General features: G+C 70.2%; 50 protein-coding genes and 3 pseudogenes (1 of these 53 running past the window's edge). 16 read left to right on the top strand and 37 right to left on the bottom strand.

Annotated elements, in window-relative coordinates; translation table 11 throughout:
- Positions 1–2,138: the 5' portion of an alpha-L-arabinofuranosidase C-terminal domain-containing protein gene (locus ACI2L1_RS19880; protein WP_404740637.1), read on the bottom strand. The gene continues 340 nt to the left of window position 1, outside the view; the window shows 2,138 of its 2,478 coding nt (coding positions 1–2,138); it begins with the start codon at positions 2,136–2,138; the stop codon falls past the left edge of the window.
- Between the two features lie 161 nt (positions 2,139–2,299).
- Here ACI2L1_RS19880 and ACI2L1_RS19875 point away from each other — a divergent pair, with 161 nt between their 5' ends.
- Entirely contained in the window at positions 2,300–2,764 is a 465-nt protein-coding gene (locus ACI2L1_RS19875) for a DUF6314 family protein (protein WP_404740636.1), read from the top strand.
- Here the strand turns inward: ACI2L1_RS19875 and ACI2L1_RS19870 are convergent.
- From ACI2L1_RS19870 to ACI2L1_RS19860, 3 genes are all read right to left on the bottom strand, one after another.
- A complete protein-coding gene (locus ACI2L1_RS19870) occupies positions 2,746–3,339 on the bottom strand; it encodes a histidine phosphatase family protein (protein WP_404740635.1) in 594 nt (197 codons plus the stop codon). The genes ACI2L1_RS19875 and ACI2L1_RS19870 overlap by 19 nt on opposite strands.
- A gap of 73 nt (positions 3,340–3,412) precedes the next feature.
- Entirely contained in the window at positions 3,413–3,853 is a 441-nt protein-coding gene (locus tag ACI2L1_RS19865) for a GNAT family N-acetyltransferase (protein WP_404740634.1), read from the bottom strand.
- Positions 3,854–4,255: 402 nt separating this feature from the next.
- Positions 4,256–5,689: a PLP-dependent aminotransferase family protein gene (locus ACI2L1_RS19860; protein WP_404740633.1), complete on the bottom strand. Its 1,434-nt coding sequence runs from the start codon at positions 5,687–5,689 to the stop codon at positions 4,256–4,258.
- On the opposite strand from ACI2L1_RS19860, the gene ACI2L1_RS19855 reads away from it, so the two are divergent.
- Together ACI2L1_RS19855 and ACI2L1_RS19850 are read left to right on the top strand one after the other, a co-directional pair.
- Positions 5,688–6,599 carry a DMT family transporter gene (locus tag ACI2L1_RS19855; protein WP_404740632.1) on the top strand — a complete coding sequence of 304 codons (912 nt, stop codon included), beginning with the start codon at positions 5,688–5,690 and terminating at the stop codon, positions 6,597–6,599. The two genes, ACI2L1_RS19860 and ACI2L1_RS19855, sit on opposite strands and share 2 nt — an antisense overlap.
- A gap of 86 nt (positions 6,600–6,685) precedes the next feature.
- Complete coding sequence (locus ACI2L1_RS19850; protein ID WP_404740631.1) at positions 6,686–6,886, top strand: DUF1918 domain-containing protein; 201 nt, start codon at positions 6,686–6,688, stop codon at positions 6,884–6,886.
- A gap of 1 nt (position 6,887) precedes the next feature.
- Here ACI2L1_RS19850 and ACI2L1_RS19845 read toward each other — a convergent pair whose 3' ends face one another.
- On the bottom strand, positions 6,888–8,114 hold the full coding sequence (locus tag ACI2L1_RS19845) for a glycoside hydrolase family 10 protein (RefSeq protein WP_404740630.1): 1,227 nt from the start codon (positions 8,112–8,114) through the stop codon (positions 6,888–6,890).
- A gap of 158 nt (positions 8,115–8,272) precedes the next feature.
- On the opposite strand from ACI2L1_RS19845, the gene ACI2L1_RS19840 reads away from it, so the two are divergent.
- Together ACI2L1_RS19840 and ACI2L1_RS19835 are read left to right on the top strand one after the other, a co-directional pair.
- Positions 8,273–9,172, top strand: coding sequence for a 3-hydroxybutyryl-CoA dehydrogenase (locus ACI2L1_RS19840; protein ID WP_324607569.1), 900 nt, complete (start codon positions 8,273–8,275; stop codon positions 9,170–9,172).
- Positions 9,173–9,381: 209 nt separating this feature from the next.
- Positions 9,382–9,639: a hypothetical protein gene (locus tag ACI2L1_RS19835; protein ID WP_164428395.1), complete on the top strand. Its 258-nt coding sequence runs from the start codon at positions 9,382–9,384 to the stop codon at positions 9,637–9,639.
- A 25-nt stretch (positions 9,640–9,664) separates the two neighbouring features.
- Here the strand turns inward: ACI2L1_RS19835 and ACI2L1_RS19830 are convergent, their stop codons facing one another.
- From ACI2L1_RS19830 to infC, 10 genes and pseudogenes are all read right to left on the bottom strand, one after another.
- Positions 9,665–10,210: an NUDIX hydrolase gene (locus ACI2L1_RS19830; protein WP_404740629.1), complete on the bottom strand. Its 546-nt coding sequence runs from the start codon at positions 10,208–10,210 to the stop codon at positions 9,665–9,667.
- Between the two features lie 75 nt (positions 10,211–10,285).
- Entirely contained in the window at positions 10,286–11,626 is a 1,341-nt protein-coding gene (locus ACI2L1_RS19825) for a transcriptional regulator (protein ID WP_404740628.1), read from the bottom strand.
- Positions 11,627–11,993: 367 nt separating this feature from the next.
- A pseudogene (locus ACI2L1_RS19820) lies at positions 11,994–12,410 on the bottom strand (serine/threonine-protein phosphatase); the annotation flags it as partial.
- Positions 12,411–12,479: 69 nt separating this feature from the next.
- A complete protein-coding gene (pheT, locus tag ACI2L1_RS19815; RefSeq protein WP_404740627.1) occupies positions 12,480–14,978 on the bottom strand; it encodes a phenylalanine--tRNA ligase subunit beta in 2,499 nt (832 codons plus the stop codon).
- On the bottom strand, positions 14,978–16,099 hold the full coding sequence (gene pheS, locus ACI2L1_RS19810; protein ID WP_404740626.1) for a phenylalanine--tRNA ligase subunit alpha: 1,122 nt from the start codon (positions 16,097–16,099) through the stop codon (positions 14,978–14,980). The genes pheT and pheS overlap by 1 nt, the downstream gene beginning before the upstream one ends.
- A gap of 193 nt (positions 16,100–16,292) precedes the next feature.
- Positions 16,293–17,411, bottom strand: coding sequence for an ATP-binding protein (locus ACI2L1_RS19805; protein ID WP_404740625.1), 1,119 nt, complete (start codon positions 17,409–17,411; stop codon positions 16,293–16,295).
- A gap of 48 nt (positions 17,412–17,459) precedes the next feature.
- The gene (locus tag ACI2L1_RS19800) at positions 17,460–18,305 is read right to left on the bottom strand and encodes a TrmH family RNA methyltransferase (RefSeq protein ID WP_404740624.1); all 846 of its coding nucleotides are present in this window, start codon (positions 18,303–18,305) and stop codon (positions 17,460–17,462) included.
- Positions 18,306–18,401: 96 nt separating this feature from the next.
- Positions 18,402–18,785: a 50S ribosomal protein L20 gene (gene rplT, locus ACI2L1_RS19795; RefSeq protein WP_404740623.1), complete on the bottom strand. Its 384-nt coding sequence runs from the start codon at positions 18,783–18,785 to the stop codon at positions 18,402–18,404.
- 96 nt (positions 18,786–18,881) lie between these two features.
- On the bottom strand, positions 18,882–19,076 hold the full coding sequence (rpmI, locus tag ACI2L1_RS19790; protein WP_003977225.1) for a 50S ribosomal protein L35: 195 nt from the start codon (positions 19,074–19,076) through the stop codon (positions 18,882–18,884).
- 110 nt (positions 19,077–19,186) lie between these two features.
- Positions 19,187–19,886 (bottom strand): annotated as a pseudogene (infC, locus tag ACI2L1_RS19785) (translation initiation factor IF-3).
- A 343-nt stretch (positions 19,887–20,229) separates the two neighbouring features.
- Here infC and ACI2L1_RS19780 point away from each other — a divergent pair.
- Positions 20,230–20,595, top strand: coding sequence for a DUF1844 domain-containing protein (locus tag ACI2L1_RS19780; protein ID WP_359035386.1), 366 nt, complete (start codon positions 20,230–20,232; stop codon positions 20,593–20,595).
- Here ACI2L1_RS19780 and ACI2L1_RS19775 read toward each other — a convergent pair.
- The gene (locus ACI2L1_RS19775; RefSeq protein WP_404740622.1) at positions 20,592–21,329 is read right to left on the bottom strand and encodes an SseB family protein; all 738 of its coding nucleotides are present in this window, start codon (positions 21,327–21,329) and stop codon (positions 20,592–20,594) included. The two genes, ACI2L1_RS19780 and ACI2L1_RS19775, sit on opposite strands and share 4 nt — an antisense overlap.
- A gap of 149 nt (positions 21,330–21,478) precedes the next feature.
- Between ACI2L1_RS19775 and ACI2L1_RS19770 the strand changes: the two genes are divergently transcribed.
- Positions 21,479–22,483, top strand: coding sequence for a serine hydrolase (locus ACI2L1_RS19770; protein ID WP_404740621.1), 1,005 nt, complete (start codon positions 21,479–21,481; stop codon positions 22,481–22,483).
- A 16-nt stretch (positions 22,484–22,499) separates the two neighbouring features.
- On the opposite strand, the gene mycP is transcribed toward ACI2L1_RS19770, so the two are convergent.
- Both mycP and ACI2L1_RS19760 read right to left on the bottom strand, forming a co-directional pair.
- Positions 22,500–23,684: a type VII secretion-associated serine protease mycosin gene (mycP, locus tag ACI2L1_RS19765; RefSeq protein WP_404740620.1), complete on the bottom strand. Its 1,185-nt coding sequence runs from the start codon at positions 23,682–23,684 to the stop codon at positions 22,500–22,502.
- Positions 23,681–24,409, bottom strand: coding sequence for a hypothetical protein (locus ACI2L1_RS19760; RefSeq protein WP_404740619.1), 729 nt, complete (start codon positions 24,407–24,409; stop codon positions 23,681–23,683). Before ACI2L1_RS19760 ends, mycP begins: the two co-directional genes overlap by 4 nt.
- A gap of 454 nt (positions 24,410–24,863) precedes the next feature.
- On the opposite strand from ACI2L1_RS19760, the gene ACI2L1_RS19755 reads away from it, so the two are divergent.
- On the top strand, positions 24,864–25,202 hold the full coding sequence (locus ACI2L1_RS19755; RefSeq protein WP_404740618.1) for a hypothetical protein: 339 nt from the start codon (positions 24,864–24,866) through the stop codon (positions 25,200–25,202).
- A 1,085-nt stretch (positions 25,203–26,287) separates the two neighbouring features.
- Positions 26,288–27,490 carry an amino acid deaminase/aldolase gene (locus tag ACI2L1_RS19750; protein ID WP_404740617.1) on the top strand — a complete coding sequence of 401 codons (1,203 nt, stop codon included), beginning with the start codon at positions 26,288–26,290 and terminating at the stop codon, positions 27,488–27,490.
- Position 27,491: 1 nt separating this feature from the next.
- Here the strand turns inward: ACI2L1_RS19750 and ACI2L1_RS19745 are convergent, their stop codons facing one another.
- Genes ACI2L1_RS19745 through ACI2L1_RS19730 form a run of 4 tightly spaced genes read right to left on the bottom strand, consistent with a single transcriptional unit; the run spans position 27,492 to position 31,812 of the window.
- Positions 27,492–28,259 carry a DUF2510 domain-containing protein gene (locus tag ACI2L1_RS19745; RefSeq protein ID WP_404740616.1) on the bottom strand — a complete coding sequence of 256 codons (768 nt, stop codon included), beginning with the start codon at positions 28,257–28,259 and terminating at the stop codon, positions 27,492–27,494.
- Between the two features lie 21 nt (positions 28,260–28,280).
- Positions 28,281–29,063, bottom strand: a complete 783-nt coding sequence (locus ACI2L1_RS19740; RefSeq protein ID WP_404740615.1) for a 3-oxoacyl-ACP reductase — start codon at positions 29,061–29,063, stop codon at positions 28,281–28,283.
- On the bottom strand, positions 29,060–30,433 hold the full coding sequence (locus tag ACI2L1_RS19735) for an aldehyde dehydrogenase family protein (RefSeq protein WP_404740614.1): 1,374 nt from the start codon (positions 30,431–30,433) through the stop codon (positions 29,060–29,062). Before ACI2L1_RS19735 ends, ACI2L1_RS19740 begins: the two co-directional genes overlap by 4 nt.
- A 20-nt stretch (positions 30,434–30,453) precedes the next feature.
- Positions 30,454–31,812: a glutamine synthetase family protein gene (locus ACI2L1_RS19730; RefSeq protein WP_404740613.1), complete on the bottom strand. Its 1,359-nt coding sequence runs from the start codon at positions 31,810–31,812 to the stop codon at positions 30,454–30,456.
- 94 nt (positions 31,813–31,906) lie between these two features.
- Between ACI2L1_RS19730 and ACI2L1_RS19725 the strand changes: the two genes are divergently transcribed.
- The gene (locus tag ACI2L1_RS19725) at positions 31,907–32,644 is read left to right on the top strand and encodes a FadR/GntR family transcriptional regulator (RefSeq protein WP_404740612.1); all 738 of its coding nucleotides are present in this window, start codon (positions 31,907–31,909) and stop codon (positions 32,642–32,644) included.
- Between the two features lie 67 nt (positions 32,645–32,711).
- Complete coding sequence (locus ACI2L1_RS19720; RefSeq protein WP_404740611.1) at positions 32,712–33,401, top strand: gamma-glutamyl-gamma-aminobutyrate hydrolase family protein; 690 nt, start codon at positions 32,712–32,714, stop codon at positions 33,399–33,401.
- 147 nt (positions 33,402–33,548) lie between these two features.
- Here ACI2L1_RS19720 and ACI2L1_RS19715 read toward each other — a convergent pair whose 3' ends face one another.
- Positions 33,549–34,475 (bottom strand): LysR family transcriptional regulator, encoded by a 927-nt coding sequence (locus ACI2L1_RS19715; protein ID WP_404740610.1) that lies wholly within the window; start codon positions 34,473–34,475, stop codon positions 33,549–33,551.
- A 70-nt stretch (positions 34,476–34,545) separates the two neighbouring features.
- Here ACI2L1_RS19715 and ACI2L1_RS19710 point away from each other — a divergent pair, with 70 nt between their 5' ends.
- Positions 34,546–35,670 carry a TDT family transporter gene (locus ACI2L1_RS19710; RefSeq protein WP_404740609.1) on the top strand — a complete coding sequence of 375 codons (1,125 nt, stop codon included), beginning with the start codon at positions 34,546–34,548 and terminating at the stop codon, positions 35,668–35,670.
- Here the strand turns inward: ACI2L1_RS19710 and ACI2L1_RS19705 are convergent.
- From ACI2L1_RS19705 to ACI2L1_RS19690, 4 genes are all read right to left on the bottom strand, one after another.
- A complete protein-coding gene (locus ACI2L1_RS19705; RefSeq protein WP_404740608.1) occupies positions 35,582–36,301 on the bottom strand; it encodes a helical backbone metal receptor in 720 nt (239 codons plus the stop codon). The two genes, ACI2L1_RS19710 and ACI2L1_RS19705, sit on opposite strands and share 89 nt — an antisense overlap.
- Positions 36,298–36,867 carry a helix-turn-helix domain-containing protein gene (locus tag ACI2L1_RS19700; RefSeq protein WP_404740607.1) on the bottom strand — a complete coding sequence of 190 codons (570 nt, stop codon included), beginning with the start codon at positions 36,865–36,867 and terminating at the stop codon, positions 36,298–36,300. Before ACI2L1_RS19700 ends, ACI2L1_RS19705 begins: the two co-directional genes overlap by 4 nt.
- Before the next feature lie 293 nt (positions 36,868–37,160).
- The gene (locus tag ACI2L1_RS19695) at positions 37,161–39,770 is read right to left on the bottom strand and encodes an ABC transporter permease/substrate binding protein (protein WP_404740606.1); all 2,610 of its coding nucleotides are present in this window, start codon (positions 39,768–39,770) and stop codon (positions 37,161–37,163) included.
- The gene (locus tag ACI2L1_RS19690) at positions 39,763–40,812 is read right to left on the bottom strand and encodes a glycine betaine/L-proline ABC transporter ATP-binding protein (protein WP_404740605.1); all 1,050 of its coding nucleotides are present in this window, start codon (positions 40,810–40,812) and stop codon (positions 39,763–39,765) included. The genes ACI2L1_RS19695 and ACI2L1_RS19690 overlap by 8 nt, the downstream gene beginning before the upstream one ends.
- 221 nt (positions 40,813–41,033) lie before the next feature.
- Between ACI2L1_RS19690 and ACI2L1_RS19685 the strand changes: the two genes are divergently transcribed.
- Both ACI2L1_RS19685 and ACI2L1_RS19680 read left to right on the top strand, forming a co-directional pair.
- The gene (locus ACI2L1_RS19685) at positions 41,034–41,963 is read left to right on the top strand and encodes a 5'-3' exonuclease H3TH domain-containing protein (RefSeq protein WP_404740674.1); all 930 of its coding nucleotides are present in this window, start codon (positions 41,034–41,036) and stop codon (positions 41,961–41,963) included.
- A 151-nt stretch (positions 41,964–42,114) separates the two neighbouring features.
- Positions 42,115–42,960, top strand: coding sequence for a siderophore-interacting protein (locus ACI2L1_RS19680; protein ID WP_404740604.1), 846 nt, complete (start codon positions 42,115–42,117; stop codon positions 42,958–42,960).
- Positions 42,961–43,029: 69 nt separating this feature from the next.
- Here ACI2L1_RS19680 and ACI2L1_RS19675 read toward each other — a convergent pair whose 3' ends face one another.
- Both ACI2L1_RS19675 and ACI2L1_RS19670 read right to left on the bottom strand, forming a co-directional pair.
- On the bottom strand, positions 43,030–43,800 hold the full coding sequence (locus tag ACI2L1_RS19675) for an ABC transporter permease (protein ID WP_404740603.1): 771 nt from the start codon (positions 43,798–43,800) through the stop codon (positions 43,030–43,032).
- A pseudogene (locus ACI2L1_RS19670) lies at positions 43,797–43,967 on the bottom strand (ABC transporter); the annotation flags it as partial. The pseudogene ACI2L1_RS19670 and the gene ACI2L1_RS19675, both read right to left, overlap by 4 nt.
- A gap of 180 nt (positions 43,968–44,147) precedes the next feature.
- On the opposite strand from ACI2L1_RS19670, the gene ACI2L1_RS19665 reads away from it, so the two are divergent.
- Positions 44,148–45,716, top strand: a complete 1,569-nt coding sequence (locus tag ACI2L1_RS19665) for an amino acid permease (RefSeq protein ID WP_404740602.1) — start codon at positions 44,148–44,150, stop codon at positions 45,714–45,716.
- A 238-nt stretch (positions 45,717–45,954) separates the two neighbouring features.
- Here ACI2L1_RS19665 and ACI2L1_RS19660 read toward each other — a convergent pair whose 3' ends face one another.
- A complete protein-coding gene (locus tag ACI2L1_RS19660; protein WP_404740601.1) occupies positions 45,955–47,283 on the bottom strand; it encodes a cytochrome P450 in 1,329 nt (442 codons plus the stop codon).
- A gap of 26 nt (positions 47,284–47,309) precedes the next feature.
- Entirely contained in the window at positions 47,310–48,353 is a 1,044-nt protein-coding gene (locus ACI2L1_RS19655; protein ID WP_404740600.1) for a terpene synthase family protein, read from the bottom strand.
- Positions 48,354–49,545: 1,192 nt separating this feature from the next.
- Here ACI2L1_RS19655 and ACI2L1_RS19650 point away from each other — a divergent pair.
- Entirely contained in the window at positions 49,546–50,490 is a 945-nt protein-coding gene (locus tag ACI2L1_RS19650) for an RluA family pseudouridine synthase (RefSeq protein ID WP_404740599.1), read from the top strand.
- 19 nt (positions 50,491–50,509) lie between these two features.
- On the opposite strand, the gene ACI2L1_RS19645 is transcribed toward ACI2L1_RS19650, so the two are convergent.
- From ACI2L1_RS19645 to ACI2L1_RS19620, 6 genes are all read right to left on the bottom strand, one after another.
- Positions 50,510–51,976, bottom strand: coding sequence for a cytochrome P450 (locus ACI2L1_RS19645; protein ID WP_404740673.1), 1,467 nt, complete (start codon positions 51,974–51,976; stop codon positions 50,510–50,512).
- Positions 51,977–52,035: 59 nt separating this feature from the next.
- A complete protein-coding gene (locus tag ACI2L1_RS19640) occupies positions 52,036–52,656 on the bottom strand; it encodes a GTP-binding protein (RefSeq protein ID WP_404740598.1) in 621 nt (206 codons plus the stop codon).
- Positions 52,637–53,059, bottom strand: coding sequence for a DUF742 domain-containing protein (locus ACI2L1_RS19635; RefSeq protein ID WP_404740597.1), 423 nt, complete (start codon positions 53,057–53,059; stop codon positions 52,637–52,639). The genes ACI2L1_RS19640 and ACI2L1_RS19635 overlap by 20 nt, the downstream gene beginning before the upstream one ends.
- A complete protein-coding gene (locus tag ACI2L1_RS19630; RefSeq protein ID WP_007380839.1) occupies positions 53,056–53,463 on the bottom strand; it encodes a roadblock/LC7 domain-containing protein in 408 nt (135 codons plus the stop codon). Before ACI2L1_RS19630 ends, ACI2L1_RS19635 begins: the two co-directional genes overlap by 4 nt.
- Positions 53,460–55,055 carry a sensor histidine kinase gene (locus tag ACI2L1_RS19625; protein ID WP_404740596.1) on the bottom strand — a complete coding sequence of 532 codons (1,596 nt, stop codon included), beginning with the start codon at positions 55,053–55,055 and terminating at the stop codon, positions 53,460–53,462. Before ACI2L1_RS19625 ends, ACI2L1_RS19630 begins: the two co-directional genes overlap by 4 nt.
- Before the next feature lie 284 nt (positions 55,056–55,339).
- Positions 55,340–55,978 carry a TetR/AcrR family transcriptional regulator gene (locus tag ACI2L1_RS19620; RefSeq protein WP_404740595.1) on the bottom strand — a complete coding sequence of 213 codons (639 nt, stop codon included), beginning with the start codon at positions 55,976–55,978 and terminating at the stop codon, positions 55,340–55,342.
- Positions 55,979–56,283: the final 305 nt, after the last annotated feature.

The following is a 56,283-nucleotide window of genomic DNA, read 5'->3' as shown; positions in this document are numbered from 1 at the left end:
ACCTGGCGACCGCGCACCTTGACGTCGACGTCGTAGGTACGACCGGTCTCCACCGACCCGGCCTTGGAGATCAGCGTCGACTTGCCGCCCTCCACGGCCTGTTCGACGGCGGACTGGGTGTTGTTCCAGCCGCCGATGTTCCACCAGTAGTAGTTGCCGGTGTCCTTGACGCCGAAGGCGACCAGGAAGCCCTCCTTGCCGGACTTCTTGGTGGCCTTCACCCGCAGGTCGTAGTCGTGCCAGCTCGGGTCGCCGGCCGAGACCATGGTGTTCTCGGCGGCCACGTCCGTCTGCACGTACTGCCCGTCCTGGAGGCTCCAGCTGCCGCCGCCGGTGTGGGTCCACTGCGAGGCGTCACCGCTGAAGTCGTCGGTGAGCAGCGCGTTCCCGTCGGCGTCGGTGACCCGCACATCGTCGTACGCCGCCGTCGTCGCCCAGGTCGACAGGCCGACGGCGCCGGTGATCGGGGCGCTCAGTGACGGGGTCCCGGTGGCCGTCGAAGGCACCACCCGGTCGCCGACGTTGTTCATGAACAGCTTCTGGACCTCGTAGTTGGCGGAGTTCCAGGAGGCGTGGTTGTTGAACCAGATCAGGTCCGGGCGCCACTGGACGTAGTCCTCGTTGGCGAACAGCGGGGCGTAGGAGGCGAGTTTGACGACGTCGGCGTTGCGCTCCAGACCGGTCATGTACGCGGCCTCGGAGAGACCGTTCTTGAAGGTGTTGCCGCCGGAGGCGTACTCGCCGAGGAAGACCTTCGGACCGTTCCTGTCGTAGGAGTCGTAGCGGTCGTTGTTCTGCAGGAACCACTGCGGGCTGTTGTAGTAGTGCTCGTCGACCATGTCGACCTTGGCGTCCTTGTTGAGCTGCCAGGCCGTGTCGAAGGTCGTACCGGAGTCGTCCGGGCCGGAGTTGGAGATCACCTGGACGCCCGGGTACTTCGCCTGGATGGCGGCCCGGAACTCCTTGAACCGGGCGAAGAACTCGTTCGGCAGGTTCTCCTCGTTGCCGACCTCGATGTGGGTGAGGTGGAACGGCTTCGGGTGGCCCATCTGCGCGCGCTTCTTGCCCCAGGTCGAGGTCGCCGGACCGTTGGCGAACTCGATGAGGTCGAGGGTGTCCTGGATGTGCCGCTTGAGCAGCGCCTCGTCGGTGACGGCCTTGTTCTGGCCGCAGCCGGTCACCAGAGCGGGGACGACGGGCAGCGGCATGGCGCCGATGTCCTCGGAGAGGCGGAAGTACTCGTAGTAGCCGAGGCCGTAACTCTGGTTGTAGCCCCAGGCGTTGGCGTTGGTAGCGCGCTGCTCGACCGGGCCGATGGTGTCCTTCCACTGGTACGACCGCTTGCGCTGCCAGTCGGAGGCCGCGCTGTAGTCCTCCATCGAGTTGGTGTTGACGAGGCAGCCGCCGGGGAAGCGCACGAAGCCCGGGTGCAGGGCGGCGATCTTCTCGGCGAGGTCCTTGCGCAGGCCGTTGGACTCACCGCGGTAGGTGTCGCGCGGGAAGAGGGACACCATGTCGAGGGCGGCCGCGGCGGAGGAGGCCACGGTGAGGCGGCCGTCGCTGCTGGTGCGGGTGGCGGTGAAGCCGGCCTTGTACTGGGTCCAGCCGCTCTTGGTCACGGCCACCTCGCGGGCGGTGGCGAGCGTGCCGTCGGCGTCCTGGAGGGAGATCGTGAGGGCCGTACCGGCGTCCGCGCGGGCCCACACCGAGAAGTCGTACTTCTTGCCCTCGTCGACATGGATCCCGGTGTTGTATCCGGCGTTCGTGACGGACGAACCGGCGCCGAGGGCAAGGTAGCTGCGGTTGCGCTCGTTGAGCCGCCCGTCGTCGTTCACCACCTGGCCCGTACCGTCGACCGTCCACGAGGTCAGCGGGGTGTACGAGGCGTTGTCGGCCGTGGAGTACTCGAAGGACCGGTTCTGCACGAGCTCGGCGTACAGACCGCCGTCGGCGGCCCGGTTGATGTCCTCGAAGAAGACGCCGTACATCGTCTTGTCGATCTTCGCGCCCTGGGCGGACGGGTCGACGGTGATCGCGTAGTCGGTGACGTCCTCGGCATGGGCGGGGGCAAGAGTCGTTCCGGCCGCCACCAGCAGGGCGGTGGCGCTGAGACCGAGTCTCCAGCGGGTGCGTGACATGAGTACTCCGCGGCTCTGTCGAAGTGGGGTTTTGCTGAAGCGAGGCTCCAGGGGTTCGAAATATCGGACCCTGATCAGCACTTCGAACGGCAAGATAAGGAGGTGGATTCCGGAGCGTCAACGGGTCGCGCGGTACCGAAAGTGTCGGAAGTGAGGGACGGATGGGCGGGTTCTGGCCAGTACCGGATGTACTGACGTATCTGGCCGGAAGCTGGCGGACCGAGCGAACCGTGCGGGATCTGAAGAGCGGGGAGGAAGGGGAGTTCTCCGGCACCACCACTTTCGGCCAACTGGAGAGCGGCGGGCTGCTGTCCGAGGAGTCGGGCACCTTCATGTGGCAGGGTGTCCCGCGCCCCGCCGAACGGACCCTGCGCTTCCTGCCGGGCGGGACACCGGGCACGGCGGACGTCCGCTTCTCCGACGGCCGCCCCTTCCACGACCTGGACCTGACGTCCGGACACCACGTCGCCGACCATCCCTGCGCGTCGGACCTCTACCACGGCGAGTTCACCGCCCTGGACGCGGATCACTGGCGCACGGTATGGCAGGTCGGCGGTCCGGCGAAGGACCTCGTCCTGACGACCGACTACTGGCGCGAGAGTGCCGGTCAGACCCTCGTCGGCTGAGCGGGAGCGCCCTCGAAGCGGAGGCTCCAGCGGCCGGCACGGCCGGTGACGGTGGCCGTCGACAGGGGCCGTACGTCGATGTTCCAGTAGCTCGACGGCGGCGCCTTGAGCGCATACACCAGGGCCGCGCGGATCACGGCGGGTTCGGCCACGGCGACGATACGGCCGCTGTCGCCGACGGGCCGGGTGTCGAGCCAGTCGCCGACGCGGGTGATGAAGTCGAGCAGCGACTCACCGCCGTGCGGGGTGGCCCGCGGATCGGCGAGCCAGGCGTCCACGAAATCCGGCTCGCGGGCCATCGCCTCGCCGAGGGTCAGCCCGCGCCAGCGGCCCATGTCGCAGTCCCGCAGGGCGAGTTGGATCAGCGGGGAGTAGCCGAGGGCGTCCCCGGTGGCGCGGCTGCGGGGCGTGGGCGAGCAGTAGCGCAGCTCGGCCGCGGCGAGCGGCAGCAGGTCGCGTGCCACGCCCAGCACCTCGTCCCACCCGGCCTGGTCGAGCGGACGGTCGTCCTCGAAGCGCTCGGCGAGCAGCGAGGAGCTGCGCGCGGCGGCGACGAACGTGACCCGAAGTTGCATGCGGCGATCGTGAGCCGCGAAAGTGCGCAGGTCAAGAGGCGTTACCGGGGAGTTATCCAGGGTGGGTGCGGGCTCACTGACCGAAGAGGAGCGCCATCCACTGGTCCGGCTTGGCCAGGGGCGCGAACCCGAGCTTCTCGTAGACCCCGTGGGCGTCGTGAGTGGCGAGCAGGATGCGCTTGAGGTCGTAGGGCCGCAGGTGCTCGCGTACGGCCCCGACCAACGCGGTGCCGATCCCCTTGCCCCGCACGGACGGGTCCACGTACACATCACACAGCCAGGCGAAGCTCGCCAAGTCGGTGATCACTCGGGCATAGGCCACCTGGTCTCCCGAAACCGCCTCGTACACACCGAAGTTGATCGATCCGGCGATCGCCCGGTCCTGCTTCTCCCGGGAACGCCCGACCGCCCAGTAGGCGTCGGTGGACAGCCACCGATGCACACGCTCGGCGTCGACGCGATCCGGGTCGGTGGAGATCTCGTAGCCCTCGGCGAGGGGCGGGGTGTCGGTCATGACGGGAGATTCCCAGCCCACGGCCACCGGCGTCGAGCGGTTTTCCCCGGGGCGGATGGCGGTGTCAGTGCCGGGTGCGGGTGCGTCGTGGCTGGTCGCGCCCCTGAGTGGGTGCAGTCAAGGCACGCCCAGCCGTACCCACCTAGGGCGTGTGTCGGAAGTCCCTTCTGCCCCGCGACGCCTGGCACGCTCCCCCAGAGGGGGCACCCCCACTCGCCGCACGGGGTGAAAGCCCAAGTACGTCCAGTACGAGGACTTCCACCCCGCACGCCGAGAGCACGCACCAGACGCCGCAGAGCCCGCCCTTCGGGCGGACGAAGGGACTTCCGACACACGCCCCAGGGGCGCGGGGAACTGCGCGACCAACCCCCACCGGCCCACAGCCGACATCGCACCCCCCGTCTAGAGAACCTCCTCACAAGCCGCACGCAGTCGCCGTACGCCGTCCCGGATCTCCTGCGGCCCCGCCACCGCCGCGAAGCTCAACCGCAGGTGCCCGCCCGGGGGTTCCGCGCTGAAGTACGGGCGGCCGGGGGTGATCGCGACGCCCGCGCGGAGGGCGGCCGCCGTCAGGGGGGTCTCCGCCGTGCCGTCGGGGAGGCGGAGCCAGAGGTGGTAGCCGCCCGACGGGATGTGCGGGAGGGCCAGTTCGGGGAGGTCGAGGCGCAGGGCCGTCGTCATGGTGTCGCGGCGGACCTTCAACTCCGCCGAGATCGACCGCAGATGGCGGGGCCAGGCCGGTGCGCCGACCAGTTCCAGGGCCGCCTCCTGGAGGGGGCGGGGGACGAAGAAGGTGTCGACGATATGGATCGCGCGCAGACGTTCCAGTACCGGGCCGTGCGCGGCGAGTGCGCTCACCCGGAAGCTGGGCGAGGTCGCCTTGGTCAGCGAGCTGACATGGACGACGACTCCGTCGGGGTCGTCGGCTGCCAGCGGACGCGGCAGCGGGCCGGAGTCCTCGTGCACGAGCCGTCGTACGAAATCGTCCTCGACCACGAACGCGCCGGCCTCCCGGGCGATCCGCAGCACCTCGGCCCGGCGCTCCGGGGCCAGCACCGCGCCGGTCGGGTTCTGGAACAGCGGCTGGCAGACGAACACCCGGGCGCCGGTCGCCCGGAACGCGTCGGCGAGCAGGTCCGGCCTGACGCCGGCCGGGTCCACCGGGACGGGGACCGGCCTGAGGCCCGCCGAGCGGGCGATGGCCAGCATGCCCGGGTACGTCGGTGATTCGACGAGCACGGGGGCACCGGGCGGGGCCAGCGCGCGCAGCGCCGTGGTGAGCGCCGACTGGCCGCCCGCCGTGATCAGCACCCCCGCAGCCGTGACGGCGCCGCCGATGTTCCGCGCGAACCACTCGCGCAGTTCCGGCAGGCCCTCCGTGGGCGGCCGGCCCCAGGCACCGGGGCGGCGGCCCGCGCGGGCCAGGGCCGCGGACATCGCGCGCTCCGGTTGCAGTGAGGGGTGCAGATAGCCGCCGTTGAACTCGATCACGCCCGGCGGCGGGGCGGCCAGCGAGACCAGGACGCCGGACGCGTCCACCGAGCGCGGTACGAGGTCGGCGGCGCCGTCCGCGCTCAGCGCGACCTCCTGCCAGGAGGTGTCCCCGGTCGGAGCGACGGCGACACGTGGCGGCGCGCGGAAAGCGCCCGCGCCGGGCCGGGTGACCACCAGCCCCTCGGCGGCGAGCTGGGCGAGGGCACGGGAGACGGTCACCGGGCTGACCCGGAATCGCTCGACCAGGGCACGACTCGACGGAAGCTTTCCACCCGAAGAGTAGCGGTCGAGCTCACGCCTGAGATGTTCTGCCAGTTCACCGACACTGCTACGCTCTTGCATGAAAGTAGAGAGTAGCGCTACTGCGCCGACCCGGATAGCGGTCATCACCCCTGCCAAGTCCTTCGGCACCCTCCAGGCCGCCCTCGGCGTCGCCGCCTTCTCCCTCACCTTTCCCGCGACGGCATGGGGCCTGGAGGGCTTCGGGCCCTGGTCGCTCGTCGCCGTCCGGAGTGCCCTCGCGGCACTGATCGCGGGCGGCTGTCTGCTGGCTCTGCGCGTCCCGATGCCGAGCCGCCGCGACCGGCCGGGGCTCGTGGTAGTCGCCGCCGGGGTCGTCGTCGGCTTCCCGCTGCTGACCACGCTCGCCCTGCGGACGTCGACCACCGCGCACGCCGCCGTCGTGGTCGGTCTGCTCCCCCTGACGACCGCGCTGCTGTCCGCCCTGCGCGTCGGCACCCGCCCCTCGCGCACCTTCTGGACGGCGGCTCTCGCGGGCGCGGCCGCGGTGGTGGCCTTCACCGTGCAGCAGAGCGGTGGCGCCCTCACCACGGCCGACCTGTATCTCTTCGCCGCTCTGCTGGTGTGCGCGGCCGGTTACACGGAGGGCGGCCGGCTGGCCCGCGTCATGCCCGGCTGGCAGGTCATCGCCTGGGCGCTGGTGCTGTGCCTGCCGTTCAGCGTGCCCGCCGCGGCGCTCGCGCTGTCGTACGAGCCCGTGCACCTCACCGCACACAGCGTGGCCGGACTGCTGTGGGTGGCGGCGGGCTCGCAGTTCCTCGGCCTGGTCGTCTGGTACCGGGGCATGGCCGCGATCGGGATCCCCAAGGCCAGCCAGTTGCAGCTTGCCCAGCCCCTGCTCACACTGGTGTGGTCGGTGCTGCTCCTGGGCGAGCACCTGACGGTGGCCGCCCCGCTGACGGCCGCGGCCGTGCTGGTGTGCATCGCGGTCACCCAGCGGTCGCGGGGCTGAGCGGCGCGCGCGCCGGTTCCAACCGGGCCCTCGCGCCGTAAAATCGGGGCCACGGACCGCTGCTCCCGCACAAGGAGGCCCTACAGATGCGTGCAACCGTGGGCGACCAGCTTGTCCAGCACGGCAGGGTGGTCGGACAGCAGGACAAGATCGGCGAGATCGTCGAAGTGATGGGTCAGGAGGGCAACCCCCCGTACCGCGTCCGCTTCGAGGACGGGCACGAGGGCGTGTGCTCACCCGGCCCCGACACCGAGATCCGGCACCGGTTCCAGCAGACCGGGCGGTGACTCAGCGCGGGGGAGTCGCCGGCTCCCGGTAGTGGTCGGCGACCACCCGTGCCATCGCCCCGACGCTGTCCGCCGCGACCTCCCGCGCGGCGAAGAAGACATGCCCGCGCGCCTGCTGGTACCGGCGCGCGAGCGTGAGGTGCCGGGACAGTTCCGCGGGGTCCTGCCAGGCGGCGGGCTGCGCCGGGTCCCCGGCCTTGTAGAGGGCCTCGCCCAGGTACAGCTTCGTCCTGCTCCCCTGCGCCTGCTCCGCCCACCAGGGCACCAGCGCGGCGTAGTCGGCGGCGGCGAAGCCGATGTTCCAGTAGAGCTGCGGCACGAGGTAGTCGATCCAGCCCTCACGCACCCACTTGCGGGTGTCCGCGAAGTTGTCGTCGTACGACTGCACGCGCGCGCCCGTGTCAGAGCCGAGTGGGTCGGTGGAGGCGTTGCGCCACACCCCGAAGGGGCTGATGCCGAACTGTGTGGTCGGCCGGATCCGCTTGATGGCTGCCGCCGTCTCCAGGACCAGTTTGTCGATGTTGTACCGCCGCCAGTCGGCCCGGTTGGCGAAGTCCCCGCCGTACCGGTCGTAGGCCGCGTCGTCGTCGAAGGTCTGGCCCTCCACCGGGTACGGGTAGAAGTAGTCGTCGAAGTGGACCGCGTCCACGGGGTACTTGCGCACCGCGTCGAGGATCGCGCTCTCGACGAAGGCGCGGACTTCGGGCAGCCCGGGGTTGTAGTAGAGCTTCCCGCCGTACGGCACCACCCAGTCCGGGTGTTCGCGGGCGGGGTGGGTGGCGACCAGCTTGGTCGGGTCGTCGTGGATGGCGATGCGGTACGGGTTGAACCAGGCGTGCAGTTGCAGGCCCCGTCGGTGGGCCTCGGTCACGGCCGTGCCGAGCGGGTCCCAGCCCGGGTTCCCGCCCTGGGTTCCGGTGAGGTACTGCGACCAGGGCTCGTACGGCGAGGGCCACAGGGCGTCGGCGGTGGGCCGTACCTGGAACATCACCGCGTTCAGCCGGTCCGCCGCCGCCCGGTCGAGGTGGGCGATCAGCTCCGCGCGCTGCTGTACGGCGCTCAGCCCCGGCTTCGACGGCCAGTCCCGGTTGGACACGGTGGCGAGCCACACGCCCCGCATCTCGGTCGCCGCCCGCCTCTGATGGCGTGGCGCGGCCTCCGCTCCCGAGGCCGTCGTCAGGGTCGACAGCGCGGCCAGCGCGAAGGCCCGGCGCGACAGACGTCCCATGTGCACACTCCCCCAACTCCATGGATCCGTGCGGTCACGGATCGTCTCCCCGCCGCAGAATGCCCGACGGATGCCGGACCCCGGCGATCGATCATCGATACTTGGGAGTAACGTGCACGAACGGAGCAGGAACCGGACCACGGCAAACCTGCCATGAGGTGAAGACCAGCGAAAGGGACGAAGTGACGGACTTCCCGGCGGGAGACATCGCACGCGTCGGAGTGGTGGGCTGCGGCCAGATGGGGGCGGGCATCGCCGAGGTGTGCGCCCGCGCCGGTCTGGACGTGAAGGTCGCCGAGACCACCGGCGAAGCCCTGGAGATCGGCCGCACCCGGCTGTTCAACTCGCTGACCAAGGCCGCCGAACGCGGCAAGATCAGCGCGGACGAGCTGGCGGCGACGCAGGCGCGGCTCAGCTTCACCACCGACCTCGGCGAGTTCGCGGACCGCGACCTCGTCATCGAGGCCGTCGTCGAGAACGAGCAGGTGAAGACCGAGATCTTCCAGGTGCTCGACCAGGTGGTGACCCGCCCGGACGCGATCCTGGCCTCCAACACCTCCTCCATCCCGCTGGTGAGGCTGGCGGTCGCCACCTCGCGGCCCGACCAGGTCGTCGGCATCCACTTCTTCAACCCGGCCCCGGTGCAGAAGCTCGTCGAGCTGATCCCGGCGCTCACCACCTCCGAGGGCACGCTGGCCCGCGCCCAGCAGTTCGCCGAGAAGCTGCTCGGCAAGCACGCCATCCGCGCCCAGGACCGCTCAGGGTTCGTGGTCAACGCGCTGCTGATCCCGTATCTCCTGTCCGCGATCCGGATGTTCGAGTCGGGCATCGCGAGCCGCGAGGACATCGACAACGGTATGGAGCTCGGCTGCGCCCACCCGATGGGCCCACTGAAGCTGTCCGACCTGATCGGCCTCGACACCGTCGCCTCGGTCGCGTTTTCGATGTACGAGGAGTACAAGGAACCGCTGTACGCCGCTCCCCCGCTGCTCCAGCGCATGGTCGACGCGGGCCGGCTGGGCCGCAAGTCCGGCTCGGGCTTCTACACCTACGGCTGACCTGCACGGTGTTCATTCCAGTGTGCTGATTACACAGTGCTATGACCACGGCCCGGCACTCCTCGGAGCGCCGGGCCCGTGTCATTCACACACCGTGTGCGCGCCGGGCCCGCATATGCCCGTCGCACACTCTCCCCACGCGCCCACCAGGCGAGTTGACTCTTCATGCGCATGCAAGGGATGTGACGACTACGGAAAGGAGCGGACTCGTGACCGCCGACCCGGAGCATCCCGTGGTACATGGAGAACTCGCAGAGTTACGGCGCCGCCTCGATGTCGCGTACGCACGTGTCGAGGGAGGCCTCGCTCTGCTCAGTCATCGTACGGAGGAAACGGACAAGGAGATCGACGATCTGAGCGCACGGATCATCGCCCTGGAGCACGCCCGCTGGCCGCTTCCCGCGGTCGCGGCGATCACCGCCGTGGGCGCGCTCATCGTGGCGATCTGGCAGGCCCTCGGTCACTGAGGCTTCGGGACATGCGGGTGGGGGATCAGGGCAAGGTGTCCTGACCGAGCCTCAGATGGTGCAACAGGAGTAACGCGGCCGCCATGTTGGCGGCCGGGACCTCCCCACGGGCGACCATGTCGGGAACGAGCTTCAGGGGGACCCATTCCCTGCGGTCGGACTCGAAGTCGTCCACCGGGTGTCCGACGTACTCGCCCTCCTCGGCCCAGTAGATGTGGTGCCGGGCGTCGGTGAGCCCGTTGGAGGGCTCCACACTCATGAGGTGCTGGAGCGGCCCCGGCCGCCAGCCGGTCTCTTCCTCGAGCTCCCTGGCGGCCGCGACGGCGATGTCCTCGCCGTCCTCGACCACGCCCGCGGCGAGTTCCCAGCCCCAGCTGTCGGTGATGAAACGGTGGCGCCACAGCAGGAGAACCTCGTTGGCCTCGTTCACCACCGTGGCCACGGCGACGGGCCTCATCCGTATCAGGAAGTGGTCGAGGTGCCGCCCGTCCGGTAGTTCGACATCAGCGAGATTGACGCTGAACCAGCGGTTTTCATACACAGTTTGTTCGTTCTGTTTCGTCCACTGCACGGTTCTGCCACCTTCCGTCGAGTAAGTGGCAATATCGCAGCAGGGACTGTGGGGTGTCGGCGTCCGCGTGCCGACCTACAGAGGCACGCGCAGTGCGCCGTCGATCAGTTCGGCTGCCGCGGCCGTGCCCGCGCAGCCGCTCCGGACCAGGTGTTCGCGCACCGCTCTGAGTCTGTCACGCAGGCGCTGGGACTCCATTCCCCGCGCCTGCTCCGCCATCTGCACGGCGGTGACCACCGCCTTGTCGGCGTTGCCCTGGCGCAGTTCGATCGTGCTGAGCATGGCGAGCCGGTGCACCCGGCCGCGGTCGTGGGCCGGGTTGTCGACGGCGGCCGCGGCGTGTGCGGCGGCGGCCGCGAGTTCGCCGAGGCTGAGGAGCGCCTCCGCCACCTGGACGTTGACGAGGCCCGGCTGGACATAGCCGGTCTCGTCGGGCTCGTATCCGCGCCGGATGCGTTCGGCGGCCTGCTCGGCCCGCCGGATGCAGGACAGCGCGGTCGTGCCGTCGCCGAGGTGGGCGTACGCCTTGGCCTGCATCGCGTAGAGGTCGCAGGCGAGCGCCGGGGTGATGTGCTTGCCTGCGGCCCGCAGCGCGGCCTCGGCGAAGGCGACGGCCTGGCGGTACTCGCGCATGAACAGGGACTGGTTGACGAGGAGCGCGATGACGTACGCGCCGAGGCCCCGGTCGCCGCTGGCCTTGGCCAGCCTCAGGGCCTGGTGGAAGTAGCGCTGGGCGAGTCCGTGGGCGTCGGAGTCGTAGGCGCAGATGCCGGCGACCGCCACCAACCCTCCGGTGGCGCGGTGCAGTTGGCGGCCCGTCTCGTCGGTGTAGCTGCCGCGCAGCAGCGGGGCGGCCTCGGCGTTGAGGAAGCCGACGATCCGGGTGCGGGTCGCGATGCCGCCGGCCTTGCGGTACATCTGCTCGTAGTGGGTGCGGGCCGCGCGCAGCATCTCGATGTCGGCGTGGGTGACCCGGTGCCGTCCGCCACGGGAGACGTCGACGTCCTCGGGCGGGTTCTCCCACTCCCACACGGGCATGACCGCGGGAGTGCCGGTGACGGCGGGGGCACCGAGGATGTGGGGGCGTTGCTGTTCGTCCGACCGCCACAGTGCGGTGGCCCGCTCGACGAAACCGGACAGGGAGGTGCCGTGCGGGGCGGACGGTTCGCCGGGCACGCCGAGGCCGATGTCGTCGAGGGTGACGGGGCGTTGGAGCCGGCCCGCGAGCACCTCGCAGATCAGGTCGGGCACCTGTCCTCGCGGGCGCTGGCCCTTCAACCACCGCGCCACGGCGGTGTGTTCGTACCTGAGCGCGAGGCCGCGTGCCCTCCCGGCCTGGTTCACATGTGCGGCAAGCCCCGCGTGCGAGATCCCCGCTTCGTCGAGGATCGCGTCGAGCAGAGTGTTGGGCTGCATATATGCCCCCCGGGTGGCTCGGTGCGGACAGAGTAGTGGGTTCGTGTTCACACGGGGTGCGAACGGAGTGCTCGAATCCGCAGGGTGTGCGCACTGTCGCGGAGAGTTTCCGGCCGGTTGACTGAAATGCCTCGCAAGAGGCCGGCCGGGCCGCCGGCTCCCCCTCGTACAGTGCGGTGGCCTGGCCGTGGGCTTGACCGGGGTTCAGGTGAGGTGCGTTGTCGGCTGCGGGTGCGTCGTGGCTGGTCGCGCCCCCGAGGTGGAGAGGGTTGTGAAAACGCCACCTAATGCAACATTGGGTGCGTCTCGCCCGACTGCACGAAGTACCTCCGGCAAGGAAAAGAACCGGCCATGAGCATCCCTGGCGTCCTCGCACGGCAGCGGCCGTACCTATGGCAGCGAGACCGTGTCCGCGGGCGTCGCCCATGACGACCCGTCCACCGTGTTCGATGGCGACGGCCTCGTACAGGTCGCCGCCGATGGTGGCACCCCGGTCGGTGGACAGCTGGGCCGCGGCGACACTGAGCCCGTCGATCCGCGGGGGCGACGGCCGGAGCAGCACGCTCTGCGCGGCACCGGCGACCTGGCGGGCCTGCCGGTGCTCACGCAGCAGTGCGCGGCGGACATGGACGATCAGCCCGGTGCCGACCGCGAAGAACACGGCGCTGGTGACGACACGCGCACCCAGGCCGTTCTGTTGCGCGAGCGGGCAGATCAGCTTGTACGTGATGGCACACGCAATCGGACCGGCCTCGAAAGGCCGGTCCGATTCCGTCGACCGTATGGGCCAAAAAGGCCAGATCGCCGGGAGACCTCACCCTGTCGAGTGAGGTGACCCGAACTCCCTACCCGCTCAACCGCGCAGGACAGCCCCGGACCGCTCCCCCGCCAGGGCCACCGCCGCATCCCGAGCCGCGGAAGCCTCATCCACGGTCAGCGTCCGGTCACCGGCGCGGAAGCGCAGCGCATACGCCAGCGACTTCTTGCCGTCGCCGAGCTGCTCCTCGTTCTCGTAGACGTCGAACAGCCGGATCCCCTCAAGGAGTTCACCCGCCCCGTCACGCAGCGCGGCCTCGACCTCGGCATGCGGCACGAACTTGTCCACGACCAGCGCGACATCCTGCGTCGCGACGGGGAACGTGGAGATGCTCGGCGCCTGCGGAGTGTCGTCGCCGGCCGTCTCCAGGACGTCCAGGTCCAGCTCCATCGCGGAGGTCCGCGCGGGCAGCCCGAACGCCTTCACGACCCGCGGATGCAGCTCACCGGCATGTCCCACGACGGTGTCCCCGACCAGGAGCTCGGCGCACCGGCCCGGGTGCCAGGGGCCGTACTGCCCACCGCGGACGACCAGTTCGACCCCGGCCTCGCGAGCGACGACCCGTGCCGCCTCGACCGCGTCGGCCCACCCGGCCGGACGGCCACCGCCCCACCAGCCCGCCTGCTCCCGCGCACCGGCGAGCACCACGGCCACGCGCCGCGGCTGCTCGGGCAGCGCGGCGTCCAGCTCGGCGATCTCCTCGTCCGTGGGCCGCCGGTCCACCGGGAGCACCGAAGCGACCCGCTGCTCCGCTCGCGGCAGGAAGACCAACCCCGTCTCGAACAGCGCCAGATCGTGCGAGCCCCGACCGTCGTTGCGCCGCAGCGCGCCGAACAGGCCCGGCAGCAGTGACGTACGCAGCGCGGGCTCCTCGTCGTTCAGCGGATTGGTCAGCTTGACGACCCGGCGCTTCGGGTCGTCCGCGTCCAACAGCAGCTGGTCGAAGACCTGCTCACCGACGAAGGGGTAGTTCGGCGCCTCGACGTACCCGGCACCGGCGAGCACTCGGCCCACCCGCCGGTGCAGTCGCTGGCGCTGGGTCAGGCCGCGCCCCGCGGGCGGCTTGGGCAGCGTGGAGGGCAGGTTCTCGTAGCCCTCCAGGCGGATGACCTCCTCGGCCAGGTCGTTGATCTCCTGGAGGTCGGGACGCCAGGACGGCACGGTGACGATCAGCTCGTCCTGCCCGTACACGTCGCAGCCGACTTCCTGGAGACGCCGTACGACGCTCTCGCGGCCGTACTCGACACCGGCGACCTTGTCGGGGTGGTCGGCGGGGACGCGAATGGTGTGCGGGGCCGACGGGGCGACGACCTCGGTGACACCGGCCTCGGCGGTACCGCCCGCGAGCAGCACCAGCAGGTCGACCGTGCGCTGCGCGGCAGCGGCGGCGGCCTGCGGGTCGACACCGCGCTCGAAGCGCCGGGACGCCTCGGAGGAGAGCTTGTGGCGGCGGGCCGTACGCGCGATGGCGACCGCGTCGAAGTGGGCGGCCTCGATGACCACGTCCGTCGTGCCTTCCGAGGACTCATGGTCGGCGATCTCCGTGTTGGCGCCGCCCATCACGCCGGCGAGGCCGATCGGACCGCGCTCGTCGGTGATGACCAGGTCCTCGGCGTGCAGCTTGCGCGTGACTCCGTCGAGGGTGACGATCTGCTCGCCCTCGGCGGCCCGGCGGACCCCGATGGTGCCCTGGACCAGGGAGCGGTCGTAGGCGTGCAGCGGCTGGCCCAGCTCCATCATCACGTAGTTGGTGACGTCGACGGCGAGCGAGATCGGACGCATGCCGACCTTCTGGAGGCGGCGCTGGAGCCAGAGCGGCGAGCGGGCCTCGGGGCTGAGGCCGGTCACCGTGCGCGCGGTGAAGCGGTCGCAGCCGAGCGGCTCGGAGACCTGGACCGGGTAGCCGAAGGCGTTCGGCCCGGGCACGTCGAGCAGGGCCGGGTCGCGCAGCGGGAGGCCGTAGGCGATGGCGGCCTCGCGGGCCACGCCGCGGATGGACAGACAGTCGCCGCGGTTGGCGGTGACGGCGATGTCCAGGACCTCGTCGACCAGCTCCAGGAGCTCGATGGCGTCCTTGCCGACCTCGGTCTCCGGCGGCAGCACGACGATGCCGTGGCTGCCGTCGTCGCCCATGCCCAGCTCCTCGCCGGAGCAGATCATGCCGTGGGACGTCTTGCCGTACGTCTTGCGCGCGGAGATCGAGAAACCGCCGGGCAGCGTGGCCCCGGGCAGTACGACGACGACCTTGTCACCGACCTGGAAGTTACGCGCACCGCAGACGATCTCCTGCGGCTCCCCGGTACCGTTGGCCTGGCCGACGTCGACCGTGCAGAAGCGGATCGGCTTCTTGAAGCCCTCCAACTCCTCGATGGTCAGCACCTGGCCGACGACCAGGGGGCCCTTGAGGTCGGCTCCGAGGTGCTCGACGGACTCGACCTCAAGACCGGCCGAAATGAGCTTGGCCTGGACGTCACGGCCGGTTTCGGTCGCCGGCAGGTCGACGTACTCCCGCAGCCAAGAAAGCGGGACCCGCATCAGATCTCCATCCCGAACGGCCGGGTGAACCGGACGTCACCCTCGACCATGTCTCGCATGTCCTCGACGTTGTGGCGGAACATCAGCATCCGCTCGATGCCGAACCCGAAGGCGAAGCCGCTGTACTTCTCCGGGTCGACGCCACAGGCGGTGAGCACCTTGGGGTTGACCATCCCGCAGCCGCCGAGCTCGATCCAGCCCTCGGAGGAGCAGGTACGGCAGGGGCGGTCGGGGTTGCCGACGGACTCGCCGCGGCAGACGTAGCACACCATGTCCATCTCGGCGGACGGCTCGGTGAAGGGGAAGAAGTTCGGCCGCAGCCGGGTCTTCATGCCCTCGCCGAACAGGGCCTGGACCATGTGGTCCATGGTGCCCTTGAGGTCGGCCATGGTGAGGCCCTCGTCGACGGCCAGCAGCTCGACCTGGCGGAAGACCGGGGTGTGCGTGGCGTCCAGTTCGTCGGTGCGGTAGACGACGCCGGGGCAGATCACATAGACCGGCAGGTCACGGCTCAGCAGCGAGCGGATCTGCACGGGCGAGGTGTGGGTGCGCAGCACGACACCGGACTCGGTGCCGCCCTGCGGCCCCTCGACGAAGAAGGTGTCCTGCTCGCCGCGGGCCGGGTGGTCGGGGCCGATGTTGAGAGCGTCGAAGTTGAACCACTCGGCCTCGACCTGCGGGCCCTCGGCGACCTCGTAGCCCATGGCCACGAAGACGTCCTCGATGCGCTCGGACAGGGTGGTGAGCGGGTGGCGGGCGCCGGCCGGTACCCGGTCGTAGGGCAGCGTGACGTCCACCGCCTCCTCGACCAGCACACGTGCGTCGCGCTCGGCCTCCAGCTCGGTCTGCCGGGCGGCGAGGCCCTTGTTCACCGCGCCCCGCGCCTGACCGACGAGCTTGCCGGCGGCGGCCTTGGCGTGCGGGGGCAGGGCGCCGATCTCGCGGTTGGCGAGGGCCAGCGGGGAGGCGCCGCCGGTGTGGGCGACCTTGGCCTCCTGGAGCGCGTCGAGGGAGTCCGCGGCGGCGAAGGCGGCGAGCGCCTCGTCCCGCATGCGCTCGATCTCTTCCGGTTTCAGGGCCTCGACCTCTACTGGGTCGTACGACTTGTTCGGTGCCGACATCTCTTCCCGTGCTTCCGATTGGCTGGCTGAAGGTCCCCGTCGCCGACTCACGCGAGGTCAGAGGGCCGTCCCTGGGACACAAAGGTGCCAAAGGCCGAGTCTAACGGGGTGGAGGGCCGCTCTCGGACTGGGCGCCCGGTCCGAGAGCGGCCCTCAGGTATACGAATGCGCCCGCGGGCGGCTCGGGCGGATCTCAGGTGAGATAGGCCGGAACGCTCACGGGCAACGTAAATCGGAACTCGGCGCCGCCCTGGGAGCCGCGGCCGACCGTGATGGTGCCGCCATGGGCTTCGACGATGCCCTTGACGATGTACAGCCCAAGTCCGGTGCCGCCGCGCTTGCTGCCCCGCCAGAAGCGGGTGAAGACGCGGTTCATGGACTCCTCCGGGATGCCGGCACCCTCGTCGCTCACCGTGACCGACGTGCCGACGTCCTCCCCTTCCCGGGGGGACGCGGTGGGCGTGATGTCAATCGTGACGGTTCCCTCGCCGTGCCGCACCGCATTTTCCAGCAGGTTGCTGAGCACCTGGTCGATCTTGTCGGGATCGGCCCACAAGGCGGGCAGCGGCTGTTCGAGGCGCAGCAGGAACCGGTCGGCGGCGAGGCCCGCGGCGACGTAGGCCTGGATGTGGCGTCCGACGGCGGCGCCGATGTCGACGGGCTGGCGCCTGACCTCAAGGCGTCCGGAGTCGATGCGCGAGATGTCCAGCAGCTCGGCGATGAGCCGGGTGACCCGGTCGGCGTCCGCGTCGACGGTCTCCAGCATCAGCCGTTTCTGGTCGTCGGTGAACCTCTCCCACTTGGCGAGGAGGGTCGCGGTGAAGCCCTTGACGGAGGTGAGCGGGGACCTGAGCTCATGGGCCACGGTGGCGATCAGCTCGGCGTGGCTGCGCTCCGTACGGCGGCGGGCCTCGGTGTCCCGGAGGGCGACGACGACGCGGTGGACGGGTCCGGTGGGCTCGGTGCGCACGTACTGCGTCGAGACGAGAACCTCACGCCCACCCGGCAGCAACAGGTTCCGCTCGGGCTGCCGCCTGCGGATGGCGAGCCCTCCGTACGGATCGGTCAGCTGCCACCAGCGCCGCCCCTCCAGGTCCTCTAATGGAAGGGCTTTTTCCAGCCGCTGTCCGAGGGCGTCCTGGGCGGGGAGGGCGGTGATGCGGGCCGCGGCCGCGTTGAAACAGATCACCCTGCCCTGTTCGTCCGCGACGACGAGGCCGTCGGGCAGTTGGTCGGGGTCGATGCCGAGCTCGGCCGGACCACCGGCCCAGGCCCCGGGCACGCCCTGCGCGCTCCTCGTGCCGACACTCATCCCCGTACCCCACCTCTCAGACGGCGCAGGGCCCCCGAGCTGGTCACCTTACTGGTTCCCGGTGACGGAGCGGCACCCTCCGGAGGCGCGCTGTGCACGGGCTGACGCATAGAGACATACGGCGGCCGCGGTGGCGAGGTTCAGGCTCTCGGCCTTCCCGTGGATCGGAACGCGCACCACGGCGTCCGCGAGTGCGCGGGTCTCCTCCGGGAGCCCCCAGGCCTCGTTGCCGAACACCCAGGCGGTCGGCCCGCCCATGGTGCCCTGGTCGAGCTCGTCGTCGAGGTCGTCGGTACCGGCCCCGTCGGCAGCGAGAACGCGCACTCCGGCCCGCTTGAGCCCTTCGACGGCCTCCTCCACGGGCACCCCGACGGCCACGGGCAGGTGGAACAGGGAGCCCACGGAGGCCCGTACGGCCTTGGGGTTGTAGAGATCGACGGACGCGTCGGTCAGTACGACGGCCTCGGCACCGGCGGCGTCGGCGCACCGCAGGACGGTGCCGGCGTTCCCGGGGTCACGTACGTTGGCGAGGACGGCGACGAGCTTGGGCCGGGCGGCGAGGATCTCCTCGAAGGGTGTGTCGAGGAACCGGCAGATCCCGACGAGCCCCTGAGGCGTGACGGTCGTCGAGATGTCGGCGATGACGTCCTCGGAGGCGAGATGCGTCCGCGCTCCGGCGTCCCGGGCCTCCCCCACGATGTCGGCGTACCGCTCCGCGGCCTCGACGGTGGCGAACAACTCCACCAGACCATGCCCAGCGGCCTCCCGCACGGCCTGCGGCCCCTCGGCCAGGAACAGCCGCTCCTTCCCCCGGAAGTTCCGCTTGGCGAGCCGTCGGGCGGCGGAGACGCGGGGGGAACGGGGGGAGATCAGCTCGGGGGTGACGGGGGACATGCTCTTCACCTTCGGAGGTCTGGGGGAAACAGTGGACCCGCAGGCTTCACAGCCTGCGGGTCCACACAGTCACGTCGGCGTAGAGCCAGCGCAGCGTCACGCAGCCTTCGGGGCGTTCACGTCCGCCGGCAGCGCCTTCTGGGCGACCTCGACGAGCGCCGCGAAGGCGGGCGCGTCGTTGACGGCCAGCTCGGCCAGGATCTTGCGGTCGACCTCGATGTTCGCGGCCTTCAGACCCTGGATGAAGCGGTTGTACGTGATGCCGTTGGCGCGGGCAGCGGCGTTGATGCGCTGGATCCACAGCTGACGGAAGTCACCCTTGCGCTTCTTGCGGTCGTTGTAGTTGTAGACCAGCGAGTGGGTGACCTGCTCCTTGGCCTTGCGGTACAGGCGCGAACGCTGACCGCGGTAGCCGGAGGCCGCCTCGAGGATCGCCCGGCGCTTCTTGTGGGCGTTGACTGCCCGCTTGACGCGTGCCACTTGTTAACTCCTTGTAGCGGGGCCGTGGTTGGACTCACACGGCCCGGAAACGATTGGGTCCCGGTCTTGAGGTGCTCAGGCGCTGGGCGCCCGGCCTCACTTGCCGAGAAGCTTCTTGATCTTCGCGGCGTCGCCCGGGGCCATCTCGGCGTTGCCGGTCAGGCGGCGCGTCACGCGGGACGACTTGTGCTCGAGCAGGTGGCGCTTGCCGGCGCGCTCGCGGAGCACCTTGCCGGAGCCGGTGATCTTGAAGCGCTTGCTGGCACCGCTGTGCGACTTGTTCTTCGGCATAGCGCCGTTCTCTCCTCGTCGGTGGCGTTCCGGTGCCCGGTCGTGAAACCGGGCACGGTGGAACGTCGCTGTTGTATCGGTTACGTCCTGGGGACTCGCGTCCCCGGGGGTCACGCCTCGGCGGAAGCCTCGGCAGGCGCCTCGGTCTCCAGGACGCCTTCGACGTCCTCGCCGTCCTCGGACTCCGCGGCGTTCTGCGACTTGCCGGGGTTGGCCTTCGCGTCCGCCTTGCGGGCTTCCTGCGCCTGGCGGGCCTCGGCCATCGCCTCGGTCTTCTTCTTGTGCGGGCCGAGAACCATGATCATGTTTCGGCCGTCCTGCTTCGGGTTCGACTCGATGAACCCGAGGTCCTCGACGTCCGAGGCGAGACGCTGCAGCAGTCGGTAGCCCAGCTCGGGCCGGGACTGCTCGCGACCACGGAACATGATCGTGATCTTGACCTTGTCGCCCTGCTTGAGGAACCGGACGACGTGACCCTTCTTGGTGTCATAGTCGTGCGGGTCGATCTTCGGCCGGAGCTTCATCTCCTTGATGACCGTGTGCGCCTGGTTCTTGCGCGCCTCACGGGCCTTCATGGCCGACTCGTACTTGAACTTCCCGTAGTCCATGAGCTTGCACACGGGCGGACGGGCGTTCGCCGCGACCTCGACCAGGTCCAGGTCGTACTCCTGCGCAAGCTCCAGTGCCTTGGCCAGCGGGACGATGCCCACCTGCTCGCCACTGGGACCGACAAGTCGCACCTCGGGAACGCGAATCCGGTCGTTGATGCGGGGCTCGGCGCTGATGGATCCTCCTCGGTTAGCACCACACGGCGGTCTGGCGGACAGCCGCGTATGTCATTTTCGTCAGACCTAACCGCGCCGGAGCAACAAAAATGCCCCGGACGATCACAGACGGGGCTCCAAACACTGCCGGAGCACCGCCGTGATGACACGGGGCGCGCTTTCGGGCGACTCCATCGTCCGTACGGAACGATGGTGGCCGCCTGACCGGGGTGACCCGCCGTCCCGGAGGGCGGTCGGGTGGGAGATCGGAGCCTCCACTTGTGGGCCAGTCACACTTACACACATGCGTCCGGCCGGTCGTCACACAAGGTTAGCAGCATCCAGGGGGTGGTGCGAACCCGCGCGCACCGGGCCCTATCGTGTGGGACATGAGTGACACCCCTCCCGCGTCTCCTGACTCCCCCGACTTCGACGAGATGACCCGCGACATCGCCGAGGTCCCCGCCGTCGAGGTGATCGTGACGGTCGCCGTCAACCTGATGAGCGCCGCCGCGGTGAAGCTCGGTCTGACCGAGGAGGGCGACAAGTACAAGGACCTGGACGAGGCCCGCAAACTGATCCACGCCCTGGCCGGCCTCCTGGACGGCAGCGCCACCGAGATCAGCTCCTTCCACGCGGCCCCGCTCCGGGACGGCCTGAAGTCGCTCCAGCTGGCCTTCCGCGAGGCGTCCCTGGTCCCGGACGAGCCGGGCCAGGGCCCCGGCGAGAAGTACACCGGTCCGATCTACGGCTAGTTCAACCCGCGTACGTACAAGGGCTCGCCCGGCGCCGTGGCCCCGGCCGGCAGGACTGCCAGGTCGAGGCCGTGCACCAGGCGGGCCCTCAGCGTCTCGTCGGCGGCGAGGCGCCGTGCGACCGCCTGGACGCCGGCGTCGTGCGGCACGGCCGGCTCGAAGACCAGGGCGAGGGTGCCGTCGGCCCGGCCCGGGCCGAGGTAGGCGCGCAGCACCGCGCGCACATCGGCGACCACGGCACGCACCGCGTCCACGACCGCCGGATCGGCGAGCGGGTCCGTGGTGGTCCGGCCTTCGGCGAGGGCCAGCAGCGCCGGTCCCGTCAGCTCGAAGGGCACCGGACCGGCCAGGTCCAGTACGACCGTGTCCGCCTTTTCGTGCGCGGCGGCCTGCAGCGCCTGGTGCAGGGGTACGGCGACGGGCCGGGCCTGAGGATCCCAGCGGGCCAGCGATTCCGTGGAGGTGAAGGCCGGCAGGGCGATCCGGGACCCGGCCTTGAGGGTGGGGACGGCCATGTCGCTGCTCTTCTCGCGGCGCAGCCCGTTCTCGTCCTCCTCGACCTCGCCGAGCACGGCCACCACGGGGACCAGCAGCCGGGCCCCCTTCAGTGCCTCCAGGACGGGGCCCACGGCGGCACGGTCCTCGGCCCAGGCCGCGAGTGCCGCGCCCAGCCGGGGATCGGCCGAGCCGTCGTCGTCGGAGAAGCCGGGGTCGGGAATGTTCTTGTTCGCCACGGTCACCGACCCTATAGGGGGCTTGCTGCTGCGGTTGTGCGGGCCCGGAAACCCGCCCGTGACGGCTTTCACGGGTTTCTCAGAGTTCGCTGACACACATCTAACGTCCGTCTAACGGCCCGCACAGTCGGCGGACCGACGATCGCGGCATGGAGTCTTCCAGAGCCGTCGGCCGCCGTACCCGCAGATCTCCCCGCCGGCCTTTGCTGTACACCGCGCTCGCCTCCGTCGCCATCGTCGGCGCCACTGCCGGGGGGACCGCGTATGTGAAGGCCCAGGCGCATTCCGGGAGCGGCACCGTATCGTCGGCGGCGACGTCGTCGGGCTCGCACTCCACGGCGACCACGACTCAGGAGGCGGCCGTGGCGAAGCCGGTGGTGGATCTCGACGAGCAACTGGCCGACGCCATGAAGTCGGTGGGTGTGACGGGCGAGCAGAAGATGTCGGCGGCCGTGCTCGACCTGGAGTCGGGCGACAGCGCGGCGTACGGCGACGGCGCCTTCGACACGGCGAGCATCGTGAAGGTCGACATCCTGGCGACGCTGCTGCTTCAGCACGAGAAGGCGGGCACACAGCTGAGCGCGCAGGAGAAGGCGTACGCCACCACGATGATCGAGAACAGCGACAACGCCTCGGCGTCGGCGCTGTGGAACATCATCGGCAAGGCCTCGGGGCTCGACGCCGCGAACGAGGAGTTCGGGCTGACCGGTACCGAGGGCGGCGACGGGGCGCTGTGGGGGCTGACCCAGACCACGGCTGCCGACCAACTCACCCTGCTCCAGCAGGTGTTCGGGGACGACTCGGAGCTGGGCGAGGCCTCGCGGTCGTATCTCCAGGGTCTGATGGGGCAGATAGAGGCCGACCAGCACTGGGGGGTCTCGGCGGCGGCCGACGGCTCGCAGTGGGCCCTGAAGAACGGCTGGCTGCCGCGCAGCACGACCGGGCTGTGGGACATCAACAGCATCGGCCGGGTGACGGTGGACGGCCACGCCTATCTGGTGGCCGTGCTGTCCAAGGGCAACTCGACGCAGGCGAAGGGGATTTCGCTGGTGGAGGCGGCCGCGAAGGCGGCGGTGTCGGTGTTCACGGGTCAGGACGCCTCGCCGACCGCGTCCGCGTCGGCCGACGCCACGTCCGCGGCGGTCGCCCGGTGACCGTCGTACTCCCGGTTCAGAAACCTTCGTAGGAACGGCGGGGGCCACGGCGGCCACGCCACAGGACCACCGCGGTGATCAGCAGGGCGACGCCCAGGCCGCCCGCCAGCGGGGCCGCCCAACTGGCCGTGTCGTCCCCCGACTCGGCGGTGTCGGGGCCGGAGCCGAAGTACTTGTCGCCGTAGGAGGCCGGCTGAAGGCCCTCGGGCTTGAGGCGGTCGGCGGCCTTGAGCGCCGCCGCGGGGTCGATGAAGCCGAAGCCGCGGGAGTCGTCGCGGCCGCCGGAGGGGGCGTTGCGGGCCGTGTCCTCCAGGAGCCGCTTGATCTGTGCGGGCGTCAGGTCCGGGTGGGCGGCCTTGACGAGGGCGACCGCGCCGGAGACGAACGCGGAGGCGGCGCTGGTCCCCCAGCCCTCGTAGTACTTGTGGTCGGGGTCGGCGATGACGACGTCGTCGCCGGGCGCGGCGACCGTGGCGTACCAGCGGCGGGTGGAGAAGTGGGCGCGGGTGCCGTACCGGTCGACGGCGGTCGCGACGATGACGCCCGGATAGGCGGCCGGGTAGGAGATGTGGTCGCCCGTGTCGCCGCCGTTGCCGGCCGAGGCCACGACGACCACGCCCTTCTTCAGGGCGTACTGGACGGCGTCGTCCTCACCGGCCTCGGGGTGCGCGGAGGAGGAGTCGTCGCCGAGGGAGAGGTTGATGACGTCGGCGCCTTGGTCGGCGGCCCAGCGGATGCCCTCGGCGAGGGCGCTGCCGCGGGTGTTGCGGGCCTTGGTGCGGGCCGGGTCGCCGTCCTCCAGGATCACGCGGACGGGAAGGATCTTCGCCTCGGGGGCGATGCCCATGACACCGTCGCCGTTGCCGACGCCGTGTCCGTGCCCGGCGATGATTCCGGCCATGGCGGTGCCGTGCCGCGCCCAGGACCGCTGTCCTCGCACGGCCCCGAAGCCGATCATGTCCTTGCCGGTGAGGACGTTGCCGACGAGGTCGGGGTGGTCGTTCTCGACACCGGTGTCCAGGACGGCGACGGTGACGCCCGCTCCCTTGGTGGTCTGCCAGGCCTGCTGGGTGTGCATGGCGTCCAGGGCCCACTGCTTGGCGCGGATGCCGTCGGCGTGCGCGGCGGTGGGCGGGACGAGGGCGACGGAGGCGGCGAGGAGGACGCTCAGGAGGCCTGCCCTGCGGGTGGTGGCGCTCATGAGGGCTGCTCCGGGGGCGAGGTGACGGTCTTGCGCAACGTGCGCTCCACGCGGTCGGCCAGGCCCTGGGCCTCGTTGCCGAGACCGGACTGGGCGGCGGGGCTGGTGTCGCCGGACTCCATGGCCTTCTCGGCGGGTTCCGGGGTGTCGACCGTACGGCCGTCCGCCCAGCCGGAGACGGCGTAGGCGACGACGGGGGCGTCGGTGAGGACGGAGATCGTCCAGGACGCCCGCTGCTTCGCCCCGAAGTCGGCGGCGAGGGTGTCCTTCGCGGCGTACGGGAGGGGCAGCAGGTCGGTGCGGGTGTCCAGGCCCTCTTTGGTGAAGCGGTTGTCGAGCTCGCGCATGGCGGTGACGTCGGCGTCGGTGAACAGGAGGCCGACGGTGGTGACATAGCTCTCGGTGGCGTCCGTGTAGGTGGCGCGCAGGAGGCGTTCGCAGCCGACGGGAGCGAGGGCCTTGCGCAGCAGCGGGTCGAAGGCGTTCTCGCAGCCGCTGTCCGGGGCGACGGCGATCCTCGTCCACGTACGGTCGGCTCCGCCGGGCCCGGCGCCCTGGCCGTCCACGGTCGCAGGGAACAACTGGTTGACGGGCACGCTGTGCCACAGCTCACCGGCCGCGGCGAAGGTGTCGCCACCGCTGTCGTCCCCCGGCTCCCCGATCAGCCAACTCCCGGTCACGGCACCGCCGATGAGCCCGAGCCCGAGCACGACGCACGCGGCCACGGCGGCGATCCTGGGAGAAACCCGCACCCCCCAAGACCGGGACCTCGGCTCGTATCCCACCTCGGGCTGCCCGAACGACACAACAGGCCGCCCGTTGCCGGGAGTTCCGGCGTGCGGGGGCATGGGGGCGCTCCAGGAGAGGGCGGGGTCCGGTGCGAGGGGGGCGGAGCGGGGGGCCGCGCCTGGTGCGGCCGTAGGTGTGGAGGACCGGCCTGAAGGGGCCGAGGGTGTGATCGGCGCGCCGACGGGTGCCGGCGGCGCGGCCGGTGGCGGAGGCGTGCGCAGGGCACCGGAGACCGACGCGTCTCCGCTGCTGCGGGGCGGGAACCCGGGGCGGGCGGGCACGTCCGGGCGGGCGTCGGCCCGCGGGGCCCCGGGGATGGCGCCGGTACGACCCTGATCGGCTCCGGGACGGCCGGCCCCGGAGCCTGGGCGGGCATTGGGCATGGGCGGTATGGCGGCGGTGCCGCCGGAAGTCCCTCGGGACGCGGAGGGCGCGGACGCCGAGCCCGTACGCCCCGTACCGGGCGCCGGGCCCGACGGGACCGGCCGCATCCGGAAGGTCGTCTCGGCCGCGCTCTCGGCGGCGGCGCCGGTACGACGCGGGGGCACGGAGGGCTGGGAATCCGGGCGGGGCGGCACACCGCCGGGAGCCTGGGCGGGAGCACCGGCGCCAGGCCTGCCAGCGGGCGGCACGGGGCCGGAGGCGGGCGTGGTCGAACTCGTCGAAGGCCGTGCGGACATGCCGCTACGGCCCGGGGCGGGCGGCACGGTGCGCGCGGGACGCGGCTGAGTCCCGGGCGCGCGGTGTCCGGTGGTCGACGCGGGCGGCATGGGGCCGGGGGCGGGAGTCACGGGGCTTGTCCGGCGGGGCTCGTCACCCGGTGCGGGGCTGTTTCCGCGCGGTTTCCGCGGTGCGGGGGCGCCGGGTGCCGGTGGGGTGTCCGGGAAGCGGGCCGAGGCAGGAGGCGGGGGCGGAGCATCACCGGGGGGCGGAGGTGCCTGGTTGGAGGGGCCGGACCGGGCGTCGGTGCCGGAGGAAGCCGGACACCCCGAGCCCGCGCCGGGGTTCGTGCTGCTCGCAGCCGTCGACGAGGCCGGACCACGGGAAGCGTCGCCCCCGGCCCCGCGGCCGCTGGTCGGCGTCGTGCCGGAGCTCGCGCCGTTCGTCGTTCGGATCGGCGGTCTACCTGCTGCGGTCGGTCCCTGGGACCGCTCCCCGCCCGGCTCGTCGGACTCCGGGCCCGCGTCCATGTCGCCGAACGCGCGGGACCCCGTAGCGCCGGACACTCGTCCCGCCGCCTCACCGGATCCCTGCCGGTCGTAACCACCGAGCATCGGCCGGTTCGGCGCCGCGCCGGGCCGTCGGCCGCGTTCGCCGAAGGCCTGCCAGTCGGAGTCGTCGCCGGCCCGTCCGCCGGAATCGACGCTCTCCCGGCTCCCGGTACCACCGGGCTCTTTGCGGCGGGGTCCCTTGCCTGTCCGTCGGCCCGATTCCTCGGACGACCCGGGACCGGGCCCGTCCTCCCCCGGCGTCGGCGGCTGGGCCGGTCGCGGTGGTGTCGTCGGGCGTGGAGGTATCGAGGCGCGGCGTGCTTCCGTGCTCATGCACCCCCCGTTTCCTCATGTCCGGGCCGTTCGGTCGTGCGCGGGCCCTCGGCGGTGGCGTCGGCGTGGAAGACGGCCGTCCGGGCACGCATACCCGCACGGAAGGGCAGGCATCCCGGCGCGGCGGCGACGGGAGGGCGAACAGCCCTGCGTGCGTGCGCGTCACTCTACGGGTTGTTGCCGGTCATCCGGGAACCAGTCCACCAGGCCGGGGCATCTGCCCGGAACGTCCCCCTACCCTGCGGTAATCCTGTCTGGCAGGCTTCGTTCATGACTGCGCGCGCCGCCGACCGGGCCCGTTACGACCGGGCCACCGCCCATCTCGATGCTCCTCTCGCGATCGTGGACCTGGAGGCCTTCGACGCCAACGCGGACGATCTCGTCCGCCGGGCGGCGGGGAAGCCCATCCGGGTCGCCAGCAAGTCCGTACGGTGCCGTGCGCTGCTGGAACGCGTCCTGGCGAAGGACGGCTTCGCGGGCATCATGTCGTTCACACTCGCCGAGTCCCTGTGGCTGGCCCGCGGTGGCTTCGACGACATCCTGCTCGCCTACCCCTCCGCCGACCGCGCCGGTTACGCCGAACTCGCGGCCGATCCCAAGCTCGCCGCCGCCGTCACGGTGATGGTCGACGACCCGGCCCAGCTCGCCTTCATCGACGAGGCCCGCGCCGGTGGCACCGAAGTCATCCGGGTCTGCCTGGAGTTGGACACCTCGCTGAAGCTCCTCGGCGGCAAGGTCCGTGTCGGCGCCCGGCGTTCGCCGCTGCACTCCCCCGCCCAGGTCGCCGACATGGCGCGTGCGGTGGCCCGGCGCCCCGGGTTCAAGGTCGTGGGGATCATGGCCTACGAGGGGCACATCGCCGGCGTCGGGGACTCGGTGGCGGGAAGGCCGTTGCGTTCCCGGGCCGTACGGCTGATGCAGGCCACCGCCCGCAAGGAGCTCACCGAGCGGCGGGCCGCTGTCGTGCGTGCGGTGCGGGCCGTCGTACCGGACCTGGAGTTCGTGAACGGCGGCGGCACCGGCAGTGTGCAGCACACCACCGCGGAGGACGCTGTCACGGAGATCGGCGCCGGGTCGGGGCTGTACGTACCGAGGCTGTTCGACAACTACACGTCCTTCAGCGGGCGTCCGGCCGCCCTGTTCGCCCAGCCCGTCGTGCGCAGGCCGGGGGTGGGTGTCGTGACCGTCCTCGGCGGCGGTTACCCGGCCTCCGGTGCGGCCGGACCCGACCGGCTGCCGGTGCCGTATCTGCCGGAGGGCCTGAAGTACGACCCGCAGGAGGGGCCCGGTGAGGTGCAGACCCCGCTGCTCGGCGCGCCCGCGGACGATCTGCTGCTCGGCGACAAGGTGTGGTTCCGGCACGCGAAGGCCGGTGAGCTGTGCGAGCGGTTCGAGGTGCTGCGGCTGATCGAGGGGGACGCGGTGACGGCGACCGTCCCGACGTACCGCGGGGAAGGACACACGTTCCTGTAGGTCAGCGGTCGACGGACCGGATGCCCTCGGTGATCCGGTCCATGTCGGCGAGCGGCGGCCCGTCCGGGCCGGCGTCGAAGGCGAAGCGCACGACGACGGTCTCGGGGGCCTGGGTTTCGTCGCCGGCTCTCGGCCCGAAGGCCAGCGACTGGACGTAACCGCCCGGCCCCTCGGCCGTCCGCACCCGCCAACGCACCAGGTATCCGGCGCATCCGGCGACGGCGACGCGCTCGGACCTGACGACGAGGTGGCTCCGGATGCCGCCGTAGGAGCTGTCGGCGGCCTGCGGTACGTCCTTCTCGGCGAGGGACGCCGGGGACTCGCCGGAGTTCACTGACAGCTTGCGTGAGAAGACCTTGCCGCCCTCGGTGGTCATCACGACGTTGTCGCGGGTGACGTACCTCGACGGCACCCAGCCGTCGGGCAACGGCAGGCTGATGCCGTCGAGTTCGTCGACCAGGCGGGACGGGGCCGCGGAGGTCGGGGAGGGCGGGGGTGTCGTGACCGTCGGGGCCGTGTCCGCCACGACGTCGTCCCCGTGGCCACGGGCGAGGGCGAACGCCCCGCTGACGATCGCGGCGCCGAGGACGACCCCGGAGACCGTGAGGGCGACGGCCTTCGCGCGTCCCGAGGCGCCGTCGGCCGGCCGTGGCGGGCCGGGGGCCTCGGGAGCGCGCCGATGGTCCGTCCAGGTCGTCCCGTCCCACCAGCGCTCCAGATGCGGAGCGTTGGGGTCCGGGTACCAGCCGGGCGGCAGCGTCCTGCTCATTCCGGCACTGTAGGACGAGATCTACAGCGGCGTGACGTACGCCCCCGAGATGCCGCCGTCCACGAGGAAGTCGCTGGCGTTGACGAAGGAGGAGTCGTCGCTGGCCAGGAAGGCGACGGCGGCGGCGATCTCCTCGGCCTCGGCGAACCGGCCGACCGGAACGTGGACCAGGCGGCGGGCGGCGCGCTCGGGGTCCTTCGCGAACAGCTCCTGCAGGAGCGGGGTGTTGACCGGCCCGGGGCACAGGGCGTTGACGCGGATGCCCTCCCGTGCGAACTGCACGCCCAGTTCACGGGACATGGCGAGCACCCCGCCCTTGGAGGCGGTGTAGGAGATCTGCGAGGTGGCCGCGCCCATCCGGGCCACGAAGGACGCCGTGTTGATGATGGAACCCTTGCCCTGGCGCCGCATGTACGGGATCGCGGCCTTGCAGCACAGGTAGACGGAGGTCAGATTGACTTCCTGGACGCGCTTCCAGGCCTCTAGCCCGGTCTCCAGGATGGAGTCGTCGTCAGGCGGGGAGATGCCCGCGTTGTTGAAGGCGACGTCGACGCTGCCGTAGGTGTCGAAGGCCGTCTTGAACAGCGCCTCGACCTGCTCGGGGTCGGTGACGTCCACCTTCACGAAGATGCCGCCGACTTCCTCCGCGGCCGCCTTGCCGCGGGTCTCGTCGACGTCGGCGCAGACGACGTGGGCACCCTCGGAGGCGAGCCTGCGGGCGGTGGCGAGACCGATGCCGCTGCCGGCTCCGGTGATGACGGCGGTGCGGCCGACGAGTCGACGGCACACGATCTGATCGGTCACTGTGCGGGGCCCTCCGTGCTGATGAAGACGTTCTTGGTTTCGGTGAAGGCGGTCAGGGCGTCCGGGCCGAGCTCACGGCCGAGTCCGGACTGCTTGTAGCCGCCGAAGGGGGTCCAGTAGCGGACGCTGGAGTGCGAGTTGACGGACAGGTTGCCCGCCTTGACGGCCCGGGAGACGCGCAGCGCGCGGCCCAGGTCGCGGGTCCAGAGGGAACCGGAGAGGCCGTAGGGGGTGTCGTTGGCGAGCCGGACCGCGTCCGCCTCGTCGGTGAAGGGCAGCAGGACGGCGACCGGGCCGAAGATCTCCTCGCGGGCGGCCTCGGAGTCGGGGGACTCGCCGGTGAGGACGGTCGGCGCGAACCAGAAGCCGGGCCCGTCGGGGGCGCTGCCGCGCAGGCCGGGGGCTTCGGCGGGCACCAACGCCCGTACCCGGTCCAGCTGCTGACGGGAGATCAGCGGGCCCATCTGGGTCTTCTCGTCGGCCGGGTCGCCCACGACGACGGCCTTCAGGGCCTCGGCGAGCAGCTCGCGGACCTCGTCGTACACCGACTCCTGGACCAGGATCCGGGTGCGGGCACAGCAGTCCTGGCCGGAGTTGTCGAGGAAGGAGAACGGGTCGACGGCGGTGGCGAGGTCAGCGTCGGCGAAGACGATGTTCGGGCTCTTGCCGCCGAGTTCGAGGGTGACGGGCTTGACCTGGCGGGCGCAGCGCTCCATGACGTCACGGCCGGTGCGGGTGGAGCCGGTGAACACGATCTTCGCGACACCGGGGTGCTCGACGAGGGCGGTGCCCGCGACGGGGCCGTGGCCTGGCAGCACCTGGAAGAGCCCGTCGGGCAGGCCTGCCTCCAGGGCCAGTTCGGCGAGCCGGAGCGCGGTCAGCGGGGTCGTCTCCGCGGGCTTGAGGATGACGGCGTTGCCGGCGGCGAGCGCCGGAGCCGTACCCCAGGCGGCGATGGGCATGGGGAAGTTCCAGGGCGCGATGACCCCGACGACGCCGAGCGGTTCGAGGATCGTGATGTCGAGGCCGCCGGCGACCGGGATCTGGCGGCCGTTCAGCCGCTCCACTCCCCCGGCCGCGTAGGCGAGCAGATCACGGACGTTCCCGGCCTCCCAACGGGCGTTGCCGAGCAGGTGACCGGCCTCGCGGACCTCCGACAGGGCCAGTTCCTCGACGTGTCGGTCGACGACGTCGGCGAACCGGTGCAGCAGCCGGGCCCGGTCGGCGGGAGCGAGCGCGGCCCACCGCACCTGCGCCTTCGCGGCCCTGGCGACGGCCGCGTCCACGTCGGCCGCGGTGGCGGCGGGAACGGTGGCCACGACCTCCTCGGTGGCCGGGTTGAGGACGGTCAGCTCATGCTCGTAAGGCATCGGGGACAACGAAGGACCTCTCACAGACGTTCGAAGGAGCGGCGCAGCTCCCAGTCGGTGACCGCCGCGTCGAAGGCTTCGAGCTCGACGCGGGCCATGTTGCGGTAGTGGGCGACGACCTCGTCGCCGAAGGCGGCCTTGGCGATCGGGCTGTTCTCCCAGAGCTCGGCGGCCTCGCGCAGGGTGGTCGGGACGTGGGCGAAGTCGGCGGTGTAGGCGTTCCCGGGGCACGCCTCGGGCAGCTCCAGCTTCTGCTCGATGCCGTGGAGCCCGGCGGCCACGAGTCCGGCGACGGCAAGGTGCGGGTTGACGTCACCGCCGGGCAGCCGGTTCTCGAAGCGCAGCGAGCGGCCGTGGCCGACGACGCGCAGCGCGCAGGTGCGGTTGTCGTTGCCCCACGCGACGGCTGTGGGGGCGAAGGAACCCGGCTGGAACCGCTTGTAGGAGTTGATGTTGGGTGCGTAGAGCAGCGAGAAGTCCCGGAGCGCGGCGAGCTGCCCGGCGAGGAAGTACCGCATCACGTCCGACATGCCGTCGGGGCCCGCCATCGCGTTGTTGCCGGCGGCGTCGGCGAGCGAGAGGTGGATGTGGCAGGAGTTGCCCTCGCGCTCGTTGTACTTGGCCATGAAGGTGAGCGACACGCCCTCCTGGGCGGCGATCTCCTTGGCGCCGGTCTTGTAGATGGCGTGCTGGTCGCAGGTGGTCAGGGCCTCGTCGTACTTGAACACGATCTCGTGCTGGCCCGGGTTGCACTCGCCCTTGGCGGACTCGACGGTGAGACCGGCCGCGGTCATGTCGTTGCGGATACGGCGGAGCAGGGGCTCGATGCGGCCGGTGCCCAGCACGGAGTAGTCGATGTTGTACTGGTTCGCCGGTGTCAGCCCCCGGTACTGGGCGTCCCAGGCCTGCTCGTAGGTGTCCTTGAAGACGATGAACTCCAGCTCGGTGCCGACCTGGGCGGTGAAGCCGTGCTCGGCGAGGCGCTCCAGCTGGCGGCGCAGGATCTGCCGGGGGGCGGCGACCACGGGCGAGCCGTCGTTCCAGGCGAGGTCGGCGATCAGCATGGCCGTACCGGCGTTCCAGGGGACCCTCCGGAGGGTGCCGAGGTCGGGGTGCATGGCGAAGTCGCCGTAGCCGCGGTCCCAGGAGGACATCGCGTAGCCGTCGACGGTGTTCATCTCGGTGTCGACGGCGAGGAGGTAGTTGCAGCCCTCGGTGCCGTGGTGCAGTACCTCGTCGAGAAAGAAGCGGGCGGCGAAGCGCTTGCCCTGGAGCCGTCCCTGCATGTCGGGGAAGGCCAGGACGACAGTGTCGATCTCGCCGCCCGCGACGAGGGCGTGCAGCTCCTCGACGCTGAGCGGGGGTGTGCGGTCTGCCACGGGAGAGCTCCTTCGGCTGCTGCGCTTTTTCCGACCGGGCCGGGAGCCATAAGGTATTGCTCTGAACCATTGCTTGGGAAGGGGGCTCGGCCATATGTCGGTGGACGCTGACGGCGGCCCGGACGACCGTTTGACTCCGGTGCTGCGGCCGGTCAGGGCGGGCAACGGCTTCGAGGAGGCGCTGGAGCAGATCCTGCAGGTCGTGCGGCTCGGGCTGGTGCCGGGGGGCGGGCGGCTGCCGGCCGAGCGGGAGCTCGCGGAGCGGCTCGGGATCAGCCGGGTGACGCTGCGCGAGGTGCTGAAGGTGCTCCAGGACCAGGGCCTCGTGGAGTCGCGGCGCGGGCGGTACGGGGGCACGTTCGTGCTGCCCCGCGCTCGCGAGGCGGTCGGCGAGGACGAGCTGCGACGCCGGATCGCCGAGGTGGACATCGAGGACGTGCTGCGTTTCCGCGAGGTGCTTGAGATGGGTGCGGCGGGTCTGTGCGCGACGCACGGCCTCGCGGACGAGCAGGCCGAGCGGCTGCGGGAGGCGCTGGCGGCCACCCAGGAGGCGCCGCTGGCCGACTACCGCCGCCTGGACACGCTGCTGCACCTGACCATCGCGGAACTGTGCGGTTCACCGAGCCTGATCGCCCAGTACGCGGCCGTACGTGCCTCGGTCAACGACCTTCTCGACTGCATCCCGCTCCTGGTCCGCAACCTGGAGCACTCCCAGCGACAGCACGCGGCGCTGGTCGAGGCGGTCCTCGACGGGGACGCCGACGGGGCGCGGGAGATGATGAGGGAGCACTGCGCGGGGACGGCGGCGCTGTTGCGCGGGTTCCTGGCGTGACCTTGCCTCCCCCTGCCCCGAGGCGCAAAGGTATGTGTGTGCGCCATTGCAAGCCTGGGAGGGCCGAGTGACCGTACGACCGCTGATCGGCGTCAGCACGTATCTGGAGGCCGGGGCGCGCTGGGGCGTCTGGGAGCTGGAGGCGGCACTGCTGCCGGCGGGATATCCGCGTCTGGTGCAGCGGGCGGGCGGCCTGGCCGCGATGCTCCCGCCGGACGCCCCGGAGCACGCGGAGGCGGCGGTGGCCCGCCTCGACGGCCTGGTGATCGCGGGCGGCCCGGACGTCGAGCCGGTGCGCTACGCCGCCGCCCCCGACCCCCGCACGGGCCCACCGGCCCGTGCCCGCGACACCTGGGAACTGGCCCTGATCCAGGCGGCGTTGACGGCCGGACTACCTCTGCTGGGCATCTGCCGGGGCATGCAGCTGCTGAACATCGCCCTCGGCGGCACGCTCGTCCAGCACATCGACGGCCACGCGGAGGTCCCGGGAGTTTTCGGCCACCACACGGTCAAGCCCGTACCGGGCACGCTGTACGGCGACATCGCCCCGGAGGAGACCACCGTACCGACCTACCACCACCAGGCCGTGGACCACCTCGGCACCGGCCTGCGGCCCTCGGCCCACGCGCCGGACGGCACGGTGGAGGCGGTCGAACTCCCTGGTGCGCACTGGGTGTTGGGGGTGCAGTGGCATCCGGAGATGGGCGAGGACCTTCGGGTGATGCGGGCGCTGGTGACGGCCGCCGCGCGGAGCTGAGCGCTCCGCCGGAAGTGCCGCGATGGGCCGTCGATCGGCTGCGGCGCCGTCGTGGCTGCTCGCGCCCGCGCGGCGGAGCCGCACATTGATACAGCCCCGCGCCCCTTCGGGGTGTTGCCGAAGCGCAGTCGACTTCGCCCAGCCCGCTCAGACCCGCGTCAGCGACAGCAGGTCCCTCGCAGGTCCCACCGGGCGGTGTCCCGTGGGCCACACCGCCCGTAGATCCCGCGCCAACGACACGCCCTCCACCGGTACCCGCACCAGCCGTCGCATCGCCAGTTCCTCGCCCACCGCCAGTTCGCTCAGCACCGCGGGCCCCGCCCCGCTCACCGCCGCCGCCTTCACCGCCGTAGTGGACGAGAGCTCGATGAGGGGGCGTGCCAGGCCGCCCAGAGCCGCGTCCAGGACCTGGCGGGTGCCCGAGCCCTTCTCGCGGAGGATCAGCGGCGTCACGGCCAGTTCCGTGGACTCCAGGGAACGTCGACGGCGGGCCCACGCATGGCCCGGGGCCGTCACCACGATCAGGTGATCGTGGGCTATCACCACCGAGTCGAGGCCGGAAGGGACCGTCAGACCCTCCACGAAGCCGAGGTCCGCCTCGTCCGACAGCAACCGCTCCGCCACCGTCGCCGAGTTCCCCGCGTGCAGCGACACGGCCGTGTCCGGGCGCCCCGCCCGCAGCGCCAGCAGCCAGCCCGGCAGGAGATACTCCGCGATCGTCATGCTCGCCGCCACCCGGAGGCGGGAGTCGCGGCGCACCCGCAGCGCCTGCGCGCCCGCGTCGAAGGCCTCCGCCGCCTCCACGATCCGCCGCGCCCAGTCGGTGACCAACGCCCCCGCGTCCGTGAGCCGCGACCCGCGGGGCGAGCGGTCGACCAGAGCCACCCCCAACTGCCGTTCCATGGAACGGATCCGGCTGCTCGCGGCCGGCTGTGTGATGCCGAGCTCCCGCGCCGCCCCGCCCAGACTCCCCAGCCGCGCCACGGCCAGCAGCAGCTCCAGCGCCCCGAGATCCGGTACCCGATGCGCCAGCATCCCGCCCACCGCCGACCGCGCCTCTTCCTTACCGCTCATAAAGACAGCTTATGCCCTCATAGAGCCGTACTCCCTGGTCGCGGCCCTCCCCCGACGGCACCGTGGAGCCATGGTCACCGCCGTCCGTCACCTCGGGCCGAACTGGTACGCCTCCGTCATGGGCACCGCGATCGTCGCCACCGCCGGCGCCGCGCTCCCCGTGCACCTCCCCGGTCTGCGCACGATCTGCGCCGCCGTCTGGCTCCTGTCCCTCGCCCTGCTGCTCACCCTGCTCTGCGCCCGCGCCCTGCACTGGCGCCACCACCCCGACCAGGCCCGCACCCACCTCCACGACCCCGCGACGGCCCCCTTCTACGGCTGCCTCGCGATGGCCCTGCCAGCGGTCGGCGGCGGTGCCCTCACCGTCGGCCGGGACTGGATCGGTACGACGGCCGCGGTCGCTCTCGACGCCGTGCTGTTCAGCGTCGGTACGGTCGTGGGGCTCGCGGCCGCCGTCGTCGTGCCGTACCTCATGGCCGTACGGCGGAAGGCGGAGCCGCAGCACGCCACGCCCGTGTGGCTGCTGCCCCTCGTCGCGCCGATGGTGTCGGCCGCGCTCGGGCCGCTCCTCGTGCCTTATCTGCCGGCCGGTCAGCCGCGCGAGACCCTGCTCCTCGCCTGCTTCGCGATGTTCGGACTCAGCCTCCTGGCGACCCTGGTCATGCTGCCGCTGGTCTTCGCCCGGATCGTCACCGGCGGACCACTCCCCCTCGCCCTCACCCCGACCCTCTTCCTGGTCCTCGGACCGCTCGGCCAGTCCACCACCGCCGTCGGCAAGTTCGCGGACGTGGCCCCCGGTGTCGTACCGGCCCCCTACAGCCAGGGCTTCGGCGTCCTCGCGGTCCTCTACGGCGTTCCCGTCATGGGCTTCGCGCTGCTGTGGCTGGGGCTCGCCACCGCGCATGTCGTCACCGCCCGACGGCACGGGATGGGGTTCTCGATGACCTGGTGGGCGTTCACCTTCCCCGTCGGCACCTGCGTCACGGGCGCGGAGGCACTGGCCCGGCACACGGGACTCGTCGTCTACGACGGGCTCGCCATCGCTCTGTACGTCCTTCTCGTCGCCGCCTGGGGCACGGCCGCCCTGCACACCGCTCGCGGCCTGCTCAGCGGAGCGCTGCTCGCAGGGCCTCGCCCAGCGCCCGTGGCGCCTCTGCCAGTGACGGTCCGTACCACGTCAGGTGCCGTCCGCTGACGAGTGCGCAGGGCAGGCCCGGGAAGGCCTCGGGGCCGTCCTCCGGGGTGAAGCGGTACGGCTCGTCGGGGAGGACGACCAAGTCCGGTGCCGCCGCTCTCAGCTCCTCCAGGGGGACGCGCGGGTAGCGGTCCTCGTGGGTGACGTACAGGTGGTCCACGCCAAGGCGGGACAGCACATCGCCCGCGAACGTGTCCCGGCCCAGCACCATCCACGGTCGCCGCCAGATCGGCACGACCGCCGTCGTACGGCTCGGCGGGGGCACGAGCGCCGACCAGGCCTCCTCGGTCTCCTCCAGCCAGCGCGGCCGTACGGGCACCCCGCACGCCGCAACGACCCTCGCCAGCTCCCGGAAGGCCTGCGGGACGTCCCGCACCTCGGTGACCAGGACCTCAAGGCCCGCCTCACGAAGAGCCGCGAGGTCCGGCTCCCGGTTCTCCTCCTCGTTGGCGATCACCAGGTCGGGGGCGAGGGCGACGATCCGGTCGAGCTTCGGGTTCTTGGTGCCGCCGATACGGGTGACGTCGAGGTCCGCCGGATGGGTGCACCAGTCGGTGGCGCCGACGAGGGCGCCGGGTGCCGAGCGGGCGATCGCCTCCGTCAGGGAGGGGACCAGGGAGACGACTCTCACTGCCGGGGCCGGTCCTGGACCGCCTCGATGTGTTCGGCCACGGCGACGACGACCACGCGGGTGTCCGCGACGGTCGCCCGCCAGCGGTGCCGCACGCCGCCGGTGAGATACAGGGTGTCGCCGCGCCCCAGGCGGTACGCGCGGCCCTCGGCCTCGACGTCCACCGCGCCGTCGGCGACGTACATCAACTGGTCGTTGCGGTACTGGAATTCACGCCCTGCGTCATGGTCGCCGGTGAACTCCTGGGCGTGCATCTGATGGTGACCGCGCACCAACGAACGCATACGGGGTTCGTCACCGGTCTCCGGCCCCTCCGCGTGGACGACGTCGACGCTGCACGCCGGGTCGGCGGCGGCGAGGAGCTCGACGGCCGTGGTGCGCAGGGCGTCGGCGACCTTCTCCAGGGAGCTGCGGCTGGGGCGGGCGCGCTCGTTCTCGATCTGGCTCAGGAAGGGGACCGAGAGCCCGCTGCGCTCGGCCACGACGGCGAGGGTGAGCTCCAGCGCGCGGCGCCTGCGGCGCACGGCCGCACCCACCCGAAGGGGCTGTTCTTTGTGGTCGCCCATGGCTCCGGCTCCCTCCTACGCTCGTCGGTCCTGTGACACATCCCCTGATGAGTTGTCTGCACCCTACGCATGTTCGGCAAACCGTTTCATGCGGCCGTCACATCGATGTCACACGGCGTGCGACCGTACCTCACACTTCACGCCAGCCGAACGGCCCCCTGGAAACTGCCAGGGGGCCGGGTTTCGGTCACTCATCCACCGCGGGCCGTCCAAGTCCCCTTGTCGGCATCGGAGTTCGGGCGATGACGTAGCTCTATGTGGTTGGCCGGATCCTTACCGTGGTCCCGGAGCGGTTATGACCCTGTCATCCGCCCGACCATCTCCGGGTGCTCCTTGAGCCAGGCGGCGACCGCCTGCTCCTCCTTGCCCTGGCCGTACTTGTTGATCTCACCTTCCAGGGTACCGAGCTCCCCCTCGCTCATGTGGAAACCCTTGATCCACTTGGTGAGCTGCGGGTACTGCTCGGGGAACTTCTCGTGGGAGATGGTCCGGATCGTGTTGCCCTCGCCGAAGAGCTTCTTGTCGTCCTTCAGCTTGGTCAGGTCGTACTGGCTGTACGCCCAGTGCGGGGACCACAGGACGACGGCGACGGGCTGCTTCTTGGCGTAGGCGCGCTTGAGCTCGGCCAGCATCGCGGGCGTGGAGCCGTCGACGACCTCGTACTCCTTGTCCAGGCCGTAGCCCGGCAGCACCTTCGTCTTGAGGAGGTTCATCTCGCCGGTGCCCGGCTCGATGCCGATGATCTTCCCGTCGAACTCCGAGGCCCTGCCCTTGAGGTCCTCGTACGTCTTCACGTCCTTGACGTACGACGGGACCGCGACCTCCAGCGAGGTCGGCTGGTACCAGGTGCCGAGGTCCTTGAGTCTGTCCTTGCTCTTGTCCCAGTAGTTCTGCTGGGCGTACGGCAGCCAGGCGTCGAAGTTGAGGTCCAGGTCACCGGAGGCGAGGCCGGTGTAGACCGGGCCCACGTCCATCTGCTTGAGGTTCAGCTTGTAGCCGCGGGCCTCCAGGACGTTCTTCCAGAGGTACGTGACGGCGATGTCCTCGTCCCAGGGGAACCAGGCCACGTTCACCGGGCGCTTTGTCTCCGACGCCGTCTTCTGGACGGGGGCCAGCTTGTCGACCAGGCCCGGGTTCTGCTTGAGCCAGGCGCGCACGGCGTCCTGCTGCTTGCCCTTGCCGGCCTTGTTGATCTCGGCCTCCAGGCTGGTGAGCTGCTTCTCGTCCAGCTTGAAGTTCTTCAGCCACTTGCCGACGACCGGGTTGTCGTCCGCGAAGCCCTTGCGCGCGAGCGTGTGCACGCCGTCGCCCGTGCCCCAGGCGCCCTTGGGGTCCTTGAGCTTCTTCAGGTCGTAGTCGCTGTACGCCCAGTGCGGCGACCAGAGAGTGACGACGATCGGTTCCTTCTTGGCGTACGCGCTCTTCAGCTCGGCCAGCATGGCGGGCGTGGAGCTGTCGACGACCTTGTACTCCTTGTCGAGGCCGTACTCCTTGAGGACCTTGCTCTTGAGCAGGCCCATCATGCCCGCGCTGGACTCGATGCCGGTGATCTTCCCGCCGAACTCCGAAGCCTTGCCCTTGAGATCGGCCAGCGAGTCGATGTCCTTCATGTACGACGGGACGGTCAGCTCCAGGGAGGTCTGCCCGTACCAGGAGCCGAGGTCGTCGAGCTTGCTGCCGTACTTCTTCCAGTACTCGGCGTGGGTCGTGGGAAGCCAGGAGTCCGTCTCGAAGTCGATGTCGCCCGCCGCGAGGGAGGTGTAGAGCGGTCCGGCCTCGAACTGCTTGGCGTCGACCTGGAATCCGCGCTGCTCCAGGATCTCCTTCCAGAGATAGGTGGAGGCAACGCCCTCGTCCCAGGGCATGTAGCCGATGGTGACCTTCTTGCCCTGGCCGACGTTGTCGCCGCCGGAGACGGCGGTGGCCTCGCCCGAGGTGCCGCCGAAGATGCCCATGCCGCCCGCCACGAGGGCGAGGACGACCACGCCGATCACGGCGATCTGGGGGCGGGGGCGGTAGGACCAGATCTTCAACCCGCCTTGTGACGCACGGGCCTTGGCGGCCGCCCGGCGGCCCAGCGGGGAGACCTGGGTGCCGAGCGCGCTGGTCATGCGGTCGAGGTAGATCGCGAGGATCACGATGGCGACACCGGCCTCGGAGCCGAGGCCCACGTTGAGCTGGCCGATGGCCTCGTTGACGTCACCGCCCAGGCCGCCGGTGCCGACCATGCCGGCGATCGCGGCCATGGACAGGCCCAGCATGATGACCTGGTTGACGCCGGCCATCACGGTGGGCAGGGCCAGGGGAAGTTGGACGCGCAGGAGTGTGTCGCGCGGAGTGGTGCCGAACGCCTCGGCGGCCTCCACGAGTTCCTTGTCGACCTGGCGGATGCCCAGCTCGGTCATGCGGACGCCGGGGGCCAGCGCGAAGATCAGGGTGGCGACGATGCCGGCGGAGGCGCCGGTGCCGAAGAACAGGATCGCCGGGATGAGGTAGATCATCGCGGGCAGCGTCTGCATGAAGTCCAGGACCGGGCGGACGATTCCGCTGACCCGGTTGGAGCGAGCCGCCCAGATGCCGACGGGTACGGCGATCACCAGCGCGATGATCGTGGCGACGAGGACCAGCGAGAGGGTCGTCATCGCGTCCTCCCACAGTTCCAGGGAGTCGATGAAGGCGAATCCCGCGAAGGTGAGGAGGCCTGCGAGGGTGCCGCGCAGCCAGAAGGCGATCACCGCGAAGATCCCTGCGAGCAGCAGGGGTTGGGGCGCCTGGAGGACCGCGTCGATGCCGTCGTAGGTGCCGGTGAAGACGGCCTTGAGGAAGTCGAAGAGCCAGGACACGTGGTCGAGCAGCCAGTCGACGGTGTCGTTGACCCAGTCGCCGAGCGGGATCCTAGGCATGGGCCACCTCCGCGTCACCGAGGAAGCCGACCAGACGCTGCTGCGGGACCACGCCGACGAGCTTGTGATGCTCGTCCAGCACGGCCACCGGGTGCGTCGACCGGGCGCTCATGGCGCAGAGTTCGGCGAACGGCGTGTCGGGCGTCGCGGTCTCGCAGTCGCTCGCGCAGCCGCAGGCGGCCTCGTCGCCGCGCACGTCCGTGTCCATGACGGCGGACGCGGTGAGAACGCGGGAGCGGTCGACGTCCTTGGTGAAGGAGGCGACGTAGTCGTCTGCGGGCCGCACGAGGATGTCCTCGGCGGTGCCGGTCTGCACGATCCGGCCGTCGCGCATGACGGCGATGCGGTCGCCCAGGCGCATGGCCTCGTTGAGGTCGTGGGTGATGAAGACGATGGTCTTCTTCAGGGTCTGCTGGAGCTGGAGGAGCTGGTCCTGCATGTCCCGTCGGATCAGCGGGTCGAGCGCGCTGAAGGACTCGTCCATGAGGAGCAGGTCGGCGTCGGTGGCGAGGGCGCGGGCCAGGCCCACGCGCTGCTGCATACCGCCGGAGAGCTCGTCGGGCCAGGACTTCTCCCAGCCCTTGAGACCGCACAACTCCAGGGCCTCGGTGGCCCGTTCGACGCGCTCGGCCTTGCCGACGCCCTGGACGGCGAGGCCGTAGGCGGCGTTCTCCAGGACGCTGCGGTGCGGGAAGAGCGCGAAGTGCTGGAAGACCATGCTTATCTTCTGGGCGCGTACGGCGCGCAGTTCGCGGTCCGTGAGCGCGGTCAGGTCCTGGCCGTCGAAGCGGACGTGGCCCGCGGTCGGCTCCAGGAGGCCGTTGAGCATGCGCAGCAGCGTGGACTTGCCGGATCCGGACAGGCCCATGACGACGAAGATCTGTCCCGGGTCCACGGTGAAGGAGGCGTCGATCACGGCTGCGGTGGTGCCTTCGGCGCGCAGTCCCTCCCGGTCGGCGCCCTCACGGAGCCGCTCGACCGCGTCGTGCGGCCGTCTTCCGAACACCTTGTACAGCTGCTCTGCCTCAAGCCTTGATGACACGCGTACCTCTCGCCTGTTGACCACTGGGTGGGAGACGAAGGGCCGCGAACAGTTGAAGGTGCAACCTGCCTCGCTCCGAGGCGGCGCCTGCCCCGATGCCTTTTGGCCAAACACGCAGGTGGTGCAGTTCACAGGACGCTCACACACCTCGGATTCACCGCAGGCGGGCATCCGCCGGACGAGTCAATCGGCGGCGGCCCGTGTCGGTGGTGTACGGCATGATGCGAGGCGTGACCGGACGACTGATGCTCCTCGACACCGCCTCGCTCTACTTCCGTGCCTACTTCGGCGTGCCGGAGTCGGTGAAGGCCCCGGACGGCACGCCGGTGAACGCCGTGCGCGGCCTCCTCGAATTCATCGACCGCCTGGTCAAGGACCACCGACCCGACCTGCTGGTCGCGTGCATGGACGCCGACTGGCGCCCTCAGTGGCGGGTCGACCTCATCGCCTCCTACAAGGCGCACCGGGTGGCCGAGGAGCACGAGGTCGGCCCGGACGAGGAGGAGGTGCCGGACACGCTGTCGCCGCAGGTGCCGGTCATCGAGGCCGTCCTGGACGCGCTCGGCATCGCGCGCGTGGGTGTGGCCGGCTATGAGGCGGACGACGTGATCGGCACGTTCACCGCACGCGCCGAGGGACCGGTCGACATCGTCACCGGCGACCGCGATCTGTACCAGCTGGTGGACGACAAGCGCGGGGTGCGGGTGCTGTATCCGCTGAAGGGTGTCGGGACACTCCAGCTGACCGACGAGGCCTGGCTGCGCGAGAAGTATGGCGTCGACGGCCGTGGGTACGCGGATCTGGCGCTGCTGCGTGGTGACCCGAGCGACGGTCTGCCGGGCGTGCCCGGGATCGGTGAGAAGACGGCGGCCAAGCTGCTCGCCGAGTTCGGGGACCTGGCCGGGATCATGGCCGCGGTCGACGACCCGAAGGCGAAGCTCACACCGTCGCAGCGCAAGCGGCTCGACGAGTCACGGCCGTATGTGGCCGTCGCGCCGAAGGTGGTCAAGGTCGCCGACGACGTGCCGCTGCCGCAGGTGGACACCGTGCTGCCTCGGGCACCTCGCGACCCCGCGGAGCTGGAGGCGCTGGCGGCGCGATGGGGGTTGGGTGGATCATTGCAGCGGCTTCTGACAACACTCACCGCGTAAGCATTGTTCTCATTTTCAGCCAGCGACATTCTCGCAATGGGAAAGCAAAATTCTTCACTACGGGTCGACAGACCTCTTGTGAGGGGGGCCATCACCGGGGGGCGGATGCTAACTTAGGTAAGCCTAAGCAAAAGGGAACTGGGAGGCCGCCATGGCAGAAGGACCGGGACGCAAGCCGCGGAAACCCCGCTCCGCGCAGGTCATCCGCACCGAACGCCTCACCCCGCACATGCAGCGCGTGGTGCTCGGCGGTGACGGACTCGCCGACTTCGCGGCGGACACCTGCACCGACCACTACGTCAAGATCCTTTTCCCGGCCGAGGGCGTCACCTATCCCGAGCCTTTCGACATGCAGCGGATCCGCGAGGACTTCCCGCGCGAGCAGTGGCCGGTGACCCGTACGTACACCGTGCGCCACTGGGACCCCGAACACCGCGAACTCTCCCTGGACTTCGTGATCCACGGCGACGAGGGCCTCGCCGGCCCCTGGGCGGTACGCGTCCGGCCCGGCGAGACCGTGCGCTTCATGGGCCCCGGCGGCGCCTACGCCCCCGCCCTCGACGCCGACTGGCATCTGCTCGTCGGTGACGAGAGCGCGCTGCCCGCGATCGCCCGCTCCCTGGAGTCGCTGCCCGCCGGCGCCCGGGCGCACGCCTTCATCGAGGTCTCCGGGTCCGAGGAGGAGCAGAAGATCGACTCCGACGTGGAGGTCGTCTGGCTGCACCGCGGTTCCCGCCCGGTCGGGGAGGCGCTGGTCGAGGCCGTGCGCGCGCTGGAGTTCCCGGAGGGCCGGGTGTGCGCGTTCGTGCACGGCGAGGCGCACTTCGTGAAGCAACTGCGCCATCTGCTGCGGGTCGAGCGCGCGATCCCGCGCGAGGACCTCTCGATCTCCGGCTACTGGCGCCTGGGCCACAACGAGGACGGCTGGCAGGCCTCCAAGCGGGACTGGAACGCGCGGATCGAGGCGGAGCAGGAGGGAGCGGCGCCGGCCGCTTAGGCACAAGGTTCGGAAAGGGGCGGCACCTTCGGGCGGTTTCCGGGTGCCGCCCCTTTCGCGTGTTCACACCTACCGCTGATACGACCTGAACGTCCGGATCGACAGCCACACCGCCACCATCGCAAGCCCCAGCAGCGCTACCCCGCGCCCCAGCACCACACCCCGGTCGGGATCGGCGGACAGCGCCGAACGGCCCGCCACCATCGCCCAGTTCAGCGGGTTGAAGTCGGCGATGTGCCGCATCCAGGACGGCATCTGCGAGGGCGCCATGAAGGCGCTGGACAGGAAGGTCAGCGGAAGCAGCAGGAAGGTGTTGATCCCGATGATCGACTCCCGCTCCCGCACCAGCATCCCGAGCGCGTTGGACAGCGCTCCGAAGACGGTGCCGAGCAGGACCGAGGCGAGCACCAGGACCGCGACTCCGGCGATGCCGCCCGGGTAGTCGGCACCGCCGAGGAGCCCGAGCAGCACGATGACCACCGACTGGAAGGCGGTGACCAGCCCGTTGTTGACGACGTTGCCGTTCATCAGGGCGGCCCGGCTGACCGGGGTGGCCAGAAAGCGGTTGAGGGTGCCCCGCTGGATCTCGTCCAGGGTGGTCATGCCGGCCCACATGTTGGAGCTGAGCGCGCTCATGACGACCACGCCGGGGAGGAGGTAGTCGAGATACGAGGTGGTGCCGAAGCCGCCGGGCTCGACGACCTTCTTGAAGAGGCTGCCGAACAGGAACAGCCAGATCACCGGCTGGATCAGGGTGATGATCGCGTACGCAGTCTGCCGTACGAACACCATGAGTTGACGCTGCGTCATGTACCAGGTCTGCGAGACCGCTGTGCTCATCGGGCACCTACCAGGTCTTCGGCCTCCGAGTAACGGCGGCCGGCGTCACGCAGACAGACGTCGTCCAGCGAGGGACGGGCGACGGTCGCGGTGGCGACCTTGACCCCGGCCCGCTCCAGGGCGGCGAGCAGTGCGGGTACGGCGGCGGCCCCGTCGTCGGCGCGGATGCGTTGCGCGGGGTGTCCGGCGTGCACGAGGTGCTGACGTGAGCACTTAGGAGCGGCTTGGACATGCCCGCGTCACGCACCCGAAACAGCGAGTCCCTAATTTCTGTCGCCCGACAGGAATTCAGCTCCCGCACCGCTGTTCCCGTTCCCGCCCCCATGCCGCCGAAGGCAGGTGCCGCCGTGACGACGACCAGCCCCTCAGACGTCCGCCCCGATCCGCCGGACTCCTCCTCCGCGGAGCACTCCCTCGCCGAGTTCGGCTACCGCCAGGAGCTGCACCGCAGCCTGGGCCGGTACGCGTCCTTCGCGGCGGGGTTCTCCTTCATCTCGGTCCTGACGACCGTCTTCCAGTTCTTCGCCTTCGGGTACGCGTTCGGCGGCCCCGTCTTCTTCTGGGCCTGGCCGGCGGTACTGGTCGGACAACTCCTGGTGGCGGCCTGCTTCGCGGAACTGGCGGCGCGCTACCCGATCTCCGGCGCGATCTATCAGTGGTCCTCCCGTCTCTCCAACCTGGCCTTCGGCTGGTTCGCCGGCTGGATCATGGTGATCGGGCAGATCGTGGTCGTCGCGGCGGCGGCACTGGCCCTCCAGATGGTGCTGCCGGCGATCTGGACGGGCTTCCAGCTGATCGGCACCGACCCGGCCCCGACCTCGGCGGACGGCGCGGCGAACGCGGCGGTCCTGGGGGTGATCCTGCTCGTCCTGACGACCCTGGTGAACGTCGTGGACAACCGCGTGATGTCCCTGATCAACCGGGTCGGCGTGACGGCCGAGATCATCGGTGCGGTCCTCATCATCGTGCTGCTGCTCACCCACTCCGAGCGCACCCCGAGCATCACCTTCCACACCGAGGGCGCGGCCCAGTCGGGTCTGTTCGGCGCCCTGCTGGTCGGTTCCTTCACGGCGGCGTACGTGATGATCGGCTTCGACAGCGCGGGCGAGATGAGCGAGGAGACCCGCGACCCGCGCCGCACGGCCCCTCGCACGATCCTCACCGCACTCGCCGCGGCCGGCCTGCTCGGCGGCCTGATCGTCCTGGGCGGCCTCCTGGCGGCCCCGAGCCTCACGGACGGCCACCTGGCGGTCGACGGCCTCAGCTACGTCCTGACGAGCAGCCTGGGCGACGGGGTGGGCAAGCTCCTGCTGGCCGACGTGGTGGTGGCGATCGCGGTGGCGACCCTGGCCATCCAGACGGCGGCCTGCCGCATGCTCTTCTCCATGGCCCGCGACGGCCAACTCCCCTTCGCGGCCCGCCTCGCGCGTGTGAACCCCCGCACCGGCATGCCCACGGCCCCCGCCCTGGTCGTGGGCGTCCTGGCAGCGGCCCTGCTCCTCCTCAACTTCGCCTCCCCCGAGGCCTTCCTGGCGATCGGCACGACGTGCATCGTCATGCTGTACCTGGCGTACGCGATGGTCACGGGCCCGCTGCTGTTCCGCCGCACACGAGGCGAGTTCACGTCGACGGGCGGCACGGACGAGACCGGCTCCCGCCTGTTCTCCCTGGGCCGCTGGGGCATCCCGATCAACGCCCTGGCCCTCCTCTACGGCCTCCTCATGACCGTCAACCTGGCCTGGCCCCGGGCGGAGGTGTACGACCCGGCGGGCGGGCATTGGTATTTCCGGTGGTTCACTGTGTTGTTCCTTGTGATCACGGTGGGACTGGGGTGCCTGTACCAGTGGCAGAGGGCATATCGAGGGCACATCGTGGAGAAGAGGGCACCGCTGGCAGCGCCCTCAGAATCCAGCTGATCGCCGCCGTCGTCGTGTCTTCGTCTGTCGGCCGTGGCCCCGTTCAGGCTTCCCTCACCGAGGCTCCGCGGGGCGCGGCCACGACCTGCTGGATCTACCCGGCCGCGAGGACGTGGCAGATCCCCCGACGTATGGTCCAGTTCTTTTCGGAGGTCAACGACGGTGGCAGAACCGACGCTTGAGCAGCCACTGCGGAGCTGTCACCACTCGGCCGTGCACATGGAGATACGGGGGGGCTTCACCGCGATACCGCGGTCATAAGCAATCCTTGCGGATTGACCACGGTCCCGACTCCGGGGCGCACCTTGGCTCCAGGCACAGGGGCGAGTTTCCACCTGGATGCGATGGCGGCCAGTGCGATAACGGCTTGCATCATGCCGAAATTGTCCCCGATACATTTTCGGGGCCCTGCGCCGAAGGGAATGAACGTTGTCCTCTCTGCCTCGGTCCGCGGCGTTGCGTTCCAGCGGCTCGGGTCGAAGACGTGCGGCGCGGAAAAATTTTGGGGCTGATGGTGTATGAGGTAGGGGCTGCAGACAATCGTCGTTCCCATCCCTATCTCGTAGCCGGCCAATTCTGTTTCGGTGGTGGTCACGCGAGTGAAGAGACTCCCGGGTGGGTAAAGCCGCAGGGTTTCCGTGATGATGTTTCGGGTGTGCGCCAGGTCGGCCAGGCAACTTCCGGTAGCCGGCGTCCCGGCCAGCACCGCGTCCACTTCCCTGTGAAGTGCGCCTTCGATTTCTGGCTGAGCGGCTATGAGATGCAGCGACCAGGCGAGTGTTGCCGCGGTGGATTCCATGCCGGCGAAGAAGAAGATCATTGCCTGATCGACCACCTCGTCGTCCGTCAGTGTCTCTCCCTCTTGCGATGTCTCAAGGAGCGCCGCCAGGAGGTCCTTGAGGGTGGTGACCCCAGCGCGACGCGTATGGATGGCTGCGGTCAGCGTTTGACGGAGGCGAGCTCGCGCAGCGCGGTAGCTCCGGTTGCCGGGAGTGGGGAGTTTCGCCATGGACGGCGGCAGAAACATTCTCCGGTAACTGCCGCGGGACAGTGTTCCGAAGTCCCGAAGCATTGCGGAAAGCTCATGTTCCGTGAAGGTCTGGCCCAGTATCGAGGCGACGATGGTCCGCGCAGTGACCTCCTGCATCTCCGCGAGGACGTCGATGGTTTGTCCGTCCACCCATCCGTTGATGGTCGAGTAGATCATCTCAGTCATCGTGTCGGCGTATTGGGCTAGGCTTCCGCGGTTGAAGACTGGTTGAATCAGGCGGCGTTGACGTCGATGGGATGAATGCGGGCACAAGGCCAACCCGTTGCCGAATCCCTCCCTGACCCGGTCAAACAGCAGGCCGCCCTTGTCGAACACCTTGTCGTTGAGCAGGACTTGACGTGTCAGTTGTGCGTCGCACACGACCAGGGCTGCCATGGGGCCGATTCTGACCTCTACCAGGCTGCCGTGCGAATCCAGCGAGCTGAGGAACGACAGCGGGGAGCGCAACAGGGATGGTGCGTGGCCGATCAGCGGAAAGGACCCTGGCGCCCGAGGAATGCTGGCCCGGTTGGTCACGGTTTCCTCCATGGGTCTGCGAGGGATCAGAGGTGCACGACGCGGGGCGCGGACACGAAGCGTCGGCTGGTCTTGTGGAATTCCAGGCTTCCGCTCACCCAATTCTTGAGATTGGCGATGTAGTACGTTCCCTCCATGCTGAGATGGCGGGCGATACGCTTCTCGGTGCGCAGGAACGTGGCCAGTTCGTCGTCGCGCCGCTTGCGGGTATATGTGATAGCCGCAGCGGTCTCGCACCGCCGTTGCCGCGCCACTGCGGTGATGAGGTTGGCGATCGCGGAGTGGTCTCCCTGTTCCTTTCGGTAGGAGAACAGGTCATTGTCCCAGGCAATAATTCGGTTGGCGGACCGGGAGAGCTGCTCCATGTCCGGATGGGCGCGTTCTTCCTCAGGCAGGTGGTAGCGGTTGAGCATGGGTAACAGCGCGAAGCAGGAAAGACAGCCGGAAGCCGACTCACGCATCGTGATGTAGTCGTCCAGAGCGGGTGTGTGTCCGGTGGCGCGGTACATGGTTTCCCACAGCTGGCCGTTCAGGTAGTCACGGACTGCTTCCGTCCAGCGGACGAGTTGGGCGGGCGTGGCGTGTTCGGCGATACGGCACCGCAGGTCGAACAGAGCACGCGCGTAGTTCTCTTCGGGCTCCTCGCCAGGCGCGAAGCCCGTCACGGATCGCTTGAGTCGCAGTGTCAGATGGGCCATGTCCCACGCCTGGGCACCAGTGAACGCTTCATCGCACACACCGTCGTCAAAGGCGTACAGCCATACGTACCAGTCCCCGGCAAGCCGGAGGAGGTGGCGGTCCGTGTACGGATTGGTCAGACCGAGCAGTGCCCCGATGTCACATTCCTCCAGCCACTGACGTCGTTCGCCGGTGAGCAGCCCGTGCTCCTGCATCCACTGCACGGACGCGGCGAAGACGTCGCGAGCCCAGGCGTTCTCCCGCACGACAAAGGGTGTGGTCAGGCTGTCCTGAGCGCCACGGAGGTGATCGTGAACGCGACCCATACCCCCGTCCCGCACATCCTCTCCCTCGGCAAGGCGTATGCGCGCGCCCATCGCGTTCTTGTCCATTGAGCACCTCTTTCCGGTCGGCCTGTTCCTTCCGAGGTGTGCTGCGCTGCCTTGCCGCGCACAGGCTCGCGAGGCAACCCGGGGAGCCCCTCCGGACGACGGCGGCTGCACCCCGGCAACCTGGCAAGCCAGTGGTGATGCGGGGGCGCAGTGCAGGAGCAGCCGCAGCGGATTCCCGGACGGGAATAGCATGTGGCCGGCCACCACGCCGACGACTGGCCCCGATCCACACAGCGGGGTCAACCGGCGAAGCTCGGCCTCAACAGGCCGGGACAGCGCATCTCCAGGCCGGCGTGAGACCACCGTGGTGCGGCAGACGCCGGGCAGCGGGTGAGGTCTTCGAATTCAGTGGGGGTGTGCCTCCCGTCGGTTCCGTCGGGTGGTTGCACAGCGCGAGCGGAGGTAGTGGTTCGCTCGGTTCCGGAAGCCGATGGCGGAGAAGCGTCGGCGGGCGGCGGAGATCGCGGAGTGGTCGGGAGTAACGGGCCTGCGGATGACGGTCAGGCCCAGGAGGTCGCGCAGGAGTTTCTTGCCCTGCCAGGCCGTGTGGATCTACCGGCCGTAGGCCATGTCCGTTTGCACTGTTGACGTGCCCGCGCACGGGCGTGCTCCAAGAGGGCCGAGCCAGTGGCGGCCGCGGTGGGCGATGACGGAACGAGTGGCACCACGGGCTCCCCCTTCCACGGCGGCGCGAACAGAACGCGCCTTTGGCCATACACGTTTATCACATCGCAGTTCGGTCCAGACCGGAAGTGGCGGCCGTTGATTCAGACGTGAACATGTTGCACTCACATTTGACAGTCGCCCGATCAGGACGCGGGCGCCCCCCTTTGCCACCGGGGTCTGAGCGGCGGCGGAGCTGAGTAGGAGACCGGAACAGCTCGATACGCGCGTAGCGTCAATCGCTCTGCACGCGCAGGCAGGTCCATGCCGACCGTCCGGATGCGGGAGGGCGCGTGGAGGAGTTCGAGGCGGTGGAAACCGACCTCGTCGGGAGCCCAGCAGTTGGTCGGTTTGCGCGTCGGTGAGGGGCTACCGCGCGTTGTCCTCGCCGATCAGACCTTGGGTCACCCGTCGATCCAACAGCGCGGCTCGCTCTCGGACGCGGCCCGCATCCTTCCACCGCCCCGACAAGAAGGTCGGGAGCGGCTCGTACCCCCGCTGTCAGTGTCCCCTCGTAAGCTTGATCACGATGAGACGCAGAAGCCCGATCCCCCCTTCTCCCCTGCCGCAGCGCGACGGGGTCGATCCGGTGCGGGTGAAGCTGCCGCAAGGGGCGGCGTGGGCCACCGTGCGTGATCATCTGGTGGAGCGGCTCGCGGCCGAGGCGGAGGTGATCGACGGGATGCTGGACGCAGGGCTGATCGTGGACGCCGACGGGCGTGCCGTGCTGCGTGACATGGCGTACGTGCCAGGCATGTTCGTGTGGTTCCACCGGGAGCTGCCGTACGAGGTGCCGGTGCCGTTCGCACTGAACGTCGTATACCGCGACGAGCACATCGTCGTCGTCGACAAGCCGCATTTCCTGGCCACGACACCGCGCGGCAGCCATGTCGCGGAGACCGCGCTTGCGCGGCTGCGCCGGGAGCTGGGTCTGCCCACACTGGGCGCCGCCCACCGCCTGGACCGGCTCACCGCCGGGCTGGTCCTGTTCACTGTCCGCCCCGCGGAGCGCGGCGCGTACCAGTCGCTGTTCCGCGACCGGCTCATCACCAAGGAATACGAGGCAGTCGCCCTGTACGATCCGTCGCTCGCCCTACCGCGTACCGTGCGCAGCCGAATCGTCAAGGAGCGTGGAGTGATGGCGGCGCGCGAGGTCGAGGGCGAGCCCAATGCCGTCAGCGACGTGGAGCTGCTGGAACAACGGGGCGACGGACTGGCCCGCTATCGGCTGCGACCTCGCACCGGGCAGACGCACCAGCTCCGGGTGCACATGAGCAGCTTGGGGGTGCCGATCCTCGGCGATCCCCTCTATCCCGTGGTGACCGGTCCCGTGGCGGACGGTGACTTCCGGCGCCCGCTCCAACTGCTGGCGCGGGTCCTGGAGTTCACCGATCCGGTCACGGGGCGCGAGCACCGGTTCGTGAGCCCGCGTGTGCTGCGGGCCTGGTCGTCGTACGAGGAGTGGGCCGAGTAGCCCCGGTGCCCTGGTCGGCTCATTCGCCGCGCCACCACCGCAGGAGGCGCCGGAACACGCCCGGCCGACGGGCCGGTTCGGGCATCGCCGCCGGCGTCGGAGCGGCGGGCTCCTGAGCTGGGGACTGGGGCTGCGTCGTGCTGACCTGCCAGTCGTTCGGGCGCTGCCGCGGCATCGGGTTGCTGGAGGGCCACTGCGTGGCGTTCTGCTGGGGCCTCGGCGCGAACTTCACCGGCAGTTCCACGAGGTGGCGGTTCATGATGGACGCCCTCCAGCGCAGTTCGTCCTCCTCGCAGGCGAGTTGGACGTCCGGGAGGCGGGTCAGCAGCGCGTCGACGCCCACGTCGGCGATGGCGCGGCCGATGTCCTGGCCCGGGCACTCGTGGGGACCGCCACTGAAGGCGAGGTGGGAGCGGTTGCCCTGCATGTTGGCCTTGAGATCGGGGCGCACGCGTGGGTCGACGTTGCCCGGGGCGATGCCCATGAGCAAACCGTCACCCTTGCGGATGTGCTGACCGCCAAGCTCGGTGTCCTGCTTGGCGAAATAGCCCAGCATGGTGCTGAACGGCGGCTCGTCCCACAGGGACTGCTCGACCGCCTGGGGCACCGTCATCTGACCGCCGTTGAGCCGGGCGCGGAAGCCCGGGTCGGTGAACACCACCCGCAGTACGTTGGCGAGGAGGTTGGCGGTGGCCTCGTACGAGGTGATCATGACGACGCGCAAGTGCTGGCCGATCTCGTCGTCGTCGAGCCCCGCCGGGTGGTTGATCAGGTGGCTGGTGAAGTCTTCCTTGGGTTCGGCCCGGCGGCGGACGGTGAGCCGCATCAGGGCGTCCATGATGTATGCGTTGCTGGCGATTGAGGTCTCGGTGCCCTTGAGCAGGTCGCGGGCGGCATGCACGATCTGCTCGTTGTACTCGTCGGGCATGCCGAGGATCTCGCACATCACCGCCATCGGCAGGTACTCGGCGAACTGGCTGACCAGATCGGCCCTGCCCTTCTCGCAGAACTTGTTGACGAGATCCTGGGTCGCGCGGTTGATGTAGCGGCGGATGCCCCGGTGGTCGATGGTCGACATGGCGCTGGTGACCGCGCCGCGCAGCCGTCGGTGCTCGTCGCCCTCGGCGTGGCAGCAGATGGGCTGCCAGGCGACGATCGGCATGAGAGGGTGATCCGGCTTGATCGTGCCGTCCCCCAGGGCACCCCACTGTCGAGGGTCACGGCAGAAGTGCGTGGGAGTGCGCACCATGTGCATGTTCTCGCTGTGGCCGAGCACGACCCAGATCGGCACATCTTCATGCAGCAGCGCGGGAGCGACGGCGCCGTGTTCGGCGCGGAGCTCCTCATACACGGCCCCCAGATCCTCCGCATCGGGGCCGTACAGTCTGCGCAGCCCGCCAGGTCCGATGCCATGCGCGGGGCAGCCGGGAGGCGGGGCGGCCATGGAGTGGTCCGTACCGGCCGGGGAAAAGGGTTCAGGCGTCACGATGGTCGCTCCGAAGCTGAAGTTCATCTGTTGTACAGGAGGTCATACGACGGGACGGTTCAGACCGGAGCCTTCTCCGCCGTCAGCGAATGCAGGAACCGCAGCAGCGTCATCAGCACGTCCCGGCTGGAGGCGCGCCGGCGGGCGTCGCACTCGACGATCGGGATCTCCGCACTGAGGTCGAGCGCGGTGCGCAGTTCCTCGGTGTCGTAACGGGGGCCGTCCGGGAAGGCGTTGACGGCTACGACGAAGGGCACGCCCCGCTCCTCCAGGCGGCCCATCACGTCGAAGCTGACTTCGAGGCGGCGGGTGTCGACCAGGACGACGGCACCGAGCGCGCCTTCGAACAGGCCGTTCCACAGGAACCAGAAGCGTTCCTGGCCGGGGGTGCCGAAGAGGTAGAGCACCAGCTGGTCGGTGATGCTGATGCGGCCGAAGTCCATCGCCACGGTGGTGGCCGTCTTGGACTCGGAGCCGTAGTTGTCGTCGACCCCGACGCCGGCCTGGGTCATGGTCTCCTCGGTGGTCAGCGGTTTGATCTCGCTGACGGAACCGACCATGGTCGTCTTGCCGACGCCGAAGCCGCCCACGATGACGATCTTCACCGCGGTCTGTGCGGTCTTCGGGAGGTGGTCCTCTGTTCGTGGACCGGGAATCGTGTCAGAGCCTTTGAAGTCCATGCATCACCGCTTCGAGGAGGGAACGGTCGGCCAGCGCCTGGCGGATGACCGGGGCGCGCGCCGTCACCAGTTCGGCCGTCAGCAGCTCGGTGAGCAGGACGGTCACCACGCTGAACGGCAGGCTGAGATAGGCGGACAGCTCGGCCACGGAGAGAGGGGCCGTGCAGAGCCTGAGCAGCGCCGCCTGCTCAGGCGTGGCGGAAGGCGGTGGGTCGGCGTGCGCCACGATTAACGTGACCAGGTCGAGCTCCGAGCGCTCGGCGCCGTCGGGGCCGGTGATGACGTACAGGCGCTCCGGGTTCTTCTTCTGTCCCTCGGGTGGGTCCTGGCCCTCCTGCTGGGGTGTCGGTGTCTGTTCCGGGCTGGCTTTGGGGAATCGCCGGCGGCGTTGTGGACGAGTCATACGGTCTGCCCGTTGCGCCTGGGCGGACTGGTGAGGTGCGCGCCGATGCGGACGACCAGGTCGCTCATGCGAGCGCTCATATGGCCGGGTTCGGTGATGATGTCGGAGAGGACCGCGAGATAGGCGTTGGGGCCCGCGGCCATCAGGTAGAAGTAGCCGCCGTGGATCTCGATGAGGACCATCTTCATCTTGCCGTCGCTGCCCGGGATCTCCCCGGCGACGGCGCCCGCCAGGCTCTGCAGGCCCGCACAGGCCGCGGCGACGCGGTCGGCGGTGTCCGGGTCGCCGCCGTGGCGGGCGATGCGCAGGCCGTCGGCGGAGAGCACCACGATCATCTGGATGCCCGGTACGCCTTTGGCGAGGTCCTGGAGCATCCAGTCGAAGTTGCCTCGCTGCTGGATCACTTGAGGTTCCCCTCGTCTTCGGCCTCGGTACGGGCCGGTTCGTCGGTCGGCTGACTGGCTGTGGAAGCGGTGGGGCGCTTGAGGCCGTCCATGAACGCCTGGACCCACAGGCCGGGCGGGGTGTCGTCCGGCTTCTTCGCGGGTTCCGGTGCGGGCTCGCGGCTGGACGTCGACCAGACGGTCGGGCGGCCCTCCCGCTCGGCCCGTTCGATCTCGGCCTGCTCGGCGTAGCGCTGGGCGAGCGGGGTCTTGACCCGACTGCGGCGCTGCGGCAGCCCGTTGGCGGTCCACTCGGTAACCTCGGGGACGTCGTCCTCCATGGAGACCGGGGTCGTGAACTTGGGGCTGGTGGGACGGCGCTTCTTGATCGTGCGCTTGGGGCCCGGCAGGGCGCCGAGTTCGGCCTTGGGCACGGCGGTGGCGCCGATGCCGTGGGCGAGTCCGACGCCGGGCTCGTCGGTGAGCATGTCGCTGGGTACGACGAGGATGGCGCGGACCCCGCCGTACGCGGAGGCACGCAGCGAGACCTGCATGTCGTACGCCTGGCAGAGCCGGCCCACGACGGCGAGGCCGAGGCGCGGCGACTCGCCGAGGTCCTGGAGGTCGACGCCGGCCTTGGCGCGCTCCAGCATGCCCTCGGCCCTCAGCCGGGCCTCCTCGCTCAGGCTGACTCCCGCGTCCTCGATCTCGATGCAGACGCCGGTCTGCACCTCGGTGGCGGTGACGTGCACCTTGCTCTGGGGCGGGGAGTAACGCGTGGCGTTGTCGAGGAGTTCGGCCGCGGCGTGGATGACCGGCTCGACGGCGGTGCCCTTGACGTTGACCTTGGCGATCGACGTCAGGTCGATACGCCGGTACTCCAGGATCCGGGACATGGCGCCGCGCAGCACGCTGTACAGCGCGACGGGCTCGGGCCACTGACGGCCGGGGCGTCCGCCGCCGAGGACGGAGATGGAGTCGGCGAGCCGGCCGATCAGGGCGGTGCCGTGGTCGATGCGCAGGAGGTCGTCGAAGACCTCGGGGTTACGGCCGTGGTCCTCCTCCATCTCCCGCAGTTCGTTGGCCTGTTGGTGCACGATGGCCTGGACGCGGCGGGCGATGTTCACGAAGGAGCGCTGCGCGGCGTCGCGCATGACCTCCTCGGTGTCGACGATGTCGAGCACCGTCTGCAGCAACCGCTGCTGTGCCTCGGGCAGGTCGCTCCACGCCGGGTCGATGTCACCGAGTCGGCGAATCACCTCTCCGGGGGGATTTCCGCGGCGCAGCCAGTGCAGTGCCGCGGGTGCGATCTCCTTGGCGAGGCGGGTCATGTCCTGGTCCTGGGCGGCGATCCGCCGCTCCAGATACGCGGTGCGACGTGCCTGCTCGGCGCGGACGCCCCGCAGAGCGCGCCCGCGCCGCACCGCCTCGGCCCCCACCGCGATCACCAGCAGCGTGGCGACGGCACCGCACAAGCCGACGGCCACCCGGGCGGGCTGCTGCACTGCCGCGACGGCGGCCCCGGTCGCCGCGGCCATGACTATGGCGGGCAGCAACAGTACGCGCGCGTAGGGAAGTTCACGGCGTCCTGGGGGGGATTGAACACTCACCATGTGGGCCCTCTGAGACGTATCGACGTGGAGTCGCACATATAGGGAACAAGCGCACGAATACACATCAACTCGGTGCGCTGCGGGCGAGCTTAGTCCGACCGGATCAACGCCGTGTCATATTCAGCAAGCACCTGAAACGGGCATTACGACCGGAGTACTATCGGCTCATTTACACGCTGAGACATTGCTCGAACACGCTACGTCACAGCGCAAGGGTGTTCGGGAACCACTCACCGTGACGCGTGGAGAACAGCTTCCGGTCGCGATCCGCCCGTAACTCCGGCTCAGATTCCGGCGATGCGCAGCGCCGCGTCCGCGGTGGCCTCCGCGAACACGGAGACCGGACGGTCGGGTTCGGAGCGGTGGACGAGGATGACGCCCTCGATCAGACCGAACAACAGATCCGTACGGAGATCGAGCTCGCTCTTGGCGAGCGCGCCGCCCACCGGCGTGGCGGCGAGCAACTGCCGGTAGGCGTCCTTGAGTTCGGCGCGGACCGCGTGGAAGCCGGCGAACCGCTCGGAGCGCACCTCGGGCAGCAGATAGAGACCCCCGAGGTTGTACGGCCCACCGCAGAGCACCTCTACGTCCGCGCGGCACAGCTCCCACAGCCGGTTCTCGGCCGGGGCCGTGTCGTCGGCGAGCAGCTCGCGCGCGTACGACAGTGAGGGCGTGACCGTGGATTCCAGGAGCTCGGCGAGGAGCTCCTCCTTGCCGGAGACGTAGTGGTACATGGAGGCCTGCCGCATTCCGGCCCGCTCGGCGACGACTCGCGTGCTGGTGGCGGCGTACCCGAGGGTGGTGAACAACTCGGCCGCGGCGACGAGGAGTTCCTCACGCGGGGCCAGCCCACTGTCCGGCCGCCGAGCCGCCCGCGGCCTGCCGACCCGCCGCCCGGACTCCGCCCCGCCTGTCGCACCCATGCGTTCGATCCTCGCACACGGGGCGCGGAGGCCTCCGGGTGATCTCCAGCTGATCCACGGACACCGGGCCGCCACCGGCACCCCGGCCCGCGCCAACCCCTTGGGGGCGCGGGGACGTGCACACCCAGCCCCACCAGCCCGCACCCAACGACCCCACCGGCCACACCCGACAACCCCGGCCCGCACCAACCCCCTGGGGGCGCGGGGACCTGCACACCCAGCCCCACCGGCCCGCACCCGACCACCCCACCGGCCACACCCGACAACCCCGGCCCGCACCAACCCCCTGGGGGCGCGGGGACCTG

Origin of the sequence: Streptomyces sp. NPDC019531 (assembly GCF_044903305.1) — a bacterium.
Taxonomy (GTDB): Bacteria; Actinomycetota; Actinomycetes; order Streptomycetales; family Streptomycetaceae; genus Streptomyces.
The sequence above is the reverse complement of the archived record's forward strand: the minus strand, read 5'-3'. Positions and strand labels throughout refer to the sequence as shown.

Coding starts and splice junctions, on each gene's coding strand:
- rpmI (WP_003977225.1), bottom strand. CDS start 19,076: ATGCCGAAGAACAAGTCGCACAGCGGTGCCAGCAAGCGCTTCAAGATC.
- ACI2L1_RS19680 (WP_404740604.1), top strand. CDS start 42,115: ATGGCAGAAGGACCGGGACGCAAGCCGCGGAAACCCCGCTCCGCGCAG.
- ACI2L1_RS19695 (WP_404740606.1), bottom strand. CDS start 39,770: ATGCCTAGGATCCCGCTCGGCGACTGGGTCAACGACACCGTCGACTGG.
- ACI2L1_RS19635 (WP_404740597.1), bottom strand. CDS start 53,059: ATGACTCGTCCACAACGCCGCCGGCGATTCCCCAAAGCCAGCCCGGAA.
- ACI2L1_RS19700 (WP_404740607.1), bottom strand. CDS start 36,867: ATGGGCGACCACAAAGAACAGCCCCTTCGGGTGGGTGCGGCCGTGCGC.
- ACI2L1_RS19715 (WP_404740610.1), bottom strand. CDS start 34,475: ATGAGCGGTAAGGAAGAGGCGCGGTCGGCGGTGGGCGGGATGCTGGCG.
- pheT (WP_404740627.1), bottom strand. CDS start 14,978: ATGCGGGTCCCGCTTTCTTGGCTGCGGGAGTACGTCGACCTGCCGGCG.
- ACI2L1_RS19850 (WP_404740631.1), top strand. CDS start 6,686: ATGCGTGCAACCGTGGGCGACCAGCTTGTCCAGCACGGCAGGGTGGTC.
- ACI2L1_RS19675 (WP_404740603.1), bottom strand. CDS start 43,800: ATGAGCACAGCGGTCTCGCAGACCTGGTACATGACGCAGCGTCAACTC.
- ACI2L1_RS19770 (WP_404740621.1), top strand. CDS start 21,479: ATGGAGTCTTCCAGAGCCGTCGGCCGCCGTACCCGCAGATCTCCCCGC.
- ACI2L1_RS19845 (WP_404740630.1), bottom strand. CDS start 8,114: ATGGGACGTCTGTCGCGCCGGGCCTTCGCGCTGGCCGCGCTGTCGACC.
- ACI2L1_RS19710 (WP_404740609.1), top strand. CDS start 34,546: ATGGTCACCGCCGTCCGTCACCTCGGGCCGAACTGGTACGCCTCCGTC.
- ACI2L1_RS19860 (WP_404740633.1), bottom strand. CDS start 5,689: ATGCAAGAGCGTAGCAGTGTCGGTGAACTGGCAGAACATCTCAGGCGT.
- ACI2L1_RS19650 (WP_404740599.1), top strand. CDS start 49,546: ATGAGACGCAGAAGCCCGATCCCCCCTTCTCCCCTGCCGCAGCGCGAC.
- ACI2L1_RS19725 (WP_404740612.1), top strand. CDS start 31,907: ATGTCGGTGGACGCTGACGGCGGCCCGGACGACCGTTTGACTCCGGTG.
- ACI2L1_RS19805 (WP_404740625.1), bottom strand. CDS start 17,411: ATGAGTGTCGGCACGAGGAGCGCGCAGGGCGTGCCCGGGGCCTGGGCC.
- ACI2L1_RS19755 (WP_404740618.1), top strand. CDS start 24,864: ATGGCGGCGGTGCCGCCGGAAGTCCCTCGGGACGCGGAGGGCGCGGAC.
- ACI2L1_RS19625 (WP_404740596.1), bottom strand. CDS start 55,055: ATGGTGAGTGTTCAATCCCCCCCAGGACGCCGTGAACTTCCCTACGCG.
- ACI2L1_RS19800 (WP_404740624.1), bottom strand. CDS start 18,305: ATGTCCCCCGTCACCCCCGAGCTGATCTCCCCCCGTTCCCCCCGCGTC.
- ACI2L1_RS19750 (WP_404740617.1), top strand. CDS start 26,288: ATGACTGCGCGCGCCGCCGACCGGGCCCGTTACGACCGGGCCACCGCC.
- pheS (WP_404740626.1), bottom strand. CDS start 16,099: ATGTCGGCACCGAACAAGTCGTACGACCCAGTAGAGGTCGAGGCCCTG.
- ACI2L1_RS19870 (WP_404740635.1), bottom strand. CDS start 3,339: ATGCAACTTCGGGTCACGTTCGTCGCCGCCGCGCGCAGCTCCTCGCTG.
- ACI2L1_RS19685 (WP_404740674.1), top strand. CDS start 41,034: ATGCGAGGCGTGACCGGACGACTGATGCTCCTCGACACCGCCTCGCTC.
- ACI2L1_RS19745 (WP_404740616.1), bottom strand. CDS start 28,259: ATGAGCAGGACGCTGCCGCCCGGCTGGTACCCGGACCCCAACGCTCCG.
- ACI2L1_RS19735 (WP_404740614.1), bottom strand. CDS start 30,433: ATGCCTTACGAGCATGAGCTGACCGTCCTCAACCCGGCCACCGAGGAG.
- ACI2L1_RS19655 (WP_404740600.1), bottom strand. CDS start 48,353: ATGGACAAGAACGCGATGGGCGCGCGCATACGCCTTGCCGAGGGAGAG.
- ACI2L1_RS19875 (WP_404740636.1), top strand. CDS start 2,300: ATGGGCGGGTTCTGGCCAGTACCGGATGTACTGACGTATCTGGCCGGA.
- ACI2L1_RS19825 (WP_404740628.1), bottom strand. CDS start 11,626: ATGCAGCCCAACACTCTGCTCGACGCGATCCTCGACGAAGCGGGGATC.
- ACI2L1_RS19620 (WP_404740595.1), bottom strand. CDS start 55,978: ATGGGTGCGACAGGCGGGGCGGAGTCCGGGCGGCGGGTCGGCAGGCCG.
- ACI2L1_RS19865 (WP_404740634.1), bottom strand. CDS start 3,853: ATGACCGACACCCCGCCCCTCGCCGAGGGCTACGAGATCTCCACCGAC.
- ACI2L1_RS19855 (WP_404740632.1), top strand. CDS start 5,688: ATGAAAGTAGAGAGTAGCGCTACTGCGCCGACCCGGATAGCGGTCATC.
- ACI2L1_RS19780 (WP_359035386.1), top strand. CDS start 20,230: ATGAGTGACACCCCTCCCGCGTCTCCTGACTCCCCCGACTTCGACGAG.
- mycP (WP_404740620.1), bottom strand. CDS start 23,684: ATGAGCGCCACCACCCGCAGGGCAGGCCTCCTGAGCGTCCTCCTCGCC.
- ACI2L1_RS19640 (WP_404740598.1), bottom strand. CDS start 52,656: ATGGACTTCAAAGGCTCTGACACGATTCCCGGTCCACGAACAGAGGAC.